At 72.4% G+C, this 57,671-nt stretch carries 36 protein-coding genes and 1 pseudogene (1 of these 37 running past the window's edge); 16 read left to right on the top strand and 21 right to left on the bottom strand.

The annotated features are described in order from the left end of the window. Both ACFYW1_RS02690 and ACFYW1_RS02685 read right to left on the bottom strand, forming a co-directional pair. Positions 1-5,182 carry the 5' portion of an amino acid adenylation domain-containing protein gene (locus tag ACFYW1_RS02690; protein ID WP_388985966.1) on the bottom strand. Its footprint begins 4,520 nt before the window's first position, so only the first 5,182 of its 9,702 coding nucleotides appear in the window; it begins with the start codon at positions 5,180-5,182; the stop codon falls past the left edge of the window. After that, positions 5,182-13,746, bottom strand: coding sequence for an amino acid adenylation domain-containing protein (locus tag ACFYW1_RS02685; protein ID WP_388985964.1), 8,565 nt, complete (start codon positions 13,744-13,746; stop codon positions 5,182-5,184). The genes ACFYW1_RS02690 and ACFYW1_RS02685 overlap by 1 nt, the downstream gene beginning before the upstream one ends. Before the next feature lie 577 nt (positions 13,747-14,323). Between ACFYW1_RS02685 and ACFYW1_RS02680 the strand changes: the two genes are divergently transcribed. Further along, positions 14,324-14,662: a PadR family transcriptional regulator gene (locus tag ACFYW1_RS02680; protein ID WP_388985962.1), complete on the top strand. Its 339-nt coding sequence runs from the start codon at positions 14,324-14,326 to the stop codon at positions 14,660-14,662. After that, positions 14,659-15,612 carry an HAAS signaling domain-containing protein gene (locus ACFYW1_RS02675; RefSeq protein ID WP_388985960.1) on the top strand — a complete coding sequence of 318 codons (954 nt, stop codon included), beginning with the start codon at positions 14,659-14,661 and terminating at the stop codon, positions 15,610-15,612. The genes ACFYW1_RS02680 and ACFYW1_RS02675 overlap by 4 nt, the downstream gene beginning before the upstream one ends. Positions 15,613-15,693: 81 nt before the next feature. On the opposite strand, the gene ACFYW1_RS02670 is transcribed toward ACFYW1_RS02675, so the two are convergent. After that, positions 15,694-16,455, bottom strand: a complete 762-nt coding sequence (locus ACFYW1_RS02670) for a hypothetical protein (RefSeq protein WP_388986986.1) — start codon at positions 16,453-16,455, stop codon at positions 15,694-15,696. A 217-nt stretch (positions 16,456-16,672) separates the two neighbouring features. On the opposite strand from ACFYW1_RS02670, the gene ACFYW1_RS02665 reads away from it, so the two are divergent. From ACFYW1_RS02665 to ACFYW1_RS02655, 3 genes are all read left to right on the top strand, one after another. Further along, a complete protein-coding gene (locus tag ACFYW1_RS02665) occupies positions 16,673-17,098 on the top strand; it encodes a low temperature requirement protein A (RefSeq protein WP_388985958.1) in 426 nt (141 codons plus the stop codon). Continuing rightward, entirely contained in the window at positions 17,017-17,844 is an 828-nt protein-coding gene (locus ACFYW1_RS02660; protein WP_388985957.1) for a low temperature requirement protein A, read from the top strand. The genes ACFYW1_RS02665 and ACFYW1_RS02660 overlap by 82 nt, the downstream gene beginning before the upstream one ends. Positions 17,845-17,915: 71 nt before the next feature. Then, a complete protein-coding gene (locus tag ACFYW1_RS02655) occupies positions 17,916-18,230 on the top strand; it encodes a putative quinol monooxygenase (protein ID WP_388985955.1) in 315 nt (104 codons plus the stop codon). Positions 18,231-18,394: 164 nt separating this feature from the next. Here the strand turns inward: ACFYW1_RS02655 and ACFYW1_RS02650 are convergent, their stop codons facing one another. After that, on the bottom strand, positions 18,395-19,378 hold the full coding sequence (locus ACFYW1_RS02650) for a LuxR family transcriptional regulator (RefSeq protein WP_388985953.1): 984 nt from the start codon (positions 19,376-19,378) through the stop codon (positions 18,395-18,397). Positions 19,379-19,592: 214 nt separating this feature from the next. On the opposite strand from ACFYW1_RS02650, the gene ACFYW1_RS02645 reads away from it, so the two are divergent. Then, positions 19,593-21,005: an aminopeptidase P family protein gene (locus tag ACFYW1_RS02645; RefSeq protein WP_388985952.1), complete on the top strand. Its 1,413-nt coding sequence runs from the start codon at positions 19,593-19,595 to the stop codon at positions 21,003-21,005. Between the two features lie 234 nt (positions 21,006-21,239). Here the strand turns inward: ACFYW1_RS02645 and ACFYW1_RS02640 are convergent, their stop codons facing one another. Together ACFYW1_RS02640 and ACFYW1_RS02635 are read right to left on the bottom strand one after the other, a co-directional pair. Continuing rightward, complete coding sequence (locus ACFYW1_RS02640) at positions 21,240-21,716, bottom strand: SRPBCC family protein (protein WP_388986983.1); 477 nt, start codon at positions 21,714-21,716, stop codon at positions 21,240-21,242. A gap of 178 nt (positions 21,717-21,894) precedes the next feature. Then, positions 21,895-22,866, bottom strand: coding sequence for an NADP-dependent oxidoreductase (locus ACFYW1_RS02635; protein ID WP_388986980.1), 972 nt, complete (start codon positions 22,864-22,866; stop codon positions 21,895-21,897). 152 nt (positions 22,867-23,018) lie between these two features. Here ACFYW1_RS02635 and ACFYW1_RS02630 point away from each other — a divergent pair, with 152 nt between their 5' ends. Next, the gene (locus ACFYW1_RS02630; RefSeq protein ID WP_388985950.1) at positions 23,019-24,023 is read left to right on the top strand and encodes a GlxA family transcriptional regulator; all 1,005 of its coding nucleotides are present in this window, start codon (positions 23,019-23,021) and stop codon (positions 24,021-24,023) included. Positions 24,024-24,131: 108 nt separating this feature from the next. Here the strand turns inward: ACFYW1_RS02630 and ACFYW1_RS02625 are convergent, their stop codons facing one another. From ACFYW1_RS02625 to ACFYW1_RS02610, 4 genes and pseudogenes are all read right to left on the bottom strand, one after another. Continuing rightward, positions 24,132-25,160: a LacI family DNA-binding transcriptional regulator gene (locus tag ACFYW1_RS02625; RefSeq protein ID WP_388985948.1), complete on the bottom strand. Its 1,029-nt coding sequence runs from the start codon at positions 25,158-25,160 to the stop codon at positions 24,132-24,134. Next, complete coding sequence (locus ACFYW1_RS02620) at positions 25,157-27,556, bottom strand: glycoside hydrolase family 2 protein (protein ID WP_388985947.1); 2,400 nt, start codon at positions 27,554-27,556, stop codon at positions 25,157-25,159. The genes ACFYW1_RS02625 and ACFYW1_RS02620 overlap by 4 nt, the downstream gene beginning before the upstream one ends. 70 nt (positions 27,557-27,626) lie before the next feature. Then, positions 27,627-28,381, bottom strand: a pseudogene (locus ACFYW1_RS02615) (transposase family protein). A 163-nt stretch (positions 28,382-28,544) separates the two neighbouring features. Further along, positions 28,545-29,144, bottom strand: coding sequence for a hypothetical protein (locus ACFYW1_RS02610; protein ID WP_388985946.1), 600 nt, complete (start codon positions 29,142-29,144; stop codon positions 28,545-28,547). Between the two features lie 691 nt (positions 29,145-29,835). Here ACFYW1_RS02610 and ACFYW1_RS02605 point away from each other — a divergent pair. After that, positions 29,836-30,984: a cellulase family glycosylhydrolase gene (locus ACFYW1_RS02605; RefSeq protein ID WP_388985945.1), complete on the top strand. Its 1,149-nt coding sequence runs from the start codon at positions 29,836-29,838 to the stop codon at positions 30,982-30,984. A gap of 247 nt (positions 30,985-31,231) precedes the next feature. Here the strand turns inward: ACFYW1_RS02605 and ACFYW1_RS02600 are convergent, their stop codons facing one another. Further along, the gene (locus tag ACFYW1_RS02600) at positions 31,232-32,005 is read right to left on the bottom strand and encodes a helix-turn-helix domain-containing protein (RefSeq protein ID WP_388986977.1); all 774 of its coding nucleotides are present in this window, start codon (positions 32,003-32,005) and stop codon (positions 31,232-31,234) included. 224 nt (positions 32,006-32,229) lie between these two features. Between ACFYW1_RS02600 and ACFYW1_RS02595 the strand changes: the two genes are divergently transcribed. Continuing rightward, the gene (locus ACFYW1_RS02595; protein ID WP_388985943.1) at positions 32,230-32,892 is read left to right on the top strand and encodes a DUF4097 family beta strand repeat-containing protein; all 663 of its coding nucleotides are present in this window, start codon (positions 32,230-32,232) and stop codon (positions 32,890-32,892) included. 132 nt (positions 32,893-33,024) lie between these two features. Then, a complete protein-coding gene (locus tag ACFYW1_RS02590; protein WP_388985942.1) occupies positions 33,025-33,513 on the top strand; it encodes a hypothetical protein in 489 nt (162 codons plus the stop codon). On the opposite strand, the gene ACFYW1_RS02585 is transcribed toward ACFYW1_RS02590, so the two are convergent. Continuing rightward, positions 33,440-34,501, bottom strand: a complete 1,062-nt coding sequence (locus tag ACFYW1_RS02585) for an EamA family transporter (protein WP_388985940.1) — start codon at positions 34,499-34,501, stop codon at positions 33,440-33,442. The two genes, ACFYW1_RS02590 and ACFYW1_RS02585, sit on opposite strands and share 74 nt — an antisense overlap. Positions 34,502-34,539: 38 nt before the next feature. Here ACFYW1_RS02585 and ACFYW1_RS02580 point away from each other — a divergent pair, with 38 nt between their 5' ends. Then, positions 34,540-35,055 (top strand): MarR family winged helix-turn-helix transcriptional regulator, encoded by a 516-nt coding sequence (locus ACFYW1_RS02580; RefSeq protein ID WP_388985939.1) that lies wholly within the window; start codon positions 34,540-34,542, stop codon positions 35,053-35,055. 307 nt (positions 35,056-35,362) lie between these two features. Here the strand turns inward: ACFYW1_RS02580 and ACFYW1_RS02575 are convergent, their stop codons facing one another. The 6 genes from ACFYW1_RS02575 to ACFYW1_RS02550 all read right to left on the bottom strand — a co-directional run bounded on the left by ACFYW1_RS02575 (position 35,363) and on the right by ACFYW1_RS02550 (position 49,586). Continuing rightward, positions 35,363-37,423 carry a WD40 repeat domain-containing serine/threonine protein kinase gene (locus ACFYW1_RS02575; RefSeq protein ID WP_388985938.1) on the bottom strand — a complete coding sequence of 687 codons (2,061 nt, stop codon included), beginning with the start codon at positions 37,421-37,423 and terminating at the stop codon, positions 35,363-35,365. Positions 37,424-37,693: 270 nt separating this feature from the next. Beyond that, positions 37,694-40,525: a hypothetical protein gene (locus tag ACFYW1_RS02570; protein WP_388985936.1), complete on the bottom strand. Its 2,832-nt coding sequence runs from the start codon at positions 40,523-40,525 to the stop codon at positions 37,694-37,696. Between the two features lie 310 nt (positions 40,526-40,835). Then, complete coding sequence (locus ACFYW1_RS02565) at positions 40,836-41,609, bottom strand: SDR family NAD(P)-dependent oxidoreductase (protein ID WP_388985935.1); 774 nt, start codon at positions 41,607-41,609, stop codon at positions 40,836-40,838. Further along, positions 41,582-42,268, bottom strand: a complete 687-nt coding sequence (locus ACFYW1_RS02560; RefSeq protein WP_388985933.1) for a 4'-phosphopantetheinyl transferase family protein — start codon at positions 42,266-42,268, stop codon at positions 41,582-41,584. Before ACFYW1_RS02560 ends, ACFYW1_RS02565 begins: the two co-directional genes overlap by 28 nt. After that, entirely contained in the window at positions 42,265-48,210 is a 5,946-nt protein-coding gene (locus ACFYW1_RS02555) for an SDR family oxidoreductase (protein WP_388985931.1), read from the bottom strand. Before ACFYW1_RS02555 ends, ACFYW1_RS02560 begins: the two co-directional genes overlap by 4 nt. After that, a complete protein-coding gene (locus tag ACFYW1_RS02550) occupies positions 48,207-49,586 on the bottom strand; it encodes an acyltransferase domain-containing protein (RefSeq protein ID WP_388986974.1) in 1,380 nt (459 codons plus the stop codon). Before ACFYW1_RS02550 ends, ACFYW1_RS02555 begins: the two co-directional genes overlap by 4 nt. Before the next feature lie 541 nt (positions 49,587-50,127). Between ACFYW1_RS02550 and ACFYW1_RS02545 the strand changes: the two genes are divergently transcribed. From ACFYW1_RS02545 to ACFYW1_RS02535, 3 genes are all read left to right on the top strand, one after another. Next, positions 50,128-50,571, top strand: coding sequence for a nuclear transport factor 2 family protein (locus ACFYW1_RS02545; RefSeq protein WP_388985929.1), 444 nt, complete (start codon positions 50,128-50,130; stop codon positions 50,569-50,571). Positions 50,572-50,654: 83 nt separating this feature from the next. Next, on the top strand, positions 50,655-51,317 hold the full coding sequence (locus ACFYW1_RS02540; protein ID WP_388985927.1) for a TetR/AcrR family transcriptional regulator: 663 nt from the start codon (positions 50,655-50,657) through the stop codon (positions 51,315-51,317). 50 nt (positions 51,318-51,367) lie between these two features. Continuing rightward, positions 51,368-52,741 carry an MFS transporter gene (locus tag ACFYW1_RS02535; protein ID WP_388986971.1) on the top strand — a complete coding sequence of 458 codons (1,374 nt, stop codon included), beginning with the start codon at positions 51,368-51,370 and terminating at the stop codon, positions 52,739-52,741. 77 nt (positions 52,742-52,818) lie between these two features. Here the strand turns inward: ACFYW1_RS02535 and ACFYW1_RS02530 are convergent, their stop codons facing one another. The 3 genes from ACFYW1_RS02530 to ACFYW1_RS02520 form a co-directional block, all read right to left on the bottom strand. Further along, the gene (locus ACFYW1_RS02530) at positions 52,819-53,745 is read right to left on the bottom strand and encodes an SDR family oxidoreductase (RefSeq protein ID WP_388985926.1); all 927 of its coding nucleotides are present in this window, start codon (positions 53,743-53,745) and stop codon (positions 52,819-52,821) included. A gap of 198 nt (positions 53,746-53,943) precedes the next feature. After that, positions 53,944-54,150 (bottom strand): hypothetical protein, encoded by a 207-nt coding sequence (locus ACFYW1_RS02525; RefSeq protein WP_388985924.1) that lies wholly within the window; start codon positions 54,148-54,150, stop codon positions 53,944-53,946. A 138-nt stretch (positions 54,151-54,288) separates the two neighbouring features. Beyond that, the gene (locus ACFYW1_RS02520) at positions 54,289-54,891 is read right to left on the bottom strand and encodes a TetR/AcrR family transcriptional regulator (RefSeq protein WP_388985923.1); all 603 of its coding nucleotides are present in this window, start codon (positions 54,889-54,891) and stop codon (positions 54,289-54,291) included. Positions 54,892-55,024: 133 nt separating this feature from the next. On the opposite strand from ACFYW1_RS02520, the gene ACFYW1_RS02515 reads away from it, so the two are divergent. Together ACFYW1_RS02515 and ACFYW1_RS02510 are read left to right on the top strand one after the other, a co-directional pair. Further along, a complete protein-coding gene (locus ACFYW1_RS02515) occupies positions 55,025-55,918 on the top strand; it encodes an NADP-dependent oxidoreductase (RefSeq protein WP_388986968.1) in 894 nt (297 codons plus the stop codon). Between the two features lie 154 nt (positions 55,919-56,072). After that, positions 56,073-57,545: an FAD-dependent monooxygenase gene (locus ACFYW1_RS02510; protein WP_388985921.1), complete on the top strand. Its 1,473-nt coding sequence runs from the start codon at positions 56,073-56,075 to the stop codon at positions 57,543-57,545. Positions 57,546-57,671: the final 126 nt, after the last annotated feature.

Below are 57,671 nucleotides of genomic sequence, written 5' to 3'. Positions count from 1 at the left end.
CGACGCCGTCGATCACCGGTTCCCGGCCGTGGCCCTCCAGGTCCACGAGGAGTGCGCCGTCGTCGCCGCCGCGGCGCCGCCGCCAGTCGGTGACGGCCAGGGCGAGGGCGGTGAGCAGTACGTCGTTGGCCCCGGCCCGGAAGGCGGCGGGGAGCGTGGTCAGCAGCGGTCCGGTCACCTCGGGCGGCAGGGTGAGGGAGAGGGTGTTCGCGGTGCGTGCCACGTCCCGGGCCCGGTCCAGCGGGAGGTCGGTGAGCGGGGCGTCGGGCTCCGCCAGGGTCCGTTGCCAGAAGGGGAGTTCGTCCGTCCGGGTGCGGGCGGCCTCGGTCAGGCCCTGGGACCAGCGGCGCAGCGAGGTGGGCACGGGTCCGGGCGCGGGGGTGCGGCCCGCGGCCACCGCCTGCCATGCCTCGGCCAGGTCGGGCAGCAGCACCCGCCAGGACACCCCGTCGACGACCAGGTGGTGGAGTACGAGGAGGAGTCGGCCGGGTTCCCCGTCGGGGGTGTCGAACAGGACCGCCTGCACCATCACCCCGTCGTCGGGGGCGAGTCGGTCGCGGGCCGCCGCGGCCTCCCGGTCGAGGTCGGCGAGCGGGGCGCGGCGCAGCAGTGCGGCGGCCTGGACCGCGCCGCGCGGTGCCACTTCGAGCGACCAGTGCCCGTCCCGGCGGGTCAGTTTCAGCCGCAGGGCGTCGTGGTGGTCGAGGAGCGTCTGGAGGACCGTCGTCAGGGGGCCGCTCTCCAGTCCGGCCGGGGTGGTCACCAGCATGGACTGGCTGAATCCGTCGACCGGGCCGTCCAGTTCGCGCAGCCAGTGCATGATCGGGGTCGGCGGCAGCTCGCCGATGCCCGCGTCCGAGTGCTCGGCGACGACGGGTGCGCGGTCGGTGTCCGCGGCGGCCAGTGCCGCGAGGCCGGCGACGGTCTTCCGGGTGAAGACGTCGCGCGGGGTGAAGACCAGTCCCTCCTTGCGGGCCCGGCTGACCAGCTGGATGGAGGAGATGCTGTCGCCGCCCACGTCGAAGAAGCTGTCGTCCACGCCGACCGCGGGCAGTCGCAGCACCTCGGCGAAGAGCCGGCAGAGGGTTTCCTCGACGGCGGTGTCGGGGCCGCGCCCGCCGGTGGCGGCGGCGAAGTCGGGAGCGGGCAGCGCCTTGCGGTCCACCTTGCCGTTGGGGGTCAGCGGCAGTGCGTCGAGGGTGACGAACGCGGTCGGCACCATGTATTCCGGCAGCCGGTCGCGCACCAGCTCGCGGACGTTTCCGGCGAGGTCGCGGACGGTCACCGGGGTGTTGGCGTGGGCCGCCGGGCCGTCGGGCGGGGCCGGGCAGGTGCCGTGCAGGGGCCGGTCGGCCGATGCGTCGGCGACCAGCACCACGTCGAAGGAGTCCAGTGCCTCGGGTCCGGAGCAGGTGAGGTGGGCCCGGTAGCCGTGCCGGGCGGCGAGGGCGCGGAAGGCGTCCGGTTCGATCGCGGCCGGTCCTTCGGTGAGGGCGCGGCGCACCTCCTCGGCGTCGGCGCCCGAGTCCAGCGCGCGCATCGCGCGGACCTCGGGGGCGGTCCGGGCGTTGGGGACGGCGGTCACCCGGAGCAGTTCGGGGCCGTCGGCGAGCCGGGCGGCGACCTCCTCGACGTCGCGCACCTGCGCGCCCCAGGCGACGGTGGGGGCGTCGGCGGCCGACAGGGGGTCCACCGGATCCTTGCGCAGTACGGCCGCGTACCGGTAGCGGCTCAGTTCGTTGTGGTACGAGGCGCCCTTGAGCTGGATGTCGACGGCGCCGATGCCGTCGATCACGGACGGCAGCGCGGCGAAGTACTCGGGGGCGAGGAGCAGTTCGTTCTCGGCCCGGACGCCCCGGTCGACCGCGGTGCGCAGGGCTCCGGCGTCCGTGCCGGGTTCGGCCCCGGCCAGCCGGACCCCGGTCTGGAAGGCGCGCTGGAGGCGCAGGTCCCGGATGTCGCCCGCGTAGACGGCGCCGCCGGGGGCGAGCAGTTCCACGGCCCGGCGCAGTACGTCGGTGAAGTACTCCGCGTGCGGGAAGTACTGCACCACGGAGTTGATGACGACGGTGTCGAAGTGGCCCCTGGGCAATCCGTCGAAGTCGTGTGCGGGCTGGGTGCGCAGGGTGACCCGGTCGGTGTGCCGGCCGTGCCGTTCCAGGGCGCGTTCCAGGTTGTGGACGGCGACCGGGGACAGGTCGGTGCCCCAGTACTCCTCGACGTGCGGCAGCAGCGGGGCGAGGAGCAGGCCGCTGCCGACGCCGAGTTCCAGGACCCGGCGGGGGCGCAGGGCGCGGATCTGCTCGACGGTGTCGTCGCGCCATGCGCGCATGTCGTCGAGCGGGATGGGCCGTTCGGTGTAACTGCTGTTCCAGCCGCCGAAGTTCTCGCCGAAGCCTCCTGTCGCGGCGTGCTCGGTGTACATCTTGTCGTAGAGGTCGGACCATTCGGAGACCGCTTCGAGTTCGGTGGCCTCGTCGCGCTCGGCGGCCGGCACCAGATAGGCCACCAGCCGTTTGTCGCCCGGCCGGTCCTCGCGCACCACCACGGCGACCTGGCCGACCTGCGGGCTCCTGGCGATGGCGGCCTCGATCTCGCCCGGTTCGATGCGGAAGCCGCGGATCTTCACCTGGTCGTCGGCCCGGCCCAGGTACTCGATCTCGCCCGCGGGGTTCCAGCGGGCGAGGTCACCGGTGCGGTACAGCCGGCCGCCGGGCGGCCCGAAGGGGTCGGCGACGAAGCGTTCGGCGGTGGCGCCGGGCCGGCCGAGGTAGCCGCGCGCCACCCCCGCGCCCGCGATGTACAGTTCGCCCGCCGCGCCGACCGGTACGGGGTGCAGTCCGGCGTCCAGTACGTAGACCCGCATGTTGTCCAGCGGGGTGCCGATCGGCACCGATGCGGGTACCTCGGCGTCCGGCTCCAGGCGGTGCCGGGTGGCGAAGGTGGTGGTCTCGGTGGGCCCGTAGCCGTCCACCAGCACCAGGCCGGGGCAGTGTGCGAAGACCCGTCGGACGGACTCGGCGGGGACGACGTCGCCGCCGGTCCACACCTCGGACACTCCGGCCAGGGCGCCCGGCTTCTCCTCCGCGAGGAGCCGGAACAGGCCCGCGGTCAGCCACAGTCCGGTGACCCGGTGCCGGGCGATGACCTCTTCCAGGGTCGGGATGTCCAGCTCGGCGGGCGGGGCGACCACGACCCGGCCGCCGGACAGCAGCGGCACCCACAGTTCGTAGGTGGCGGCGTCGAACGCCTGCGGGGAGTGCAGCAGCACCCGCCGGTGCGCCCCGGTCCCGAACGAGCGGTCCCGGGCCAGCGCGGCGACGTCGCGGTGGGTCACCCCGACGCCCTTGGGCGTCCCGGTGGAGCCGGAGGTGTACATCACGTACGCCAACTGGCCGCTGTGCGGCACCGGTTCGGGGTCGGTGGTGATGGCGTCGTCGTGCGGCTCGCCGCCCACCACCAGGGTCACCACGCCGGTGAGTTCACCGCTCACATGGGCGGCGTCGGCCAGCACGACGCCGGTGCCGGTCTCGTTGAGGATGTGCGTGAGCCGTTCGGTCGGGTAGCGGTCGTCCAGCGGTACGTACGCACCGCCCGCCTTGAGCACGCCCAGGACGGAGACGACCAGGTCGACGGAGCGGTCCTGGAGGATCGCCACCGGTTCCTCGGGGCGGATGCGCATCCCGGTCAGCCGGTGCGCCAGGGCGTTGGCTCGGGCGTTCAGTTCGGCGTAGGTGATCTCCTCGTCCCCGAAGCCGACCGCGATCGCGTCGGGGGTGCGGGCCACCTGCTCCGCGAAGAGTTCCGGCAGCGAGCGGTCGGGCAGCGGGTTCGCGGTGTCGTTCCACGCGTGCAGCACCCGGTGCCGCTCGGCGGGGGCCGGCCCCCGGGCGGCGCCCAGCGGGCGGTCGGGTTCGGCGGCGAAGGTCTCCAGGAGCCGCCGGGCGCGGTCCGCGACGCCCCGTGCGCTCTCGCCGTCGATCAGGTCGTGGCGGTAGTCGAGGCGCAGGTGCATCCGGCCCTCGACGACCGCGGCGAAGAAGGTCAGTACGTAGTGCGCGGCGTCGCGCCCCTCCAGGCCGAGGATGCGCAGGTCGTCGCCGATGGTGCCCTGGAGGGCGTCGGGGTCGACGGGGTAGTTCTCCAGCACCATGTTGGTGTCGAACAGCTCGCCGGTGCCCACCAGGTTCTGGATGCTGCTGAGCCCCAGGTGCTGGTGCGGGAGCAGGCGCACCTGCTCGTCCTGGACCCGCCGGAGCAGGTGGGCCAGCGGTTCGTCGGCGCGGGTGCGCACCCGTACCGGCACGGTGTTCACGAAGAGTCCGACCATGGACTCCATGCCGGGCAGCTCCGGGGGCCGGCCGGAGACGGTGGTGCCGAACACCACGTCCTGACTGCCCGTCAACTCGCCGACGAGCACGCCCCACACGCCCTGGACGACGGTGTTCAGGGTGAGTCCGAGGCTCCGTGCGGAGGCGACCAGGGCGGTGGTCTCCTCCTCGGTCATGGTGACCACGAGCTTGCTCGGCACCACCGCGGTCCGTTCCGGGTCCGCCGGGGCGACCAGGGTGGGTCCGGTGACCCCGTCCAGCGTCTCCCGCCAGGCCGCCACCGCGGCGTCCCGGTCCTGCCCGGCCAGCCAGTCCAGGTAGTCGCGGTACGGCGTGGCCGGGGCCGGTTTCGTCGCGGGGTCCGCGTAGGTCGCGAAGAGTTCGCCGACCAGGATCGCGGTCGACCAGCCGTCCAGCACGATGTGGTGGTTGGTGAGCAGCAGCCGGCAGCGCTCCCCGCCCGTCCGCACGACGGTCAGGCGCAGCAGCGGCGGGCGGTCCAGGGCGAACCGCCGGGTGCGGTCCTCGTCGGCCAGCCGGTCGAGCTCCTCCTCCAGGGCGGCCCCCTCCAGTCCGGACAGGTCGTGCTCGACGACCTTGACCGGTACCTCGCTGAGCACGGCCTGCACCGATTCGCCGCTCCTGCGCTGGCGGAACGCGGTGCGGAGGCTGTCGTGCCGGTTGATCACCCGGGTGGCGGCCCCGGTGAGGCGGTCGACGTCCAGCGGTCCTTCCAGGTCGAAGGCGAGCTGCACGGTGTAGACGTCGGTGCCGTCGTCGTACATCGAGTGGAAGAGCAGTCCCTCCTGCACCGGAGACAGGGGCAGTACGTCCACCAGGCGGGGCTTCATCAGGACTCCCAATCGCTGAGCAGGTCGATCTCGAATTCGTCGATCTCGTCCTGGCTCATGGCCACCGACAGATCGGAGGGGGTGACGCCGCCGGCGTCGGGCCGTTCGGCGTGCCGGGCCAGCGTCGTGAGCGCCCGGAGCCAGGTGTCCACCAGGTCGCGGACGTCGGACTCGGGCAGCAGGGCGGACGGCCAGGCGGTCACCACGGACAGCCGGGCCCCCTCGGCGCCGTCCTCGACCAGGGCGCTGAACTCCAGCAGGTGGGCCAGCGGGATGTCGGGGTCGACGCCGCGGGCGGCGCCGGACAGGGCGTCGTCGCCGATCACCATGGCCCAGTCGGCGTCCTGCGCCGCGGGGAAGCGGCCCAGGTAGTTGAAGCCGATCTGGGGGGCGGGCAGCGCCGACAGCTCCCGTCCGGCCTCGGGGTCCAGGTAGCGCAGCAGCCCGTAGCCCAGGCCCTTGCCGGGCAGCGCGCGCAGTTGTTCCTTGACCTGTTTCAGGCTGCGGGCGAGCGCGTCGCCGTCCTCGGGCGCCGTCGCTCCCGCGTCCACCCGCACCGGGTGGAGGGTGGTGAACCAGCCGACGGTGCCGGAGACGTCCAGGGACTCGGCGGTGTCCCGGCCGTGGCCCTCCAGGTCGAGCAGCACCTCGGTGCCGGCACCGAGGCCCAGCCGGCGCCGCCAGTCCGCGAGCGCCGCGGCGAACGCGGTGAGCAACACGTCGTCGACGCCGCAGGAGAACGCCGTCGGCAGGGTGCCGAGCAGGGGCGCCGTCGCCTCCGCCGGGAGGGTGGCCACCAGGTGGCGCGAGGTGCCCAGCACGTCCCGGGTCCGGTCGAGGGGGCGTTCGCCGAGCAGCGGGTCGGGGCCGGCGAGCACGGCCCGCCAGGTCGGCAGCTCGGCCTGGAGCGCGGGTTCGTGGGCCAGGGCGGCGATGTGCTGCGCCCAGCGCCGGTAGGAGGTGCGCACCGGGGTGAGGGCCGAGCCGTCGCCGGTGTTCCAGGCGGCGGCGAGGTCGGCCACCAGGATGCGCCAGGACACGCCGTCGACGACCAGGTGGTGCGCGACCGCCAGCAGCAGTCCGGGCCGTCCGGGTCCGGCGTCGAACCACACCAGCCGGATCATCCGGCCCTCGTCGGGCACGAGCCGGATCTCCGCGGCGTGGCCGTCGATCACGGAGTCCAGCTGGTCGGCCGGGACCGCGGAGACGTCCACCCGCAGCAGGCAGTCGGCCGCGTCCAGGGTGCCGGGTTCCTGGGCGGTGAGCGTCCAGCCGCTGCCGTTGGCCGCGTACGTCCGGCGCAGCCGCAGGACGTCGTGGTGGTCGAGCACCGCCTGGAGGGCCGCGGTCAGCCGGTCGGGGCCGGGGTCGGCCGGGACGCGCAGCAGCATCGACTGGGTGAACCCGGCGGACGGGCCGCCGCGTTCGCGCATCCAGTGCACGATCGGCGGTACCGGTATCTCGCCGGTGCCGATGTCGGCCGCGTCGGCGAGCGCGTCCACCGTGTCGACGGGGCGGGCGACGGCGGCCAGCGCGGCCATGCTGTCCTGCTGGAACATGTCGCGCGGGGTGATCAGCAGCCCCGCCTTCCGGGCCCGGCTGACCAGCTGGATGGAGACGATGCTGTCGCCGCCGATCGTGAAGAAGTGGTCGTCGGGGCCGACGTGCGGCAGTCCGAGCAGTTCCTCGACCAGGCCGCAGAGCAGCCGCTCCGCGTCGGTGCCGGCGGTCTGCTCCGAGGGGGCGGCGAGCTGCGGCTCCGGCAGCGCGGCCCGATCCAGTTTGCCGCTGGGGCCGAGCGGCATCCGCTCCAGTTCCACGAAGGCGGCCGGGACCATGTAGTCGGGCAGTTTCGCAGCGGCGTGGGCGCGCAACTCCTGGGTGTCGAGGGGGTTTTCGGGGTCCCCCACCACGTAGGAGACGATCCGTCTGATGCCCGCCCGGTCCTCGCGGGCGAGGGTGGCGGCCTCGCGCACCCCGGGGAACCCGGCCAGCACGGCGTCGATCTCGCCCGGTTCGATGCGGAAGCCGCGGACCTTCACCTGGCTGTCGGTGCGGCCGAGGTATTCGATCTCGCCGTCCGCGGTCCAGCGGGCCAGGTCCCCGGTGCGGTACATCCGCTCGCCGGGGGCGCCGAAGGGGTTGGCGACGAACCGTTCCGCGGTGAGTCCCGGACGGCCCAGGTAGCCGCGGGCCAGGCCGGCCCCGGCCAGGTACAGCTCGCCGGTGCTTCCGACGACCACCGGTTCCAGCGCCGCGTCCAGGACGTAGGCGCGGGTGTTGGTGACGGGCCGGCCGATCGGCGGTGCCGTGTCGACGTCGAGGCCGGGGTCGGCGTACCAGGCCGTGGCGTACACGGTGGCCTCGGTGGGGCCGTAGATGTTGGCGATCCGGACGCCGGGGAGCGCCGCGCGGATGTCGTGGACCAGGTGGGCGGGCAGTGCCTCGCCGGCCAGGACGACGGTGCCCGCTTCGGCGGGCGGGGGCGACTGGGCCAGGATCGGTGCCACCGCCGAGGGGACGCCGCTGATCAGTGTGCCCGTCCAGGGCCCGTCCGGCCGGTCGAGGAGTGCGGTGAGGTCGCGGACGATGTCGACCCGGCCGCCCGCGAGCAGGGTGCCGAACAGTTCGAAGACGGAGACGTCGAAGTTGAGCGAGGTGGAGAAGAGGGTGCGGGCCAGCGCGTCGGGGCCTAGCGCCTGCCCCGCCCACAGGGCCAGGTCCACCGCCGAGGCGTGGGAGACCACCACGCCCTTGGGCCGGCCGGTGGAGCCGGAGGTGTGGATGGCGTACATGGCGTGCTGCGGCAGCAGTGGCCGGACGCGTTCGGTGTCGGTCGGGTTGTGGTCGGGCAGGTGGGCCGTCGGCAGGTCCGCGAGGTCGGTCAGGACCAGGGCGGGTGCCGCGTCCGCGAGCATGAACGCGACCCGGTCGGCCGGGTGGTCGGGCGAGACCGGTAGGTAGGCCGCGCCCGCCTTGAGCACGCCGAGCACGGCGACCACCAGGTCCGGGGTGCGCGGCATGGACACCGCGACGAAGTCCTCGGGGCCGATGCCCCGGCGGATCAGGTGGTGCGCCAACCGGTTGGCGCGGGCGTTGAGTTCGGCGTAGCCGAGGACTTCGCCGGTCCGGCCGGCCGCGGTGACGGCCTCGGCGTCGGGCGTGCGGTAGGTCTGGAGCTCGAACAGGGCGGGGACGGTGGTCGCCGGGAGGGGGCGGTCGGTGCGGTTCCACTCGACGAGCACCTGGTGCCGGTCGCCGGGACGGTCGAGGGGCAGTCTGCCCAGTGGCGTCCCGGGATCCGCGGTGGCCGCGTCGAGCAGCCGGACCAGCCGGGCGGCCAGCAGGTCGGCGGTGTCCCGGTCGAACAGGTCGGTCGCGTACTCCAGTACGCCGTCCAGACCGGCCGGGGCGCCGTCGGCGGCGCGCCGTTCGGTGAGGTCCAGGGTGAGGTCGAACTTGGCACTGCGGCGCGGGACGGGGTGGGGCCGGACGTCGAGGCCGGGCATCCGCACCTCGGTGCCGGGGTCCTCCTGGAAGGCCAGCATCACCTGGAACAGCGGGTGGCGGGCGAGCGAGCGGGGCGTCCGGAGCACCTCCACCAGTCGGTCGAACGGCACGTCCTGGTGTCCGAAGGCGGTCAGGTCGGCCTCGCGGACCCGGTCCACCAGCTCGCCGAAGCCCGGGTTGCCGGAGGTGTCGGTCCGCAGCACCAGTGTGTTGACGAAGAAGCCGACGAGGTCTTCCAGCGCCTCGTCGGGGCGGCCCATGACGGGGCTGCCCACGGGGATGTCCGTGCCGGCTCCCAGCCGGGTCAGCAGTGCGGCCAGGCCCGCCTGGAGCACCATGAAGACGCTGGCTCCTCGTCTTCGCGCCAACTCCGCAATGCGGGTGTGCAGTTCGCTGTCCAGGGAGATGTCGACGGTGTCCCCGCGGTGCGAGGCGACCGGCGGCCTGGGCCGGTCGGCGGGCAACTCGATCCGGTCCGGTATCCCGCTCAACACCTCGGACCAGTGGGCGAGTTGTCCGGCGAGCCGGCTGTCCGGGTCGTCCTCCGCGCCCAGCAGCCCGTGCTGCTGGAGGGTGTGGTCGGCGTACTGGACGGGCAGTGGCGTCCAGCGCGGTGCGGTGCCCGCCCGGCGGGCGGCGTAGGCGGTGGCGAGGTCGCGGGTGAGCGGCCCCAACGACCATCCGTCGCAGGCGATGTGATGGATCACCAGTGACAGCACGTGCTGCTCGGTGGGTTCGCCGTCGGCCGTCCCGGACGGTGCCGTCTCGATCAGTTCGGCACGCCACGGCGGCTCGGCCGACAGGTCGAAGCGGGTCGCGGCGGCCGTCGCCAGGATCTCCACGAGCTCGTCGTCGGCGGCGCGGCGGACCACGAGCGTGGGCGCCGTGGCCACCGGCGAGTCCAGCACCAGCTGGTGGGGCACCCCGTCCACGTCGGGGAAGACGGTGCGCAGGCTCTCGTGCCGCAGGGCCACGTCGCCCAGCGCGAGCCGCAGCGCCTCCCGGTCCAGTCGGCCGGAGAGCCGCAGCGCGAAGGGGACGTTGTAGGTGCCCGGCGAGGACGGCCCGGATTCCAGGCGGCTGAGGAACCACAGCCGGCGCTGCCCGGCGGAGAGCGGCACCCGTTCGGGGCGCGGCTCCCGCCCGGCGGCCGGCTCGCCGGTGGCGGCGAGGCGGTCGGCCACCACCCGGGCGATCTCCGCGAGCGGGGCCGGCTTCAGGAGGTCGGTGTGGGCCCGTTCGACGAAGTGCACCTCGATCTCGCCGTCCACGTACGGCTGCCAGGTCTGCGGTGTCGGGGAGAACGCGACCTTGTCCAGGGTCGCCACGAAGAACAGCATGTCCCCGGTGAAGCGCCGCGGCCGGTACCGTCGCATCAGCTCGCCGGCCTCGCCGTAGACGCGGGCCATGGCGGTGATGTCCTGCTCGCCGAGGCCGGCCAGGGCGCTGTCGAGTTTCCACAGCAGTTCCACGACCCGCTGGAACTCCAGCGGTTCGGGGCCCAGCCGGCGCCGGTCGAAACCGGCGAAGTCGAGCAGGGTCGCCATGATCTCCTGCTCGTCCAGCGGTGGCAGTTCGAGTCCGGGGTAGGCGTCCAGGACGGCCAGCAGCCCGACCTCCTCGCCCTCCTCCTGGAGCCGGGTGGCGATCGCCTGGGCGACCACGCCGCCGGAGGACCAGCCGAGCAGGTGGTACGGGCCGGACGGCTGCGCCTTGCGCATCTCGGCGATGTACGCGGCGGCCATCTCCTCGATGGAGTCCGGCGCGGCAGAGGCGTCCCGCAGACCGTGGGCCTGGAGCCCGTAGATCGGGCGTTCGGCCTCCACGTGGCGCAGGAAGCCGGAGTAGATCCAGCTCAGCCCGGCGGCCGGGTGCACGCAGAACAGCGCGGGCAGTTCGCCGTGCGGGCGCAGCGGCAGCAGGACGTCGAGCGAGCTGTCCCGGTCGCCGTCGCGGGCGACGTGCTCGGCGAGACCGGCCACCGTGGGGGCGGCGAACAGCGCGGCGATGCCGACGTCCACGCCGAAGGCGGCGCGGATCCGGCCGGCGAGCCGGGTGGCGAGCAGCGAATGGCCGCCGAGGTCGAAGAAGCTGTCGTCGATGCCGACCCCGGCCACGTCGAGCACCTCGGCGAACAGCCGGCAGAGGATCTCCTCCTGCGGGGTGCGCGGGCCCCGGCCGCCGGAGGCGGTGAACTCCGGGGCGGGCAGTGCGCGGGCGTCCAGCTTGCCGTTGGCGGTGAGCGGGAGGGAGTCCATCGGCACCACCGCCGAGGGGACCATGTGGTCCGGCAGCGACCGGCCGGCGAACTCCCGCAGCCCGTCCAGGGTCCGGCCGTCGGCCGGTACCGCGTAGGCGACCAGCCGCCTGTCTCCCCGCTGGTCCTCGCGGGCGATCACGGCGACCTGGGCGACGGCCGGGTGTGCGGACAGCACCGACTCGATCTCGCCCGGTTCGATCCGGAAGCCGCGGATCTTGACCTGGGCGTCGGCCCGGCCGACGAACTCCAGCCTGCCGTCGCCGGTCCACCGGGCCACGTCGCCGGTCCGGTACATCCGGGTGCCGGGCGGTCCGAACGGGTCGGCCACGAAGCGTTCGGCGGTGGTGCCGTGGCGGCCCAGGTAGCCGCGGGCCAGGCCCGTGCCGGAGACGTACATCTCCCCCGCCACGCCCGGCGGCACCGGTCGCAGGGCGTCGTCCAGGACGTGGACGGCGAGGTCGGGGATGGGGCCGCCGATGACGCTGCCCCGGCCCCCGGCGGCGACGGCCGCGTCGAGGGCGATGTGGGAGACGTGCACCGTGGTCTCGGTGATGCCGTACATGTTGGCCAGGACCGGAGCGGTGTCGTCGTGCCGCGCGTACCAGTCGCCCAGCCGCCACAGGTCCAGTGCCTCGCCGCCGAACACCACGGAGCGCAGGGCCAGTCGGGCGGAGAGTTCGGGGTTCTCGGCGTCCGCGCGCATGAGCTGGTAGAAGGCCGACGGGGTCTGGTTGAGCACGGTCACCCGTTCGTCGACGAGCAGCCGCAGGAACCGTTCCGGGGAGCGGCTGGTCGCGTGGGGCACCACCACGAGCCTGCCGCCGTGCAGCAGCGGGCCCCAGATCTCCCAGACCGAGAAGTCGAAGGCGTAGGAGTGGAACATCGTCCAGACGTCGTCGTCGTCGAAGCCGAACCAGTGCCGGGTGCTGTCGAAGAGCCGCACCACATTGGCGTGCGGGACCACGACGCCCTTGGGCCGGCCGGTCGATCCCGAGGTGTAGATGACGTACGCGGGCGTGGCCGGGGTCAGGGGTGCGCCGCGGTCGGCGTCGGTGGGCGCGCTCGCCGGGAAGCCGGCGAGCGCCGCCCCGGTGCGGGGGTCGGCGAGGTCCACGGTGGGTGTCCCGGGCCGGTCGCCGCCGTCGGCGGTCACGACCAGGGCCGGTGCCGCGTCCGCGAGCATGAACGCGATCCGGTCGGCCGGGTAGTCCGGGTCCAACGGCACATACGCGGCACCGGACTTGATGACCGCGAGCAGGGCGACGACCATCTCCGCCGAGCGCGGCACCGCGAGCGCCACGAAGCCCTCGGGCCCGGCCCCTCGGGAGATCAGCAGGTGCGCCAGCCGGTTGGCCCGCTCCTCCAGCTCCGCGTAGGTGAGTTCGGTTCCCTCGAAGGAGACGGCGACCTTCTCCGGCACCCGGGCGGCCTGCGCGGAGAACAGTTCCGCCAGGTTGCCGTGCGCACCGCCGTGCCGGACCGGGGCGGCGGTGCCCGGCAGGCCGGCCGTGCCGGCCGGGTCGATGCGGCCGACGAGCGCCTGCGGTCCGGCCGCCGCGAGCCGGTCCAGGAAGGCCAGGAAGCGTTCCTGGTGCGCCTCGATCAGCTCGTCCGGGTACAGGTCCGGGTTGGCGTCGAAGTCGATCTGGAGGCCGTCGGCGTCACCGCGGTCGTAGACGATCACGGACAGGTCGTCGGCGGGGCCGATGCAGAGGTTGTGGACGGTGCTGCGGTGCGGGCCGAAGCGCAGGTCGTAGTCGAACATCATGATGTTGATCTGCGGGCCGATCAGCCGCTGGTCGTCCTCCAGCAGCCGCAGGTCGCGGCGCAGGTCCTCGTACCGGTAGCGCTGGTGGCGCATCGCCGCGCGCATCCGGCCGTGGGTGTGCGTCAGCAGTTCGGCCACCGTCATTGCCGGGCGGGCCGACAGCCGCAGCGGCAGCACGTTGGAGACCATGCCGGGCACGGACCTGGCCGCCCTGCCCAGCCGGGTGGTGACGGGCAGCCCGAGCACCACCTCGGACTGGCCGGTCATCCGCTGGAAGTACGCGGCGCTCGCGGCCGGTACCAGCGCCGGCCACGGCACCTCCGCCGCCCGTGCCAGCTCCCGCAGCCGGCGGGTGCTCGCCGCGTCCAGCCGCGCCGTGCGCCGGGCGAGCCGCCGGGCCGTGCCCGGCCGCTTCCCCGACATGCTCACCGGCTCGGTCCGGCCGGCCAGTTCGGCCACCCAGTGATCGCGGTCGTCGGTGAACCGCTCGGAGCGGCGGTACTCCTGGTCGAGGGCGACGAGTTCGGCCAGCGGTGCGAACGGGGTCGGGGGCACCTCCTCGCCCGCGACCAGTGCCGTGTACACCGCCGCCACCCGCCGGGCGATCATCGCGACGGTGAAGCCGTCGACGGCGATGTGGTGGTAGTGGTGCAGCCAGAACCATCGGTCCGGTCCGGCCCCGAACAGCGCGAAGCGGAACAGTGGTTCGGCCGTCAGGTCGACGGTCCGCGCCAGCGAGGCGCGCATCCGGGCCTCGGCCGCGGCCCGCGGGTCCGCCTCCCCGCCGAGGTCCACGACCTCCAGCCGCCACTCCCGGGCGGGCTCGACGAACTGGCGCGGCCCGTCCTCGGTCTCCACCACCCGGACGCGCAGCGCGTCGGCCTCCCCGACCACCCGTCGCAGCGCGGCCTCGAACAGCCCCGTGTCCACCGCGCCGTGGATCTCCAGGTACTCGCCCGCGTTGTAGACGGTGTTGGCCGGGTCGAGCCGTTGTGCGTAGAACATGCCCGCCTGAGCAGCGGTCAATGGCAGGAGGGAGTCCCCGTGGACAGACATGCGCCCTCTAACTCTCGACTGTTTGGCCGGGCGACAGGTGGTCAGGTCCTGTGGCCGGGCGGGGTCGGCTGAGCGCACACGGACACCGCCGCCAGGAGTGGTGAGGTCGGTGGCGACGACGATGTGTGCGGGGCAGGCGTGATGCGTGGGGGCCCACCGCTTTCATGTAAGTCAGTGCGCCCATACCGGGGCAAGCGCGTTGCAGGAAGATGTCAGCACGAAACCGTCACCGGCATACGAAAACCGGGCACTCGGCGCGAGAGCACCGTCAGAGAAGGTGACTGGCCGTCATGTTCCGCTGCACAAAGGCGAGAAGCTGCCGAACGGACGAGGTGCGCGGGAGCGTGCGGAGGGGATTCCGCCCCGACATCGACACCGCGGCGCGACACCGGAACCACAACACGGCGCCGGAGCAACGACGCGACGCCGGAACCACAACGCGACGCCGGAACCGTGAGGCGCCATCGGCACCATGACGTACCACCAGGAACACGGCACGACACCGGCGACGCGACATTAGTGTGCGGCACACAGTATCGTGTGACGCGTGGGCACCGATGAACTGATCCTCAGCCAGGCCCAGGAGCTGCGCCGCGGCACGGTCGTCCTGGCCTGCCTGGCACTCCTGGAGGAGCCGCAGTACGGCTACGCGCTCCTGGAGACTCTCGGCGACGCCGGCGTCTCCGTCGACGGCAACACCCTCTACCCGCTGCTGCGCCGCCTGGAGAAACAGGGGCTGCTCATCAGCGAGTGGAACACCGAGGAGACCAGGCCGCGCAAGTTCTACCGGGTCAGCCCCGAGGGGGCCCGGGTCCGCACCGGACTGCTGCGCGAGTGGCAGGACCTCTGCACCTCGATATCACGACTGACCAGGGGGGACCGTTGAGCAAGTCACAGGTGGCCGGCACCGGCACACTGACCGACCGTTACGTGGTGGAGGTCGTCCGGCGCATACCGGCCGACCAACGCGCCGACGTGGCGGACGAGTTGCGCGCCACGATCGCCGACACCGTCGAGGCCCGCGACCCGGCCGCCCCGGAGGCCGCCGAGCGCGAGGTGCTCACCGAGATGGGCGACCCGGTCCGGCTCGCCGCCCGGTACGCCGACCGGCCGCTCGCACTGATCGGGCCCGGCCTCTACCCGACGTACACCCGGCTCCTCACGGTCCTGCTGTCCACCGTGCTGCCCGCGGTCACCGTCCTGGGCGCGGTGCTCGACGTACTGGACGGCCGGGACATCGGCGAGGTGATCGGCGGGGCGGTCGGGACGCTGCTCGTCGTCGGCGCCCAGATGCTCGCCTGGCTCACCGTGGTGTTCGCCCTGATCGAGCGGTCCGGCAGGCTGCCCGGCGCGATCGGCCGGACCTGGACGCCCGACGACCTCCCCGACCCCGTCGCGCCGAAGAAGCGCGACCCGGCGGTCTACGCCCGGGTGGCGTGGCACGCGCTACTGATCGCCCTGATCGTCTGGCAGCACACCGCACAGCCGTACCGGACCGACGGCGGCACCCACCTCGACGTACTCGCCCCGGATCTGTGGTCGGGATGGATCTGGCCGATCCTGGCCGGGCTCGCCGGCCTCGTGGCGCTCGACGTGATCCGGTCCGTGCGGGCGTGGACGCCTTCGCGGGCGCTCTGGAACGTCGGCGCCGAGGCGGCCTTCGCACTGCCGCTGGTGTGGCTCCTGTACCGGCAGGAGCTGTTCAACCCGGCCTTCCTGGCCGATGTCAACGGTGGCCGGCAGACCCCGCAGTCCTTCTACACCGTGACGGCGGTGGTGGTACTGGCGGTGAGCGCGGGCGACGTGGTGAAGCGGTTCCGCGAGGCACGGGGCTGATCCAGCGTCAACTCCAGGATCCCCAGAGGAAGTACGTCGCTCCCGGGGCGATCCCGCCCGGCCCCGTCCGGACCCGGCGAGTCACCACTGCTGGGGGACCGGGCTCGCGCCGGTGAGTTCGGTCCACCGCTCCAGCTCCTCGGCGTGGCCACCGGCCGCGGTCGCCCGGGCGACCGCGGCCGCCGCATCGGGCGTGGGCCCGCCGTCGCGGGAGAGCAGCGTCAGCGGCCAGGCCGGGGCGTCCGATCCCGCTCCGTCGAGGGGGTGCCACTCCCAGGCCGCGTCGAACCGCCAGACCTGCCCGTTCCGGTCGGTGACCTCGTCGCCCGGTTCGAGGAAGGCGTAGGGGCGGAAGAGCAGTTCGAAGCGGATCGGTTCGTCGCCGGCCGGGTCGAACGCGTAGCCCTGGTCCTCGAATTCGGGGTCATGGGTCTCGCCCTGCCGCAGGACCTCCAAGTAGGTCGCGGGCCGCGGCAGCCGCCCGGTCACCCGGGGCGGATCGAAGTGATGCACCGTCAGGACGTGTACCACGGTCGGGGGGATACCCACCCGGCAGGTGTCCTCCGGCTTCAACTCGGTCTCGGCCGGCCGCGTCCGGAAGAGCTCCCACTCGTGGGCCTCGGGCAGCGGAAGCGCCCGCCGGCCGTTCCATCCGAAGTTCTCCGCCTGCGGGTCCACCTCCGACCAGGGCCACCGCACGGAGACGTGGAAGCGGGAGACATCGGCGACCGTGGTCCCGGTGAACGGGCATTCCAGCTTCAGCACGTCGCCCGGCCGGAACCGGACATCACGACCGCCCATGCCCGGCCTGTCCGCCCCGGCCCCGTCCGCCTCACTGTTCATCACGTCGCATCCTCCTCGTGGTTCGGAGCGATCATCACAGAAACGGCTCGGCAGAAGCGGCACGGTGAGGGAAGTGCGATGGAGTGCGACAGGCCATTCGTCGCATAGCCGCCCGAACCGATTCCTCCCATTCGGGAAACCGGGAAGTCCTCTCCTGTGACGGGTGACGTGCGTGCTCGTACGGGGGGGGAGAAGCAACGACGCGGGCCGGATGCGCATGACTGCACGGCGTGAGGGTCACGGGATGGTGACCAGCGGCGAAGGCCACCGGGTGACGTCTGCCGAGCTCTTCTTCGACCTCGCCTTCGTCCATGCCATCACCCGGGTCACCTCCCTGGTGGCGGCGGACCCGACACCCACGCGACTGCTCGGCGCCGGTGTGGTGCTCGCCCTGTTGTGGTGCTGCTTCGCCTGGCCGGGCAATGTGGTACGGGCCGACACCGGCGCGCTCTTCGGTGTACTCGTGGTGGTGAGGGCGGGTGTGTTCACCGTTTCGCTCACCGTTCCGGAGGTGTACGCGGACGCCCCCGGCGGCGTGAGCGCCCCGCGGGCGTTCGTGCTGTGCTACGGCGCCTTCCGGGCACTGCACCTGGTCGCCCACCGGATCGCCCGCCCCGGGGACGCCCGGCTGCGGGCCACCTGACCTCGCTGCTGCCGCCGTTCCTCATTCTGCTGCTGGGCAGTTCCTTCAACGGCCTCACACAGATCCTGATCTGGCTGGGCGCGGCCGCCGTCGACTACGCCGCCATCTACGTCCTGCGCGGCTCGGGCCGGCAGGCGGCCGCGCCCGGGCGCTTCGCCGAACGCCACGGCCTGATCGTGGTCATCGCCCTGGGCGAATCCATCGTGGCGGTCGGGGTCGGCGCCCGCGGCCACCCGCTGACGTACCCGGTCCTGGCCGCTGCGGTCGGGGTGCTGCTGATCGCCGCCACGTTGTGGCTGCTGTACTTCCGGCAGCTCAGCGCCGACGCGGAGGCCGGCAGCCTCGCGGCGGGGGGCGACACCCGCACCCGGCTCGCCGGCGAGGTGTACACCTTCCTCCACCTGCCCCTCGTCGGCGGCATCGTGCTCACCGCCCTCGGCGTGGAGAGCCTGTTGCACCAGGTCGCCGATACCGAACACTACGACCTGTCGGAGCCGCTGCACGGGCTGTCCGCGTGGGCGCTGGGCGGTGGCGTCGGGCTGTTCCTGCCGGGAATGGCCGCGATCCGGATCCGGATCGACGCCCGCCCCTGCGCGGTGCTGTTCCTGGGCGGGGCGCTCTGCCCGGTCGCCGGTGCCGGCGTCGTGCACGTCCCCGGGCTGCTCGCCCTCGCACTGCTCGCCGCGCTGGTGGCGGCGGTCGCCGTTCTGCACGGCCGTGCGGTGCGCACCGGCACGGCCGCGTAGTACACCCGGCCGGGGGGCGCCCACCGGTCGGCCCCTTCCGGCAACGAGATGAGAAGAAGAAGACTTCGATCGTGGAGTACATCCGCTACCGGATCCCCGATGCGGCACGCCGGGCCGAGTTCATGGACGCCTACGCGCAGGCCGCGAAGCAACTGGAACTTGCTCCCCAGAGTCTGGGATACGAACTCGCCCACGGCGTCGAAGAGCCCGAGCGTTACATCCTGCGCATCGAGTGGACTTCCGTGGAGGAGCACGAACAGGGCTTCCGCCGCGGTCCGCACTTCCCGCCGTTCCTCGCGGCGATACGCCCCTACATCGGGGACATCGAGGAGATGAAGCACTACAGGCGGACGACCGTGACGTCCGCCGCGGGAGGAGAGGCATGACCGACCAGGTGTCACCCCGGCGCCCCGGACGACGATCTGGGCGCCCCGGGCCCGACTCCCCGCTGGGGTTGGGACGGACTCGCCGGACACTCCTGAGCCTCCCCCTGCGGGCAGATACCGTGCCGCCCCCCCCCTTCCCGTCCGGTGCTTCGGCGGCGGGCCGGTCACAACCATCCGGAGCGCTGCGCCTGCAAAGCCATCTGGAAGCGGTTCGCGGCCCCCAGCCGGGCCATCAGGACCTGCAGACGGCGAAACAGCGTGCGGCGGCTGATTCCCAGCTCACGGGCGATGACCTCGTCGCTCGCACCGCCCGCCAGGAGCCACAGGAGCCGGCGATCGGCGGGCGGCAGGCCGCCGGGCCGGGCGGTGCGGCCGTGGAACGGCAGGGCGTTTCGCCAGGACTGCTCGAACAGGGCGATGAGCGCGGAGAGCAGGCCGCACGGCTGCACGACCAGCATGGTGTTGTGCACGTCGGCCTCCTCGATCGACAACGACACGAGCGCGTACGCCTCGTCGATGATCAGGAGCTTGACCGGCACCGACGGCAGCACCCTGGCCTGTTCACCGGCCTTGATGCACGGCTCGATGGCGTCCTTCAGACGGCCCGGGTACTCCAGCGACTCCCGCGAGTACACGACGCGCTGCGTCACCCCGCGGGCGAGCGTGGCCAGCGCGTCGTCCGTGGCCTCGGACAGGAGGAAGTACGGCGGTGACTCGAACTGCCGGATCTGCTCCCGGGCGCTCGCCCAGGCGTGCCGCATCCTGGGGCCGATGGCCTCGCCGGTGACGACCTCGACGAGATCGTCGTTGTACGCGGCGAGCCGCTGCCGCCGGAACGACTCGAACGCGCCCCCGACGGTGATGCGGGACTCCTCGATCTCGGCCGCCCGGTGCCGGGCGAGGATCTCCAGGCCCGCGGCGGGCGGGACCGGGGCCACCACGTCCCCGCCCGCATCGGCGGCACTGGCCAGACCGGCGGCGACCAGCGCACCGTACGCCTCGGCCAGTTCCGCACCGCCCAGACCGGACGCGGCCTCGATCTCGCGCAACGGGGCGGGCGCCAGTTCGAGCAGTGCCAGGTAGACCCGGATCGCCGCGGGATCGAGGCCCAGCAGCCGGAGGGCCTCGCCAATTCTCACGTTCACCATGAGCCTCATTGTCGGCGGCTCCGGACGGCGCCGTGGCCGATCGGTGCCAGTGGCACTTCCGGGCACCGGGTGCGGGCGGGGCGGGATACCGTCCGGGAGCCGCCGCCGAACGGTGGCAGCGAGGGGGCCGGGCCGTGCCGGGGGGCCAGCCCGTCGGTACGGCCCGCTCCGCCCCTCGCCGCTGAGGAAACCCACCCGGAAGAAGGTGCACGCCGTGGCGAAAGGCCGTAAGAACGGTCTCTACTCAGGGATCTCCGATGAACTGTCCGCCCTGATGCGGACGGGGTGGGCGGACACCGAGCGGCACGACCTGCGGCCCGACGAGCAGGCCCCGTACGCGGCCGCCCGCCGTGCCGCGCTCTCCGCGCGCTTCCCCGGCGAGCGCCTCGTCGTCCCCTCGGGGAACCTCAAGGTCCGCTCCAACGACGACACCTACCCGTTCCGGCCGTACTCGGGCTACGTGCACATGACCGGGGACCAGGCCCGGGACGGCGCCCTCGTCCTCGAACCCCGCGCGGACGGCGGCCACGACGCCTACTGCTACCAGCTGCCGCGGGACGGCCGGGACGACGACGAGTTCTGGACCGGTGCCACGGCGGAGCTGTGGATGGGGCGGCGCCACTCCCTCGCCGAGGCGGAACTCGTGCTCGGACTGCCCTGCCGGGACGTCCGCGGGGCGGCCGAGGACCTGGCCGCCGCCTCCGGCGTGCCGACCCGGATCGTCCGGGGCGTCGACCCGTCCCTGGAGGCCGCCGTCACCACCGACGAGGAGCGCGACGAGGAGCTCGAGGAGGTGCTCAGCGGCCTCCGGCTCGTCAAGGACGAATGGGAGATCGCCGAGCTCCGCAAGGCCGTGGACTCGACGGTGCGCGGATTCGTCGACGCGGTCGGTGACCTCTCCGGGGCGATCGCGTCGTCCGAGCGGTGGATCGAGGGCACGTTCTTCCGCCGGGCCCGGCTGGAGGGCAACGCCGTCGGCTACGGCTCGATCTGCGCCGCGGGCGAGCACGCCACGATCATGCACTGGACGAGGAACGACGGCCCGGTGCGCCCGGGGGACCTGCTCCTGTTCGACGCGGGCGTGGAGACGCACACCCTCTACACCGCCGACGTCACGCGCACGCTCCCCATCAGCGGCACCTTCTCCCCCGTGCAGCGCAAGGTCTACGACGCGGTGTACGAGGCCCAGGAGGCCGGCATCGCGGCGGTCAAGCCGGGGGCCGCGTACCGGGACTTCCACGAGGCGGCGCAGCGTCATCTGGCGGCCCGGCTGGTCGAGTGGGGCTTCATCGAGGGCCCGGCCGACCGGGCGTACGAGCTCGGCCTCCAGCGCCGCTTCACCATGGCGGGCACCGGCCACATGCTCGGCCTGGACGTCCACGACTGCGCGCAGGCCAGGAACGAGGAGTACGTCGACGGCGTGCTGGAACCGGGCATGGTGCTCACCGTGGAGCCCGGTCTGTACTTCCAGCCGGACGACCTGACCGTGCCCGAGGAGTGGCGCGGCATCGGCGTCCGGATCGAGGACGACCTGGTCGTCACCGAGGACGGTCACGAGAACCTGTCGGCGGGTCTGCCGAGGTCGGCGGACGAGGTCGAGACCTGGATGGACCAGCACGCGGGCTGAGCACCCGGCGTCGCGGCGGGAACCGCCCGTACCGGCCCGCCTCCGTGGCCGGTACGGGCGTCCGACCGGCGAGGTCCGGTCGCACCGGTGAGGCCGGTGTGTTCGGTGTTCCGTCGAGCGGGCCCCATGCCCGTCTTGCCCGCGCGCACCGGGCACCGGACACGAGCCCTGGATCGAACGGCCCGACGCGGTACGCGTCCGCCTCCGGCGGTTCGTGCGGGACGGGGCGGGCGATCAGGGGTTGCGGGCGGTCCGGAGGACGTCACCGGAGCCGTCGTGACGCTCGCGCACCGCGATCCGGGCCAGCTTCGTCAGCATCATGCCGTTGCGGATCGAGACGAGGTAGTCCACGGGGAGTCCGTGCATCCGGATGCCCGGCCCCCGCAGGGCGTGCCATTCGAGGAGGAAGAGGGTGTTCTCGCCCCAGGGGATCAGGTTCATGGCGATGCGGGCCGCCCCGAAGGGATCCGCCTTCGCCTCCAGTTCCAGGCGGTGCCGCGGCTCGCAGATGCGGACGACACAGGTGTCGTCGAGGGTCAGCGGGCCGGCGCCGACCCGGACCCGCAGCCGGGCGCCCACTTCGGGCCAGTGCGGGTCCACGTCGGTGATCCGTTGTGTTCCCGAGACCCATTCCCCGTAGCGACGGCCGTCGGACAGCAGGTCCCAGACCCTGGACGGCGGACTCAGGATCAACCGGCGGTTCCGGGCCACACCGACCACACTCCTCGTCATGTCGAAAGCGGCGCCCCCATGACCGTTGTCGGTCGAGAAGCGTGCTCCCCGGCCGCCGAGCACGCTTCTCGACACTAACCGCGCCCCGCGCATCCGGCACGCGAGCCTCGGCCGGAGCGGGCACCGCACGGCGGCGGGGCCGGAACCACGCGCGCCGTCACCTCGGCTCCGCCCCGGGGGCCGGGCGGTGGGCGTCGGTGGTCAGGACGATCTTGCCGCTGGTGCGGCCGGAGCCGGAGAGCTCGTGCGCCCTGCCGACCCGCGCGAGCGGCAGCACCTCGGCGATGTGCGGGCGCAGCTCACCGCTCCCGGCGAGCCCGGCGAGGGCCAGCATGCCCGCGCGGTCGGCCTCCACCGCCAGGAACACTGCCCGGACGCCGTTCCGGCCGGCCTCCTCGGCCAGCGCGGCCTCGGCCGGGGAGGCGAGCGAGACCACCAGGCCGCCGGGACGCAGGGTCCGCAACGAGCGCGGTCCGTACGCGCCGCCGATCGTGTCGAGAACGACGTCCACCCCGGTCACGGTCTCGGCGAAGTCGGTGGTGCGGTAGTCGACGACCTCGTCCGCGCCGAGCGAGCGCACGAAGTCGTGCTTGGCCGCGCCGGCGGTGCCGATCACGTACGCGCCCCGGGACTTGGCGATCTGGACGGCCAGGTGGCCCACCCCGCCGGCCGCCGCGTGCACCAGCACCCGCTGTCCCGGCCGCACGTCCGCGGTGTCGACCAGTGCCTGCCACGCCGTCAGGCCGGCCAGCGGCAGTGCGGCGGCCGCGACGTGGTCGAGACCGGCCGGCTTGTGGGCCAGGTGGCGGGCGGGCGAGGTGGCGTACTCGGCGTACGTGCCCGCCGGGGCGGGGTGCCGCGGCATGCCGAAGACCTCGTCGCCGGGGCGGAACAGGGTGACGCCGATACCGACGGCCTCGACGGTGCCCGAGAGGTCCCAGCCGAGCGGGACGGGCGGCGCGTCGGCACCGGCCAGGCCCCCGGTCCCGCGGTGCCAGACGTCGGTGGGGTTGACCGCCGTCGCGTGGATCCGTACGAGGACCTCGGCCGGACCGGGCTCGGGCCGGTCGACGGTGGCGAGGCGGAGAACCTCGGGTCCTCCGAGACGGTCCTGGGTGACGGCCCGCATGGTGGGGCGCGGGCCCGGCTCCGGTGCGGCCGGTGATGTGTGCGGGGTTCGAGTGGCTTCCGTGGCCTGTGTCGTCGTCATGTGATCAAGCGTGCCCGGCCCGATCCGGCCAAACGAGTGGCCGGACTGCCACGATCTGAAAAGATCTGGCCATGACTGCCGAACACACGCACCGGGTCGTCGTCCTCGCTCTCGACGGGGTCTACCCCTTCGAGATGACCATCCCCGTACGGATCTTCGGCACGGCCGAGGGCCCCGGCGGCGACCCGCTCTACGAAGTCCTGACCTGCAGCCTCGACGGCGGCCCGGTCCGCGCCAGCGCCGACTTCGGCATTACGGTCGAGCACGGCGCCGAGGTCCTCACCACCGCGGACACCCTCGTCATCCCGCCCTTCTTCTGCGAGCCGGCCCCGGACGGCGACGGGCCCACCGCCGCGGACTGGCTGCCCGCCGCACTCGCCGCGGCCCTCGACCGGTTGCCGGCCCACGCCCGTATCGTCTCGATGTGCACCGCCTCCTACGTCCTGGCCACCGCCGGTCTCCTCGACGGCCGCCGCGCCACCACCCACTGGAACGAGGCGGAGCGCTTCCAGCGCGCCTTCCCCCGGGTCCAGGTCGACGCCGACGTGCTGTTCGTCGACGACGGCCGCGTCCTCACCGCCGCCGGGGTCGCCGCCGGGGTGGACCTGTGCCTGCACCTGCTGCGCCGCGACCACGGCAGCGCAGTCGCCAACCGGGTGGCCCGGCTGTGCGTCGTACCGCCCTGGCGGGAGGGCGGGCAGGCGCAGTTCATCGAGCGGCCGGTCCCCGAGGAGGCGCGGAGCAGCACCTCGGCCACCCGCGAGTGGGCCCTGGCCCGCCTCGGCCGCCCCCTCGCGCTCGCCGAACTGGCCCGGCACGCGGGGATGAGCGTACGGACCTTCTCGCGCCACTTCCGGGACGAGGTCGGGATGACACCCGGCCAGTGGCTGACCCGGCAACGCGTCGAACACGCCCGCCACCTGCTGGAGGTCACCGACCTCCCGGTGGACCGCATCGCCGAGGAGGCCGGCCTCGGCACCGGCGCCTCCCTGCGCCGGCACATGGCGCTCACGATCGGGGTGGCGCCCCTGACCTATCGGCAGACCTTCCGCACCAGGACGGCCGCGCCCCGCTGACGGGATGCCGCCGCCCCGGTGGCCGCCACCCGACGGGCGGCGGCATCCGGGCGGCGGTGGAGGTGACCAGGGCACCGGTGTCCACCCGGCCGGCCGTGCCGTGACGGCTCACTGCTGGGGTGCCGGCGCGGTGGATCCTCTCGGGGTGAGGGAGGGAGTGGGGACCTGGAGCGATCCGGTGTGCGTGCCCTCGATCAGGGAGAAGAGGGTCCGGGTCACCTCCGCACCGAAGTGGTGCACGTCGTGGCTCATGGCCGACAGGGTCGGGTGGGTGATCCTGCACAGCTGGGAGTCGTCCCAGGCGAGCAGGGAGACGTCATCCGGAACGACGAAGCCCATCTCCGCCGCGACGCCGGCGCCCGCGACCGCCATGATGTCGTTGTCGTAGATGATGGCGGTGGGACGGTTAGCGGCCAGGAGGAGGGACCGGGTCGCGCGTGCGCCTTCCCTTTCGTCGAATCCGGTCGCTGTCTGTCGCCCCTCCTCCAGTCCCAACTCGCGTACGGTCGAGGCGAAAGCCGCGGTCCTGATGGCGCTGTGCCCGAACCTGGCGGGCCCGCCCACCCGTGCCAGCCGCCGGTGCCCCAGGGCGGCCGGGTAGCGGACGGCCTCGGCCATCGCCGTGGCGTCGTCCGTCCATACGGCGGGAAAGGAACCGGTCAACGACGGGTGTCCGACGGCTACCGCGGGCAGGCCGACGGCCTGGAGCGCCGGAACCCGCGGATCGTTCTCCTCGAAGTCGACCAGAATGGCGCCGGCGATCGTCTGACCGCGCCACCATGTTCTGTACAGGTCGATCTCCTCGTCGACGTCCCGCACCAGCCTCAGGAGCAGCGAGCACGAACGCTCCGCCAGGACGCTCTCGATTCCGGAGATGAAGTCCATGTAGAACGGTTCGAGGCCGAGCAGCCGGGCGGGGCGGCACAGGGCCAGGCCGATGATGTCGACCCGCTGGCTGGAGAGGCTGCGGGCGGTCTGGTTCGGCGCCCAGCCGAGGTCCCGGGCGGCTTCGAAGATGCGCTCGCGCGTCGCCTCCGAAACTCCCGGTTTGCGGTTGAACGCCAGCGAGACCGCGCCCTTGGAGACGCCGGCCCGGGCCGCGACGTCCTTGATGGTGATCCGGGCAGGACCGCTCACTTCGTGTCCACGCAGAACAGGGCGGCCCGTACGTCGTCCTCCGTCACACCGCCACAGCCGTCGAGGCGGATCCGGGTCTGTTCGCCGGCCAGCAGGGTGGTGAGGCCCCGGTCGGCGCGGGCGCCGGGGCCGAGCCGGTCGGCCTGGAGAAGGAGGTCCCTGACAAGGGTATGCGCGTTCACCACGACGTCGACCTTACCGCCGTCGCCCTCGACCGGTTCCAGTGCGATGTCGAAGGCGGGCCGCACGTAGGAGAAGTCCTTGTCGGGTACCGGAAAGTGCAGGGCGCGCAGACCGTCCGCGTCAGCGACGAGGAACTCCTCGGCGGTGTCCGCCCGGGGCACGAGCCCGGGCGACACCGGCAGGCGCAGGACCGAGCGCGCGGGAACGGCCACCTCCTGGGCCTCTCGGCCGAGCGTGGCACCGTCCGCCCCCAGGCGGCGCAGCGTCACCGCGGTCCGCCACTCGGTCGCGGACTGGTTGACGAGGGCGAGGACGGGAGACCCGTCGCCGGGCTGCAGAGTCAGCAGGCGGTCGGCGTAGACACGACGCAGTTCGTGGTGGAGGGGCTTGGAACGGCCGTCCCCGTCGATCGCGGCCCAGGAGCTCACCGGCCAGCAGTCGTTGAGCTGCCAGACCACGGTGCCGGAGCAGGTGGGCCAGTGGGAACGCCAGTGCTCGATGCCTGCGGCGACCGCCCGGGCCTGGACGACCTGGGTCACGTAGTGCCAGCGGTCGAAGTCGCCTTCGGGCAGGGGGAAATGGCGCGCGACCCCGCGATTGAGTTTCTCGTTGCCCTCCTCGGCCTTCTGGTGATGCACCATTCCCGGGGAGTCGGGGGCCAACTCCTCGTCGGGAAGCGCGCGTCGGAGCGTGGCCATGGTGGGAGGTGCCTGCCAGCCGAACTCGGCGACGAAGCGGGGGACGTTCGCGCGGTACTCGGCGTAGTCCTGCCGGTTCCACACCTCCCAGGAGTGGTGGGTGCCGTGGTGGGGATCGTTGGGGTGGTGGTCCCACGATCCGGACCAGGGGCTGCCCGCGGTGTAGGGGCGGGTGGGGTCGAGTTCGGCGACCAGGCGGGGCAGCAGGCCGAGGTAGTAGCCCTCGCCCCAGGAGTCGCCCGCGAGTTCGGGCTCCCAGCCCCAGTCACGGAACCCCCAGAGGTTCTCGTTGTTGCCGTTCCAGATGACCAGGCTGGGGTGCGACATGAGACGGACAACGTTGTCACGAGCCTCTGCCTCGATCTCTCCCCGCAGGGGCTGCTCCTCCGGGTAGGCGGCGCAGGCGAAGAGGAAGTCCTGCCAGACCATCAGTCCGAGCTCGTCGCAGGCGTCGTAGAAGGCTTCGTCCTCGTAGATGCCACCGCCCCAGATCCGCACGAGGTCCACGTTGGCGTCGGCCGCCTGGCTCAGCCGGGTGCGATAGCGCTCGGGGGTCACACGCGAGGGGAACACGTCGTCGGGGATCCAGTTGACGCCCCGCGCGAACACCCGCTCGCCGTTCACGACGAACGTGAAGCCCGAACCCCGCTCGTCGACGGTGCGGTCCAGCTCGACGGTGCGGAAGCCGATGCGGCGGTGCCAGGTGTCCAGTTCCCCGTCCGCGTCGAGAAGGGTGACGTCGAGGTCGTACAGGGGCTGCTCCCCGTACCCGCGCGGCCACCAGAGGCGAGGCCGTTCGACCGTGAGGCGCAGCACCGCCTCGTCGCCCTCGAAGCGGACCTGCGCCTCCTGCCCGGCGACCGCGGCCCGCGCCAGCAGTTCCCTGCCCGCCCCCCGGTCCGTCCGTTCCACCTGGATCCGGATCTCGACGCCGCCCGTCCGTTCGTCGGTGGTGACCAGCGGGCGGACGGACGCGAGACGCGCGGTCGACCAATGCTCCAGGCGTACGGGCCGCCAGATGCCCGCGGTGACGAGCGTCGGCCCCCAGTCCCAGCCGAAGCTGGAAGCCATCTTGCGGATGTACTGGAACGGCTCGGGATAGACGTTGGGCCGGTCCCCGGTCACCTCCCGGACCGCTTCGGCCTCGTCGTAGGCGGAGGCGAAGCGCACTTCCAGTTCGCCGGTCGTCCCGGTGACATCGAACCGGTAGGTGCGGTGCATGTTCCGGGTGGTGCCGATCTCGCGGCCGCCGAAGGTGATCCGCGCGGCGGTGTCCAGGCCCTCGAAGACGAGGTCGGTGCGCTCGTGCCCGCTGTCGTGCGAAACGTCGGTGACGTAGGTCCACGCGCGTCGGCCGACCCAGGCGACCTCCGTCTCGTTGAGACCGAGGAAGGGGTCCGGAATGACTTCGGCGGTCAGCAGATCCGTGTGGACACAGCCGGGGACCCGGGCCGGCAGCAGCTCCTGGCCGTAGCGCAGGTTCCACCCGTCGGTGAGCTGGGTGACGTCCTTCATGTGCGGCTCCAATCGCCCGAATTCGCGCGCTCTCAGATGGATGACGGCACACAACGAGCCTTTTCCAACCTCACGCTGACGCGTGGTGAAGGACGAGGACGGCCTGGACGATCGCTGTGATGCGGTTGGTGCTGCACCGGAGCTTCCGTAGGAGGCGCCAGCCCTTCAGGGTGGCCATGGCCTGCTCGCCGAGGCAGCGGATCTTGGCGTGTGTGTTGTTGTGGCGGCGCTGCCACCGTTTGAGGCGACGGCCGCGGAAGGGCACCCGGATGGAGCCGCCCGCGCCCTGGTATGCCTTGTCGGCCCAGCACTTGAGTCCGGCGTCGGTGAGTGCTTCGACGATGCCGTGGGTGCGGGCGGCGGTCAGGTCATGGGTGGAGCCGGGCAGCGCGGGCGAGGCCCACAACAGGCGGCCGAACGGGTCGGTGAGGACTTGAACGTTCACGCCGTGCCGCTTGGGTTTGCCCGAGTAGTACGGGGGGCGGCGGCGATCCGGTCGATCGGCAGCAGGGTGCCGTCCAGGATCACGAACGCCTTGGTCCGCGCGATGCACATCGCCTCGGCCAGGGTGGGTGCGAGGGCGGCCAGCACGTCGACGGCCTCGCGTATGTAGCGGTATGCGGTCGCGATGCCGATACCGAACCCGGCGGTGAGCTGGGCGTAGGTGTCACCACAGCGCAGATGGGCCAGGGCGAGCAGAGCCTGACGGCCGGCGGTCAGACGCCGCCACCGGGTCCCGATCTCCCCTCGCCGCACAGCGAGTCGCCCGGTCAGGTACCGCAGGGTGCGACTGGACAGGTCGATCGACGACGGGTAGGCAAGCACACGAAGCTCCTGGTGGCTGCGGGCGATCTTGGTCGAGAACCCGTCTACCAGGAGCTTCGTCGTTCCGCAGTTCCGTCCAATACGTGTGACTGAGCGCTTCAGTTGGCCGGTTGAGCGTTGACCGGGCAGGTGCGCCGTATCTCGTGCGGGCGTCGTCCCCGTTCTACTCCACCGGCTCGCACCAGGCGGCGACGAGATCGTGGAAGTGCGAGAAACGGGTGCCGGGAACAGTCTCACCACTGAACGTCTCGCCGTTGAGCCAGCAGATGTCGAAGATGTTGGTTTCGGTGTCGAGGAGGCAGCACACACCACCGGTGGTGGCGGTGAGGTCGGTGAACACCTTCCTGACGCTCGCGGACTGCACGAACATCCGGCTCATGCTCGAGGTAGCAGCTGTGAACTGCAGCGACGCAAAGTTCGGGTGCCATGAGGGGGAGAACCTGACCGTCAGGTAGATGTACCCGACCGACACCCGTCCCTGCTCGTCGATCCTGTCGGAATCGCGGAGGAAGAACTCGCGCACCCCGTCGTCGACGCCGACGACGATCGAGGTGTCCAGTTCGAGCGAACCGCCTGCTGAACAGTCGACCGGTTCGCTCTTGAACTTCGAGGTGAACGGCACGATCAACTGCTCTCCGCCCGGCAGGGTCACCGGAAGCGGCGGCGTCTCGCGGTCTTGGGGGGCGAGCTCGGCCAGCCGGGTCAGTGCTCTCGCAACGTTCCGAAGGGGCATGAAGATCTCATAGCTGTAGTCCAGCCCCATACCGCCCCGCCTCCCCTGTCCTGAACCGTCATCCTGTCATGATCGGGATCGATCGCCCAGCCGATTCCACCGTGGCTGGCTTCGTCCGGACGCAGTCGGCAACGTAGGTGAACATCGGCTCGTCTCCGAGGAGGTTAGCTCTGAGCGGAAGGGCTTCTGCCCACTGCTCACCCGGGAACCGGCAGCGGATGAAGACGCCGATCTGACGCGGCTCCACCTGCCGTTCCGAAGTGCGACCTGACTGACGAAGGCACTACCGTGAGCCGAACGCTCAGGGGGCCGGATCAACCGCTCACCAGCCACCTGAAGCGCTCAGTCACAACACGCGGCTACCGCCGTCAGGTTGGAAATGGCTCATTGGATGCCTCATATGGGTGCGACATCCGACCTGCTGTCGGCGCCCGGGGCTCGCCGCAACTCGGCGTGCCCCGGGGGGATTTCCGTCCGCAGACGTAAACAGGCCCCAATGCGTCGCTCCTGGGCGCATGCCACTCGCGTGATCCGAGTCCCACTCTCCGTCCAGGTCGACGACAACGTTGTCCGCCCGGTCTGCACGCCGACCGATCGTCGGTACCCCCGAGCCGTACGGCATGCGCAGCCGTCGGCCGAGCCGCTCATGAAGCCGTACCCGGGATGCGGCTGACGTTCCCGGCCCCGCCAGAGCTTCCCCATCCCCCACTTGAGGAGAGACATGAAACCGCCGCCGAGAAACACTCTGCACACGGTCGTCGCCATGGCCATGGCCGGCCTGATCGGCGCCGTGCTGGCCGTCTTCGGAACGGCTGCCGACGCGGAAGCCGCGACCGGCCTGCGGGTCACCGACGGCCGCTTGTACGAGGCCAACGGGAACGAGTTCGTGATGCGAGGCGTCAACCACGCTCACGTCTGGTACCCCGGTGAGACCGGCTCGCTCGCCGACATCGCGGCCACCGGAGCCAACACGGTCCGCATCGTCCTCGGCAGTGGTGACCGCTGGACCAGGACCAGCGCCTCCGAAGTCTCCTCACTGATCACCCAGTGCAAGGCGAACAAGCTGATCTGCGTCCTGGAGGTGCACGACACCACCGGCTACGGCGAGGACGGTGCCGCCACGTCCCTGGACCGGGCCGCCGACTACTGGATTGCCGTCAGGAGCGCCCTCGAAGGACAGGAGAACTACGTCGTCGTCAACATCGGCAACGAGCCCTTCGGCAACACGGGTTACAGCGCCTGGACCGATGCCACCAAGAACGCGATCGCCAAACTCCGCGGCGCCGGTCTCCACCACGCGCTGATGGTCGACGCGCCCAACTGGGGCCAGGACTGGTCCAACACCATGAAGGCCAACGCCGCCTCCGTCTTCAGCTCCGACCCCGACCGCAACACGATCTTCTCGATCCACATGTACGGCGTGTACGACACCGCGGCCGAGGTGCAGGATTACCTCAACCACTTCGTGAACAACCGACTGCCCATCGTCGTGGGCGAGTTCGGCAACGCGCACAGCGATGGCAACCCGGACGAGGACGCCATCATGGCGACCGCCCAGTCCCTGAAGGTGGGATACATCGGCTGGTCCTGGAGCGGGAACGGCGGCGGGGTCGAGTACCTCGACATGGTCGACGGCTTCGACCCGGACGCACCCACCAGCTGGGGCAACCGATTCCTCACCGGGGCCAACGGCATCTCGACCACGTCCGAACCCGCGACGGTGTACGGAGGCGGGGAGAGCGGTGGCACCGCCCCCAACGGTCACCCCTACTGTGCCTCCGGCTCCTCGGACCCCGACGGCGACGGCTGGGGCTGGGGCTGGGAGAACAACCGCTCCTGCGTGGTCCGGGGCGGCTCGGCGGACGGCTGATCACTCGTGCTCCCGACGCGGTGCCTTCCCCGACCGGCGACCGCGTGACCGGCAGCCATCACGACGACTCCCCGGCTGCCGGGCCACACCCAGGATCGCTCCCTTCGGACCCATCGATCCGCCGTCATCGGCCGTCGGCGCCCCAGAAGTACTTCCGGCCGGGCCGGGAGCTACGGGCGTCGCCCGGGCCCGCAGCGTGACCCCGGCCGGCGGCCGGGCCCTGACCACCGGGCCCGGCCGCCCGGGCTCAGCGTTCCGGGTTCGGCCCGGTGTGTTCCGGGTCCTGTCCGGTGGAGTCGGCCGGGGTGGTCTCGGCTTTCGTACCGAGGATCTCGCGGGCCTGTTCCGCGGCACGGGCGAGGTTCTCGCCGACGTAGTCGAGGAAGCGGGCGACGTTCTCCAGCCGGACGGCGGCCGGGGTGCCGGAGCCCAGAACACCAACTCCCTGCCGCGCGACCTCGACCTGCTGGGCGAGGGACCGGGCACTGGCCATCATCGTCCGGTACCAGAGGTCGTCATCGACGACGTAGCGCTCGCGGCGGCGCTCGTCTCGCTCCCTGCGGACGAGAACCTGGCTCTCCAGGAAGGCGATCGACTTGGAGATGGTCGCCGGGCTGACCTGGAGGCGTCGGGCGAGCTCGGACGCCGTCATGCTGCCGGAGTCGCTGGTGAGCAGACAGACCATCACCCGCGACATCATCTTGGGCAGGCCCGATTCCATCATGGTGGTGGTGAACAGTTCCTCGTACTCACGGACGGCTTCGGCGTCCCGCCCATGCGGCTGGGGGGCGGTCTCCGGCTCCCGGGACGGGGCCGGCTTGCGCCGGTGGGCACGCCGTTCCGTGGCGCGGTGCGCCAGATCCGCGCGGTATCCGGTGGGGCCGCCGTTGCGCATCACTTCGCGCGTGACCGTCGAGGTCGGGCGGCCGAGGCCCCTGGCGATCTCCGCGTAGGAGAGGCTGTCGGCCAGCCCCAGTGCGATCTGCTGACGGTCCTGCTGGGTGAGCCTGCCTCCCGGCATCACGGCCTCCTTCATGTTCTCCGAGGCCGTCAGCATAGCGTTCACATTCAATTCATTGCAACATTCGCTGAACCGATATTGCATTACCCTCAAGCCTGCTGCAACGATTCCATCGCAACTACCTGCATTGATTCAAATTCTCCGCAACAAGCATGTTGCTCAACCCATGAACGCAACGTAGCTTTTCTCCTGTCGGAAACAACGAGTGAGCACAGGAGAGCATCATGCAGAGCTTCGCCATCACCGCCCCGGTCTCCGCCGTTCTGGACGTCCCCGCGGGGCGTATCCAGGTGATCGCCGCGGACCGGGCCGACGCCACGGTCGAGGTGCGGCCGGTGAACCCCTCCAAGGGCCGGGACGTGAGGGCGGCCGAGGGGACCAGGGCCGAGTACGCCGACGGGATCCTGCGGATCGAGGCCCCGGCGGACGGCCGCTACACCGGTCCCGGAGGGTCGGTCGAGGTGACCGTCCAACTGCCCGCCGGCTCGCACGTGGAGGCGAGGGCCGCCGCCGCGGAGTTCCGGGCCGTCGGCCGGCTCGGGGACCTCGCCCTGGACGGCGCCCACCACCGGACCAAGATCGACCAGGCCGCGAGCGTCCGCCTCACCGCGGTCGACGGCGACATCGAGATCGGACGGCTGGAGGGCCCCGCCGACATCAGCACCCACAGGGGCGACATCCGCATCACCCGGGCCACCCACGGCACGGTCGCCCTGCGCACCGGCTCCGGCAACATCACCATCAACGCCGCCCCCGGCACCTCCGCCACCCTCAACGCCGGCACCACCCACGGCCGCATCAGCAACACCCTCAAGAACGACGGCACCCCCACCCTCGACATCCACGCCACCACCCCCATGGGCGACATCACCGCCCACACCCTCTGACAACCCACAGCCACCCACCCGCACGATGCCGCCCAGGAGGAAAAGGACGAGCAGCGCCTTCGCGGTCGTCCGCCCGTCCGGTCGTCCGGGTCCGAGATCCCTCTGCCGAACCGGAGTTGAGATAATCCGGCCATGGGATCTTGGGGAACTTTGGGGCCGGCGCTGTTGTCGCTGGCAGGTGTTGTGCTCGGGGCGGGCGGGTCTCTGTTCGGCCAGTTCCTCGTCTCGCGGGTGAGTGCCCGGCAGCTCGAAGTCCAGCAGTCGGCCGCGCACCGGGCCGAGCTGAAGGACGCGATCCTGAAGTTCCTGAGCATTGCGTCGCAGGTGGAGAAGGCAGCGCTCAGGCGCCCGGCCGGTGAGGGCGCCACGGTCGATCCGGAACCGGACCCGCTCGTCGACGAGCTGTGGCTCGCCCAGGCGGAGATCGACCTGGCCGCCGGGAGCGAGCCCCTGTGGGGCGCCACCTACCGTTACGCGGCGGGCCTCGCCGAGGCGGCCCGGGGCGGGACCGACGACACGTCCGCGCTGCGCGGGCCGCAGGCACGGTTCATGGACGCGGCGTACGACGACATGTGGCCCGGCCGACGACGCGCGACCGGGGATTCTCCCGCACCTCGGTGAGCCCTCCGCACCGGGCCCGGTCGGCGGCCCCGGCGTGCGGCTCTGCCGGTTCCCGTCGGCCGGGGCGACCGGTCCGGCCGACAGGTGTGCCGGGACGGGAGTCCGCTCCGGTCACCCGGGACCGGAGGCGGGCGGCTGCCGTGGCGGCGGCGGGTTGCCCGAGCACGATCCCGAGCAGGACGAGGATCAGTCCGCATGTCTGCCGCGGGGTGAGGGTCTCTCCGGCGACGACGGTGCCGAGCAGCACGCCGGTGACCGGGTTGAGCAGTCCGACCAGGCCGACAGCGGCCGCCGGCAGATGGCGCAGACCGGTGAACCAGGCGACGAAGGCGACCGCGGTCGCGACGACGGTGACGTAGGCGAAGCCGAGGACCGCACCCACGTCGAGGGAGGGAGGCGCTCCTTCGCGGACGACGGCCAACGGCAACACGACCAGGCCTCCGGCGACGAGCTGCCACGACGTCGCGGCGAGGACGTCGACCTCGGCGCTCCACCGCTTCGCGAGCACATGACCGAGGGAGGACGTCACCATCGCCGTGACCGAGGCGAGGACGCCGAGCGCGTTCAGACCCACGGTGCCGGTGAACAGCATCAGGCACACACCGACGATGCCGATGCCGCCGCCCAGCAGCGGGAGGCCGCCGGGCCGTTCCGCGACCACGGCCCAGGCGAGCAGCATCAGGACCAGCGGTGCGGCCGCCATGACGGTGGAGGCGATGCTCGTCGGCAGCAACTGGGCGGCGAGGTAGACCAGGGCGAAGAAGGACCCCATGTTGAGGGTGCCGAGAACCAGCGACTTCCACCACCACGCCCCGCAGGGCATCCGACGGCACAGGGCCAGCAGCAGCACCCCTGCGGGCAGGGCCCTGATCGCCGCGCCGTAGAGCGGGTGGCCGGGGGGCAGGTATGCGTGGGTGACGAGGTAGTTCGTCCCCCAGGCGACCGGGGCGATCGCCGTCACGAGTGTCCATCGCACAGTAGCTTCCACGGAAGGAATATAGCTTCCCTGGAAGCTATGATGAAGGCGTGAACGAATACGAGGATCACGTCGCCCGCATCCAGGCCGAGTGGGCCCGGGAGCGCCCGGACGTGGATGTGAGCCCCCAGGGCGTGATCGGCCGGCTCCATCGCCTCGCCGGCCTCCTGACCGAGCAGCTGTGCCTGGTCTACCGGCGACACGGGCTGAACGAGGGGGAGTTCGACGTGCTGGCGGCGCTGCGGAGGGCCGGGGAGCCCTTCGAGCGCGCCCCGGGCGAGCTGGCCGCGTTCACCATGGTCACCACGGGCGCGATGACCAAACGCATCGACCGGCTCGAACGCGACGGGCTGGTCACGCGTCGCCGGTCCGCCGAGGACGGCCGGGGACGCGTGGTCGCGCTCACCACGGCAGGGCGGGAGCTGTTCGACCGGGCCTTCACCGACCACATGAACAACGAGCGCCGCATGCTCGACGAGCTCGACCCCGACGAGGCCGCACGCCTCGAAACACTGCTCACCACCTGGCTGGCACGGGTCGAACCACCCCCCGCCGCGCCTCGGTGACCCCTCCGGGCGCCACGGCCGAAGCCCTTCCCCGCCCTCCGTTGCCCGATGGGGAGCGGAGCCGGCGGACCGCTACCCGTTACCCGGTCCGACGAGCCCTCGGAAAAGAGCGCGGCCGCCGGCTTCTCCTCGGCAGTGATCAGCTGACGCCCGGTAGGCCATGGCCTGACCCCGGAGCCGCCCTGAGCACGCAGGTACGAGCTGATTCCGGGCGCCGGCCGACCGCCGCCCCTGCCCTCCGGCCCCCATGGGCTAGTGATCTGAGTCAGAGATTCGGCGGCAGTAGGCGGCGACTCTCTGACTCAGATCACTGGGGGACCTTCCAGAGCTGGACGTCGGTGGAATTCCTCTTGCTCTTCGGCGCGCGTGCCTCCGAGGTGGCGAGGGTTCTGCCGTCGGGGCTGAGCGCCAGCCAGTAGCGCGTGCCGTCGGCGAGTTCGGTGGCGCGGCCTGCTGCCACGTCCCACACCTTGAGCCCGTCCTCGCCGGTACTGGCAAGGGACTTGCCGTCGGGGCTGAACCGCACGGTATTCACGCCCTTGTCCGTGAGGGTGGTGGCGCGGCCATTGGCGGCATCACGCAGCCAGATGCCGCCGCTGTTCTCGCCGTAGGCGCTGTCGCAACTGGCCAGCGTCCTGCCGTCGGGGCTGAACGCCACCGAAGCGGCAGCGGTGGACTGGCGGGCGGCCGTGACATGTCGCCGCCGGCGGTCCCACAGTCGGACTCCGGACTCGCCGGCGGCGGCGATGGACCGTCCGTCAGGACTGAACGCCACTGTGTAGAACGACCCTTCGTGGTCGCCCTCCAGGATCGTCGCGACGGGACGGCTCCGGGACAGGTCCCACAGCCGCAGCTGCCCCTGGCCCGCGGTGTTCCAGGTCGAGCCGGCCACCGCCAGCGTCCTGCCGTCGGGGCTGTACGCCAACGAGTTCGTCCAGGACCAGACGTCGTCGCCGATGTCTGCTTTGTGGTTGAGGGTGGCCGTGACGCGCCCCGTGGCCATGTTCCACAAGGTGACGCTGTCCGAGCCGGCGCTGCCGACGGCGAGGGTCTTGCCGTCGGGGCTGAACACCGCCACGCAGGGCAGAAAGTCCGCGGCCCCGTGGGTCAGGGTGGAGAGTCGGCGGGTGGCCACGTCCCACAGCTGGATGCAGCCGCTGTCCCCTTCGTCGTCCGGTTCGTCTTCCATGTCGGGCCGGTAGCTGGGAGCGACGAGTGTCCTGCCGTCGGGGCTGAACACCGCGCTCGCCACCGGTACCTTGCCCTTGAGCAGGCGCGGCGCAGGGCCCTTCGGGCGCGGCCTCCCCGGCTTTTCCTTCTCTCCACCCGGGTTCTCCTTCTCGCCCTCGGGCCAGAACACCACGGCCGGGACGGCTGCGACGGCGGCAGCGGCAGCACCGCCGAGCAGGACGGTGCGTCGTGTCGGTCGGCGGCGCTCCCCCGAGTCCGGTTCCGGGGCCGGGTCCGGTCCGGTGCCGGGTTCCGTGGAGGTGGGCATGCGCGTGCGTGTCGGTGGCTGCGCCTCCACGCGAGTGCCCGTGCCGGACGATGACGACGACGGCGCGGTTCGGCGCAGGATCTCGGCGAGCTCCGGCCGCTGTGCCCGGTCCTTGGTCAGGCAGTCCGTGATCAACTCACGCAGTTCGCGGGGGAAGCCGTCGGGGAGTCCGTCCAGACGTGGGGGCTCGTCAAGGATCCGCCGTACGATCGCGGGAATGTTCGGGGCGTCGAAGGGGCCCTGTCCGCTCGCGGCGAAGGCGAGCACACAGCCGAGGGAGAAGACATCGTCGGCCGGTCCCACCTCTTCCCCGCGCACCTGCTCCGGCGACATGAACGCGTACGTTCCGACCGGTGCGCCGGTGGTGGTCAGGGCGCTGGCGTTGCCGACCTGGGCGATCCCGAAGTCGATGATGCGCGGGCCGTCATCCGCCATGATCACGTTGCCCGGCTTGAGGTCACGGTGGACGAGCCCGCAGGCGTGGATCGCACCGAGTCCCTCGGCGAGCCCCGCTCCCAACTCCCTCACCGCGTCGGGGTCGAGCGGGTCGCCGCCGAGCACCACGTCCTGGAGCGAGGGCCCGCTGATGAACGCGGTGACCATCCAGGGTGCCTCGGCGGCCGGGTCCGCGTCGATGACCTGCGCCGTGTGAAAGCCGCCCACGCGTCGGGCGGCCTGCACCTCCAGGGCGAAGCGCTCGCGGAAGCGGGGGTTCATGGCGTAGTCGGGGCGGATCAGCTTGACCGCGACCTTGCGGCCACCCCCCGGCGTGAGTCCCAGAAAGACCTGGCCCATGCCTCCCGCGCCGAGTCTGCCCTCCAGGCGGTACGGGCCGATGCGTCGAGGGTCGCCGGGCTGGAGGGGGTCCATCCGTACCGTCCGTTGTCGAGAGGAATCGGGCTGGTGCATTGTGTCAATTGGCTGCCGATGCGGTGGGGCGGGCCGAGAATTTGCCGAAACAGGCGGGGCCCCGCCGGGCCCGCGGCGGCAGGGGCGAGCGGCTCGGGCGTTCCGGGTCCCGTGCGGCCCGGGCCCGGCGGGGGCGAGGGCGGTCACGGACCCGGATCCCCCGCTCACCGCCCGGACAACGGCCCTGGCCCCCGCCCGGCCCCGAGGACCGGCCATTGCCGCCGGCAGCCCTCAGTTGAGGACGCTTTCCTGCAGGGTGCCGCCCGCGTAGGAGCTGCCGCCGTCCTTCGCCTTCACGAGGACGTAGCGGAGCTTGCCGTTGCCCAGCGCCTCCTCCAGGTCGTGCGCCAGCTTGCCGTCCCGCGGGGACTTTGTCGCACGCTCCTTCATCGCCTCGATGATCGTCTCCACGTACTCCCTGGTCATCTGCTGGACCAGCTTGTCCTTGTGACGGCCCTTCCCCTGACGCCAGCCGAGGCTGCCCGAGGGCGCCTTGGCCTCGACGATGAGCAGCGTGCCGTCCTTGAGCCGGTACAGCTGGTCGAACATGTCGGCACCATTGGGGGTTTTGGGCAGGGGAATCCACTGGGCTCCGGGGAACTCCTCCGGAATGATGTGGTAGCGCGCCGTGCTCTCGCCGAGCCGCTCGGATATGGAGCTGTTGTTGGGCTTGACGCCCAGTTCTTTCCGGTAGTGCCGCAGTGCCTTGTCGCGGATCCGTCCATGGGCCACGGTCTTGCTCTCCTGGAACTTCCGCTCCGCGTTGATGAGATCCACGGACGTCTTGCGATGGTCGGCGACCTTGTCGAGCAGCCCCTTCCGCTTTCTGTCACCGACCGATTCCGGGCCGACCGGCTTCGCGGCGGACAACTCCGCGCCGGGTGCCGAGGGCAGCTTGTTCTTGGAGATCCAGTGGTTCTCGTTGTCCTTGGCGAGCTTCGGCAGCGTGACGCCGTTCTCCGTGGTCTTCTCACTCCTCCGGCGGCCGTCGCTGATGTACTTGCCGGAGTACCAGGCCGGGTCGTTGTTGGCCTTCCAGACCATCTCGTCCTGGATGTACTTGCGGTGGTCGGCGGCGCTGCTCAGCAGTTCGTCGCAGGTGAACACACTGTTCGTACGCTGCGGGGTGCCGTCGGGGCCGGTCGGATAGGTGGTGAACACGGCCGTGTCGAAGGCGGGCCCGTTCGTGCCCCGGCAGTGCTTGTCGAGCTTGAGCTTCCTGAGTTCCTTCACCAGCGCCTGCCGGTCGCTGCCGGCCAGTGGCGTGGACGCGTCGGGGGCGATGTCGATCCAGGCGACCTTTTCGAAGCCGGGCGGAACCACCCCGTCGCCGGACAGTTCGCCGACCGCCTTCGCAAAGTCGTTCACGACCGCGTCCGTGCCCCCGGACACGGCCTTGAGCTGGATGGTCTGCTTGCCGGTCAGGTTCTGGAGGTCGGCCCGGTAGCCCTCCGTGGAGTCCTTGGGTTTGTAGGTGGCGCCCCAGACGATCTTGTTCCCCGCGTGCGCCAGCTCGCCCGCGTGCTCCAGTGCGCGTCGGTCGGAGGCGGTGAGCCGAGCTGTCTTCGTCTCCAGTTCGGCGAAGCCGGATGCAGTGGTGAGCTGCAGGCCGTCGGTGTTCACGGCCAAGTCGTGGAACGGCTCGAACGCGCCCTGGCGCACCAGATTGACCACCGTCTGGCCGACCTTGGCGATCCGGTCCTCGCGAATCCGGGGACTGGTCCGCGGGCCGATGTCGGGTGTCATCGCTTCGAGCAGTTGCAGGACGGGCTTGCCCTTGCTGTCGTTGGCCCGATGGTCGCCCAGTGGCTCGTTGAGCTTGAAGCCGCGGCCCATCAGCCGTTTGACGAGCGCCGGGTCGTCGCCCATGACGCTCGCTTCGTAGAAGACCGCGGACCAGGTCACCCGGATCGTCTGGCCGGGCGGTGCCATGTTCCTCGCCGCCAGCGCCAGTGTGCGGTTTCCGCCCGGAGGCACGGAGACAGGACTGTTCAGCGGTGTCTGTCCGGCCACGGTCACCATCACCGTGCCGTTGGCCGGAGCGGTGCCCTGGTTGGTCACCTTCACGGTGGCCGGACAGCTCGGAGTGGCGCAGAACGATGTCGAGAGCTGCACGGCCACGTCCGTCTGGGCCGCCACGCGTCGGCTCAGCGGTTCGGCCTCCTCGTGCGAGGTCTCGACCCGGCGTACGTTCTCCGTCGTGCTCCGCACCTGGGCCCGGTCGGGCTCGCTGACCGCGGACGACAGGGCCGGGGCGGGTGCGGGCTCACCGGCCGCCGCCTGCGGGTGACCCACGGACCGCACATGGTCCACGGACCGTGCGGCACCGTTCTGCGGGCCGGAGCGGAAGACCGCGGTGCGCGCGTCCGAGGCGTCCGGCGCAGGTTCGGGCGCGGCGGCTCCCCGGGATCCGGCGGAGCCCGGCAGGCCGACCGAGAGCGGCCGGTACGGAGGGGACGCGCTCACCACGATGCGCAGGGTGCCGTCGGTCAGTACCTTCGCCGGACGGCCGTTCACCGACGTGGCCCCGCTCTGGCGCCATGTGGCCGGCCGCCCGGACGGACCGTCGGTGTCCTTGCCCGAGAGGGCGTCGGCGAGCGCCGTCGGAGTCATCCGGGACAGGTCGGCCAGGCCGGTCACCCCCTGCGGCGGGTCGGGGATCCAGGTGTTGGCCAGCGCTTCGGCACTGCCCGGTTCGCGCTCGAACCACCACTGGCCGTTGCCGCGCAGAAGGGTTCGCCCGGGGCTCACGGCGAGCTCCGCGTATGCCCCCGAGTCACGGCTCAGGGTTCCGTACGCGGTGCCGTCGCGGGCGACCGTCAGCCGGAAGCCGATGATCGCGCCGTTGTCGTTCACCGTGGTCCCCGCATAGGTGACCCCGCGCCAGGCACGCAAGCTCTTCGTGGCCGCCGAGGCCAGCTGCGGGGGCGTCTTCTCGCGTGGCCGGAACACATAGGTCATCAGACCGGCGACGAGCACCATGACCAACGCCAGGGCTCCCCAACGCCAGTACCAGCGGCTGGACCTGACCGACCCGACCAGCGCTCCGACCGTCCGGGACACCCGACTTCCGGCCGGTGGTGGCGGTGGTGGTGGGAGAGGTGGTGGGAACGATGGGTACGGGGGAAGCGGTGGTTGCGGAGGTGGCTGCCCGAACGGTCCTGATGCGCTGTCCCGTGCGTCCATGTCTACCCCCCAGTCCCGGAGCCCGGGTGACCCCACCGGGTCGTCACGCGTTGGTCCCGATTCCCCAGTTTCTGATTCCCATCCCAATTCCCCATTCAATCAAGCCTCTTCGCGCCACGTCGGCAGGTTCCCACTGTTCCCTGAACGCCGGCCCGTGGAAAACCTGTCCGGCCGGGCCGGGGAGCTTTCAGACGGTGGCGCCTCCGTCGACGGCGATGCACGCGCCCGTGATGCCGGAGCCGGCGCGGGAGGCGAGGAGCAGGACGGCGGCGGCGACCTCCTCGGGCCGGGTCAGTCGGCCGGTGGCGGTGCGGTCGGTGAAGTGGCGTACCAGACCGGGGTAGTCGGTGCCGAGAACGCGCGCGGCCCGGGGCCCCTGTTCGGTGAACCAGTCGGTCTCCACGGCGCCGGGGCATACGCAGTTGGCGGTGACGCCGTACGGCCCCACTTCTTTGGCCAGGACCCGGGTGAGCCCGATCAGGGCGTGCTTGGCGGCGGCGTAGGCGCACAGGCCGGGGTCCGGGTCGCGGCCTTCCATGGAGGCGATGTTGATGACGCGGCCGGAGTGCTGCGGTATCAGGTGGGACAGGGCGTGGCGGGTGGTGTAGAGGGCGGAGTCGAGGTTGAGGGCGAGGGTGTGGTGCCAGGTGTCGTCGGTGATGTCGGCGACGGCGGCGAAGTCGGTGGCGCCGCCCACGTTGTTGACGACGATGTCGAGGTGCCCGTAGCGGTCCACCGTCTCGTCGACCGCGCGTTCGGCGTCGGCCCGGTCGGTGGCGTCGGCCACGCACAGGGTGATGTCGTCCCCGGCGTCCAGCCGGGCGAGGGCCGCCCGGCCGACCTCCTCGGAGCGGCCGGTGATGACGAGCCGGGCGCCGTGGGCGTGGAGGGTGTGGGCGATGGCCAGGCCGATGCCGCGGGTGGCTCCGGTGATCAGCGCGGTCCTGCCGGTGAGGTCCATGTGTTCTCCCGTCGTGGGCCGGGGGGCGGGTGGTGGGTGACGAGGGTGATCGTGTGCGGTGTGCCGGGCAGGTTCAGGGGCAGCAACTGCCAGCCCCGGGGCGCTGGTTCGTACCCCAGTCGGGCCAGGGAGAGCCGGGGGCGCAGGGTGATCTCGACGTCGACGAGGGCCCGCAGCAGGGACCAGCCCAGTGCCTTGGCCATGGCCTCCTTGGCCGTCCACAGAGTGAGGAAATCCTCCCGTCGGATGGTCTCGGGCCGGTCGGCCGAGGCGATGGCCTCGCCCGGACGGAGCGCGTACCGCAGCAGGTCCGGCGGCGGAGGGGTGACCAGGTACTCGATGTCGATGCCGATCCGGATGCCGTCCCGGGGCGCCGCGACCAGCGCGGCCACGGTCACGGGCCCGCAGTGGGCGGCGGTGAGGCGCAGGGGCGGCAGGTTCTGTTCCGGTGCGAGCGCGGGGCGGCCGAGCGGGTCGCGGACCAGGGTGACGGTCTCGGCCGGGCGGGCCTGCCGCGCCGCGACGGCATGGCGCAGCAGGACCCGGCCGGGTACGGGGCAGCCCCGCGGGGCGATGTACCACCAGAGGTCGACCGGGCCCGCCGCGGAGGCCAGCCGGCGGTGGCGGGCTCCGGTGAGTGCGGGGACCGCCGGCGTCACGGGGTGCCGTCCTCGGTCCGGTGGCCGTCTGCGGCCGGTCCGGTCGCGGGCCGCGCGGCGGCGATGACGGCCTCGGCGGTCGCGGTGCGGGGGCGGGCCGGGATGCGGGCGAGGACGGTGGCGCGCATGCCGGAGATCTGGGCGACGACGCGGCCGTCCCGGGTGGTGGCGGTACTGGTGCCGGTGGCGGGTGAGTGGTGGAGTCGCAGCCCGGTGGGGTGGGCCCGGACGAGGTCGTGGTCGTCGCCGGGCTCGTACAGGGTGATGCGTTCGATGTGGTGGGGGACGGCGACGGGGTGGTGGCCGTCCGGGGCGGGGGCGAGGGCGGGGGTGCGGGCGAGGCCGTCCAGGAGGACGACCGGGGTGGAGAGCCGGGGCAGCGCGGACAGCCGTTCCGGGCCGGGGCGCCAGCGGGCCCCGGTGCCCGATTCGCTCGCGCGGCACCGGTCGGTGGCACGGAAGGCGCCGGTGAGCAGGACCGGGGAGGCGGTGTCGTAGTACGGGTCGTCGACCGTGCGGTGGGGTCCGCCGGGCGGGCAGTACGGTTCGGGCAGCGGGGCCGGGCCGCCCAGCCGGACCGTGGCGCGGACGTGTTCCCGGTCGTGTGCCAGGACGCGTCCGTCGGGGGCGACGACGTCGGAGCGGATGGTCACACCGACCGCGCAGGCCGTCCTGGTGGCACGGCAGCGGGCCTCGACGCGGTACCGGGCGGGCCTGCCGTCGGTGCGGGCGCGGACCCAGGCGCTGAAGGTGAGGTCGTCGATGCCGCGCGGCGGCAGTCCGGGGGCCAGTGCCCGGGCCGCCTGGACCGCGATGTCGGCCAGCAGCACGCCCGGCATGGTGGGTCTGCCGTCCACCAGGTGGTCGCGCAGGAAGCCATGGGCGTCCAGGTCGAGGACCAGGTGCCAGGTGGCGTGGTCGGTGTGGCGGGTGACGGGTGCGCCGAGCAGACCGGGCGGGCCGGGCGAGGTCGACGGGGCCGGCGGACTGGACGGGGCCGGCGAGCCGGACGTGGCGTCGCCGTGGCCGGTGGGGCGTGGGGTGCTCGTGGAAGGGGCGGCCGGATGGTCTCCGCCGGTGGGCCCGAGGATGCGCAGGCCCGGAAAGCGGGCGTCGAAGGAGTGGTGTTCGGCTTCGCCGATGAAGGTGACGAGCCGGTCGTTCCCGCTCTCGCCGTAGGTGCGGCGGCGCAGTTCGGTCAGGAAGTGGGCGACCCCTTCGGCGGTGGTCATGCGGGACAGGCGTGCGGTGCGTGCGGTGTGGGCCCGGACGATGGCCCCGGACCCGAGGCCGGTCTCGTCCCAGATGGTCCAGGCGATGGTGAACTCGCCGTCGTCGCCCGCGTGGGCGGCGGCGGACAGGAAGTCGTTGGCCGGGGAGTAGTCGCTCTCGCCGGGCAGACCTGCCACTCCGGTGACCGAGCCGAAGTTGCACCACAGGCGCGGGGCGAGAGCGCCGGTGAAGGCGGCGCGCAGATGGTGGTGGCCGAACAGCTTGACGTCGCGGACACGGCGCATGCCGGGCAGGGTCTTGCGGGTGATGTCGCCCGGATGGTGCAGTCCCGCGCCGTTGACGAGCAGGTCGACGCGGCCCTCCCGGGCTCGTACGGCGTCGGCCAGGGTGCGTACGGCGTTCGCGTCCGTGACGTCGCAGGTGTGGAAGTGGACCCGGTCGGCGCCGCACGACTCGCGCAGGGCCCGTAGGGTCAGGGCGGACTCGCGGGCGTGCAGGAGACGGTCGAAGGCGGCGTTGATCTCGCCCACCGGCCGCCGTGGCTCGCGGGAGAGCCGGTCGGTGATGTAGCGGGCGCGTGCCGCGGGCAGTTCCCCCTCGGGGGTGTGCAGCAGGTCGTCGGGTACGTCGCCGGGGCGGCCGGCCCCCACCAGGTGGATCCGCAGGGGCACCTGGCGTGCGAGGCCGAGCAGGCAGGCGGCGGTGATGCCGCGGGCGCCGCCCGTGGCCACGACCACCGCCCCGGGGGCGAGCGGCGGGGCCCCGTCCGGCACGGGAGGATCGTTCTCGGCGAGGCGCTGGACGAAGCGGGTGGCGTCGCGGTGACGGATCACGGGCAACCCGTCGGCCGGGCGGGCGAGTTCGTCCTCCAGGGCGGTCAGGACGGCCAGGGGTTCGGTGCTGTCGCCGACCACCGCGCGCACGGTGCAGTCGGCCAGCTCCCAGGCCAGGGACTTGACGAAGCCGGTGAAGAGATGGGCGTGCGGGGCGGGCTCCTCCCCCGGGAACGGTGCCGCCACTCCCACCGCGACCGTACCGCCCTCGGCGAGCCGGTCGCGCAGTCGGCGCACCGCCCAGAACGCCGCCTCCTGCACGGCCAGTACGTCGGCGGCGGGCGGTGCGGGCCAGGCGGGTGCCGGGTGCAGGTCGGCGAGGACCCGCAGGTGCCGAAACCCCTCCGGGTTCTCGTCCAGGACGCGGTCGACGGCCTGCTGCGGGTCCCGGTCCCCGTCGACGGCGACCGGGCGGCAGCGGTCACCGGCCTCGACCATGGCGCGCAGGGCGCTCGTGTGCCGGGAGTTGGTGATCACCAGGGTGCGGGCCGGCAGCGGTCGCGCCCCGGTGCTGCACGGTCCGGCCGCCTCCCAGGTCAGGGTGTGCCGTCGGGTGATCGGGGGCGGGGTTCCTCCGGCCGGTCGGACCGGAGCCGTTGGCATGGGGGGCGGCGGTGTGGGGTCGGACGGTGTGGGAGCCGTTGGTACGGGGTTCGGCGATACGGGGTCCGGCGGAGTGGGGTCCGGCGTGTGGGTGACGATGTGACGTAGGGCGGTCACCAGGTCGTCGGCTCCCGGGTAGCTCCATCCGTCCGGTGCGCAACGCTCGGCGGACAGCCGGTCCGAGAGGGCGTCGAAGGTGGTGAGGAGGGGCCAGCCACGGGCGCGGGCCACGGAGGACCGGGTGAGCACCAGGGCGAAGGCCCCCTCCGCCGTCTCCCGGGAGCCGGCCGGGCCGTGCAGTCGGGTGAACAGGGGCCCGGTGGCACCGTTCACGCCCAGCACCAGCGCCATCTCCAGCTCCCCGCGCCGCAGATGCGCGGCAGCCGCCCCGAGGGCGCTGCGGCCCGAGGTGGGCCCGGTGTCGAGAGTCATCGTGGGACCGTGCAGGTCGTGCAGGGCGGCGATCCGGGCGGGTATCACGTTCGGCATCAGCCCGGCCAGGGTGTCCTCCCCCGGGCGGGTGCGCCCGCGCACCGCGTCGAGGAACGCCGAGATGGCCCTGCGCAGCGCGGTGCGGTCGAGCCCGTCGGGCAGCGGCCGCCCGACCGCACCGGTCAGCGAGGCGGCGTGGCACCGGACGGTCATGTCGGGCGAGGAGGCGGGGACGCCGGTGTGCGCGGCGAAGACCCCGCAGGTCTCGCGCAGCCCCTCCCACCGGGGCGGGGCGTCCCGGGGGACGAGTGCGGCGACGGCCTGCAACGCCATGAGCTGGGCCCGGTCGATGCCCGCGGCGGTGGGCGCGGGAATACGTACCTCGGCGAAGGACGGAAGCGGGTACCGCGCCCCGAACGAGCGCCGTGCCGCCGGGTTGCGCCCGTCGGCCAGCCGGCGCGCGACGTCCGTCGCGTCCGGGGCTCCGGGCAGGTGGGCCGACCAGGCCACGACGACCACCGGATCGTCCTCGACGGGGTCGGGCAGGGAGGCCGGTGCGGCCTCGCCGGGCCGGGGGGCGTCCTGGAGCAGCAGATGGCCGTTGGTCCCGCCGAAACCGAACGCCGACACCCCCACCGTTCGTGGCCGGTCGGCCGGACGCGGCCAGGGCACCGGGTCGGTCGGTACCCGCAGCGGCGGCGCGCCCTCGGGGCTGCGGTAGGGGATCTGCGGCGGGATCGTGGAGTGGGCCATGCCCAGCAGGGCGTGGACGACCGACACCGCACCGGCCGCCCAACCGGTGTGGCCGAACACCGACTTGTTCGATGTGCACCGGGCGCGGGGCAGTTGCGCCGCCAGCACCCCGCGCTCGACCCGGTCACCGACCGGGGTGCCGGTGGCGTGGGCGACCACCCAGTCGATCTGCTCCGGCGCGATGCCGGAAACGGCCCGGGCTCGGATCAACGCCCGTTCCTGACCATGGGAGTTGGGGGCGTGGACGGCCCGGCCGCGCCCGTCGGACGCCGCGCCGAACCCGGCCAGCACCCCCAGGACGTGATCGCCGTCGGCCCGGGCCGCGTCCAGCCGCTTGAGGGCGACGAACGCCGCCCCGTCGGCGAACAGCACCCCGTCCGCGTCCGCGTCGAGGGCCCGGACCGCGCCCGACCGGCTCAGCCCGCGCAGTTGGGAGAACAGCACGCCGTAACGGGGCCCGAGGGAGAACACCCCGCCGCACAGGGCGAGTTCGCACTCGCCGTCCAGTACGGCGCGGGCGCCCAGATCGATGGCGTACAGCGCGGAGGAACAGGCGGTGTCGACGACCCGTACCGGTACCGGTCCGGGCAGCAGTGAGGCGACGGCGGCGCGCAGGGCCGCCGTCGGCAGGTGTCCGGCCGGTGCGCCCGCGTGCCGGTACGTGGACCGCAGCCATCGGACGAGCAGTGCGCGCAGCTCCCCGGGGTCCTCGGCCGGGTCTCCGTCCCAGTGTTCCGCGATGCCGTCGGCGGCGGCCTCGACGAGCAGGCTCTCCTCCATGTGCTGTGATCCCTCGGCCCAGGCACCGGCGAAGCACGCGGTACGGACACCGGCACCGGACGCCAGCCGCGGGGCGTCGCACTGGAGGAGCGCGGTGCGCGTCCACACGGTGAGGAAGTCCTCTTCCTCCGCGTTCCCGCCGACGCCTTTCCCGGTGTTCTTCTCCCTGCCCTCTCCGGTGTCCGGCGCGGGGCGGACGTAGCCGGCGACCCGGCTGCAGGTGCGGTCCGGGGCGTCCTCCGACGACCAGAAATCCTCCAGGTGAAACCGTTCTCCCGGCTCGCCGAACTGGGGAACGCCCTCCATCAGCCGCCGGCGGAACGCCTCCGCCCCCTCGGCGCCCGGGACCACCAGTCCCATGCCCACCACGGCCACCGTGCGGGTCGTGTCCCGCTCCGTTTCCCGCTCCGTGGCAAAAAGCCGCTGGGCCGACGCGGATCCGGTCCGGGCCGGGGCCGACACCGGGGCCGGATCGGGAGGCACGGGCGGAACCGGAACGGACCGGTGTGGTGTGAGCATGGCACGGCCCACGGACAGTCCGCCGTCGGCCAGCAGGCACTGCCCGGAGAACCAGCGGGCCTGCGGGGAGGCGAGGAAGGCCACCAGCCGGGCGAGGTCGTCCTCATGCCCCACCCCACCGAGCGGGGCCGCCGCCGCGCAGGTCGCCCGCAGGGCGTCCGCCCCGGGGAACAGCGCGGCCGTGGCGTTGTCCAGCAGCCCGGCCGACGCGGTGTTCACCCGGATTCCCGACGGGCCGAGGTCGGCGGCCAGATACCGGGTCATCGCCTCCAGCGCCGCCTTGCACACCCCCACCAGCAGGTAGTTGTCCATGGCCAGTCCGGCGCCGACGGACGAGACGTTCACGATGGCACCGCCGCCGCGCGCGGCCATCAGCGGCGCCGCTTCGAGGGCGCACCAGCGGGCTCCGTGGAGGTTGGTGTCCAGCGCCCGCCGCCACTCGGCGTCGGTGAGGTCGTCGAAACGGGCGAACACGCCCCGCGCCGCGTTGTTGACCAGGATGTCCACGCCACCGTGCCGCTCGGCCAGGGTCGCGAACATCGCGGTCACCTGGTCGTGTTTGGCGACGCTGGCCCGCAGCGGCTCCGCCCGGCCCCCGGCGGTACGGATCGATGCGACGGTCTCCTCGGCGGCCCTCGGCGAGTGGAAGAAGTTGACCACCACGAGGGCCCCGCGCCGGGCCAGTTCACGGCTGATCGCCGCGCCGACCCCCTTGCCGCCCCCGGTGACCAGGGCGACCTTTCCGGCGAGATCCCGTGCCGCGGGCACTTCGGGCCGGCCGCCGCTCATGCCGGTGCCCCCGCGCGCGTGCCGTCCGCGGGCAGGGTGCTCAACAGCCCGGCCAGCGCGTCCAGGGTGGTGTAGCTGGTCAGGCGGGAGCCGTCCGCCGGCAGGGTGCGCCCGAAGCGTGTGGCGGCCCGGGCGAACAGTTCGGTCTGCTTGATCGAGTCCACTCCGAGGTCCGCCTCCAGGTCGGCGTCGTCGGTCAGGACCTCGGGCGGATATCCCAGCGCCGCCGCGTACAGGGTCCGCAGCGTGGCCACGACGGAGTGCCGGTCCGGGAACGCCCCCGCCCCCGACGGGGTCTCCTCGGCCGCCTGCTCCGTACGGCCTTCCGCCGCATCGGCGGGGGTCGACACGGGGCCGGCCCGGTGGATCCGGGCCACCGGGGCCGATGGGGATCTCGGGGGTGCCGCGGGTATCGAGGTGGTACGGAAAGCCGGGGTCAGGCCGCTCAGCGAATCGGTCCACTCGGGGCCGCCCACCCGGCGGCGCAACGGTGCGATCGCCCGTACGCCCGGTACCGTCGCCGTCACGAGATCGCTCAGTGTGCCGCGGGGGCCGCACTCCACGAACACCTCCACGCCCTGCGCGTGGAGCAGCCGGACCGCGTCGGTGAACCGTGTGGGCCGTACCAGGTGGGCGGCGACCAGGTCGGCCACCGCGTCGGTGTCGTCCACCCGCCGCCCCAGGATCGCCGAGTGCAGCAGATGCCGCGCGGGCCCGGCCCGCAGCGCGGTCGCCCGGCGGGTGAAGTCCCCCGCCACGGCGGCCAGCATCCGGTGGTGGAAGGCGTACGGAACGCGCAGCTCGGTCGCCCTGACGCCGATCGCCCCGGCGGCCCGCCGCACCCGGCCCAACGGTTCCACGGGGCCGGACACCACGCACTGGCGTGGGCTGTTGTCCGCGGCCAAGGTCACCTCCCACTCCCCGAGGCCCACCAGCAGTCCTTCGACCCGGAAGGCGGACATCTCCAGCGCCAGCATTCCGCCGTGCTCCGGAGGGCGGGCGGCGAACGCCTCGTCGCGGGCGGCGACCAGGGCCATGCCCTCCGCCGGCTCGTACACCCCGGCCGCGGTCAGGGCCACCAGCTCGCCGAAGCTGTGCCCCAACAGCACGTCCGGACAAAGCTTATGACGTTCCATCAATAACCGGAACAGCACCATCTCGGCGGCGAACAGCGCCGTGTGCAGATCTGCCGGGGCCTCGTCCACCAGTTCGGACAGGGTCGGCGCCCGCTCATCGAGCAGAAAACGGGAGGGGGCACTCCGCCCGAGGCGGACGGCGGCGACATCCAGCGGGCGCAGTGTCTCCTCGACCAGCGGTTCGTCGACGGCGAGCCGGGCGAGAGCGGCGGGCACATAGGCCCCCTGCCCCGGAAACACGAAAGCACAGCGCTCGACCAAAGCAACTCCTCTGCTCAGAGCGATACTTGGAGGATTCCGAGAAGGCCGCACCGTCCGCCCGCGCCGTCCGCCCCGCACGGCGGGACGGACGCGGGAGAGCGCGAAGGGATGCGGGGTGTTGTGCGATGTACGGCGCGCGACGCGCGGCGTGCGGTGTGACAGCCGGAACGAGAACCAGGACGAGCACAGAGACAAGCACCAGAACAGAAAACGGAACCAGGGCGAACGCCCACCCCCATGCACACGCATACTCAACGTACCGTCAGCCGCACCCACGGTCATCACCCACATGAGTGACTGGGTCGCAGGCGAAGGGCGCGGGCGAAGGGCGCGGGCGAAGGGCGCGGGCGAAGAGCGCGAGCGAAAGGTGCGAGCGAAGCACCCGGGCGAAAGACGTAGCCGCTCCCCCGCCCGGCCATTACCTCCGACGTAATCGACCGCGCTCCCCCACTGCGGCAGTGTGGCGCACGTCGACGAAATCCCCGACGAGGATTCCGGCACCCAGGACCGAGGAGCGGCCATGACCGTCAAGTCAGCAGAGACCACCACGAGTTCTGTCGCCGACACCACCCGCCGCGTGGTCCAGGAGTTCCTCGCCGCCCGGATCGCCGGGGACACCGAGCGGGTCGTCGCGCTCTTCGCCGACGAAGTCGACTGGATGCTCGCCGAGAACCCTGTCGTCCCGTGGATCCGACCGCGCTCCACCGGGGCCGAATGTGCCGCCCAGGCCGGTGAGTTGGCCGAGCACACGGTGGCCGAGGACGCACGGGTCTCCCTCGACACGTTCCTCGTCGACGGCGCCGACGCCGTCCTGATGGGGCATCTTTCGGGGACCGTGCGCGCGACGGGGAAGTCCTTCGAGGGCCCCTTCGCGCTGCGCCTCACCGTCGAGGAGGGCCGGATCACCCGGCACCACCTCTACGAGAACAGCATGTCGATCGCCGCGGCGTGCACCCCTTCCTGACCCCGGAGCCCCGCCCCGCGGACGAGAACCACAACCACCCCAGCGAGTAGACAGTGTCTACCGACCACTGGTAGACACTGTCCATGGCTGATGAGAACTCCCTTCGGGAGCGGTTGATCGACGCCGGGGTGGACCTCGTGCTCAACGAGGGCTCCGCGTCCGTGGGTCTGCGGGAAACGGCCCGTCGGGCCGGGGTGTCGCACGGGGCTCCGCGCCGGTACTTCCCCACGCACCACTCACTGCTCTCGGCCATCGCCCATCGCGGCTTCCAGGACCTCGGAGCCCGGTTCGAGGCCGCGGTCGCCGACGTGGCCACCCCGCGCGGCCGGCTGGAGGCCCTCGCGCACGTGTACGTCGGGTACGCGCTGGAACGGCGCGGCATGTTCGAGCTGATGTTCCGGCACGACCTGCTCGACAGCACTCCGCAGGCGTCGGACCGGCCCCGGCTGCGCGAGTCGACCCTCCCGTTGTTCGGACACATCACCGAACTCGTCGCCCGGTGCCGGTCGGAGCAGGATGCCGCGCGACGCACCGACGGGCCGGACGGGACCGTGCCGCCGCCCGCCGTGGTCGCTGCCGCCCTGTGGTCGAACCTGCACGGCATCGCCCAGCTGTGGGCCTGGGGCAGTCTGCAACTCGCCCTCGGGTCGACGGCGTTGGAAGGCGGCCCCGAGGACGGACAACGCGACCGGCTCATCGCGACGGTCCTGGACGCCCATCTCGGCCCGGTGACCCCGTGCCCGTGACCTCACCCGTACAGCGGCGGCTCGCGCTCCTGGTCAGCGCGGCCGGGGCGATGATCGTCGCGCTGGACGGCACCATCCTGCTCGTGGCGCAGCCCAGCCTGCAGCGTGATCTCGGCGCGAGCACGGCTCAGGTCCAGTGGACGAGCACCGGTTATCTGGTCGCGGTGGCCGCCCTGCTCGTCATCGCCGGGCGCCTCGGGGACCGGTACGGGCATCCGCGCCTGTTGCTCGTCGGCGTCCTCGGCTTCGGGGCCGCCTCGGCCGGGATCGCGCTCGCGCCGACCGTCGGCTGGGTGGTGGTCCTGCGCGCGGCGCAGGGCGGATTCGGCGCGCTCCTGCAGCCCGCGACGCTCGCGCTGCTGCGGCTGACACATCCCGCGGACCGGCTCGGCACGCCCATCGCCATCCGCACCGGTGCGATCGCGGTGGCGGCGGGGTCCGGTCCGATGCTCGGCGGGGTGCTCGTGACGCATCTGGGCTGGCGCGCGGTGTTCTGGATCAATGTGCCCGTCGCATTGGTCATCGCGGCCCTCGTCCTCGCCGTACGGACGCCGGCCGCCGGGCGTGCACACTCCTCACGGCTCGGCCTCACCGGTGCGGGCCTGCTCGCGCTCGCACTCGCGCTCCTGGTCCACGCCCTGGCCGAGGTACCCGCGCGGGGGTGGACCGCCGCGCCGACGCTGCTCGAACTCCTCGCCGTCACGGGCGTCGCAGCGGTGTTCGTCCGGCACGAACGCCGCACCACGCACCCGATCGTTCCCCCGGCCGTGGCACGGTCCGTACCGGTGACGGCGTCGATGGCCATCCTGCTGGTCGTCTCCGCCGGCCTGTTCGGTGCGCTGTTCAGGGCCACGTTCTACCTCCAGGACACACTCCGTCTCGACCCGCTCGCCACCGGTCTGCGCGTTCTTCCGCTGACCGCGCTCATGGTCCTCGGCGCACCGGCCGCGGGGGCGGCGCTGCGCCGGTACGGTGCGCGCAGCACCGCGATCGCCGGCACGGGCCTCGTCGTGGCGGGCATCGCGTGGCTGTCCCGGCTCGGCCCGACCAGTCCGTGGACGGCCATGACCCCGGCCTTCGCCGTCCTCGGTGCCGGGTTCGCCACGGTGATGGTCACCGCCACCGGGACCGTCGTCGGCGACGCGCCGCCCGGGTACGCCGGGGTCGTCGGCGGGCTCAAGCAGACCGCCATGAACATCGGCCCGACCCTCGGCATCGCCGTGGCGGCCGGCGCGGCCGGGTCCACCCTTTCGACGATGGGTCCCGCCCTGCTGGTCCTGGCCGCACTCGCCGCTCTCGGCCTGCTGCCCGCGTCGCGGCTGCCCCGGCGCCCGGCCGATCGCGGGGGAAGCGCCCCTGGCTCCGCGAGCCCCGAGCGGGCACCGGCACCGCGGCCGGCCCCCGCTCGACGTACGGACAGCTGACCGGCCGCCGCCCCCACCCGGGCCCCTCCGGTCACCCGCAGCCGATGGATCCGGCTACCGGTGACCCGTGGGTCCGGTCACCGGTAACCGGTGGCGTCGGCCGGTGCGCCCGCGGCCTCGACCTCGACCAGGTAGCGCCAGCAGTCCGGGCGGGAGCCGTCGAGATCGGTGAAGCCGTACTCCTGGGCGAGCCCTCCGCTGGACAGTGACCGGCCGTTCCAGCGCGTGGCGTCGGGGTCACCGGCCAGCGCGGCGACGGCCCGTCCGACGTACGCGGGACTCTCCGAGATGCAGAAGTGCGGCACCGTGGCCAGTGCGTCGCGCCAGTTGTCCTCGGTGACGCCGAACGCGTCGAGCATCATCTCCGAGCGCATCCAGCCCGGGGTGAGGGCCACCGCCGTTCCGCCGTGCGGTCCCAGTTCGTGCGCGAGGACGAACGCCATGCGCAGCACACTGTTCTTGGCGAGGTCGTAGAAGTAGGAGTTGCGGTAGTTCGCCGTGTTGTAGGCGGCGGTCCCGTCGGTCATCTCGACCACGAGGCCGCCCGGTCGGCGCACCAGCAGGGGCAGCAGGAAGTGGCTGGTGATCGCGTGCGTCTCCACGCCCAGCCGGAGCAGCCGCAGTCCGTTGTCGAGGTCGTGCTCCCACACCGGCCGGTCGAACTCGAACAACCGCTCGCCGCCCCAGATGTCGTTGACCAGCACGTCGAGCCGCCTCTGCTCGGCGTCGACGCGTTCGGCCAGTGCGCGGACCCGGTCGGGCTCCAGGTGGTCGGTCGGAACCGCGATACCGGTTCCGCCCGCGGCGGTGACGAGTTCCGCGGTCTCCTCGATCGTCTCGGGCCGGTCGTACTCCGAGCGTCGTTCCCGGGTGGTACGGCCGGTGACGTAGACGGTGGCGCCCGCCGCACCGAGCTGGACGGCGATGCCACGTCCCGCGCCCCGGGTGGCTCCCGCGACCAGTGCGATCTTTCCTTCGAGGTCCGGTGTCGTCCTGTCGGGCATGAGTTTCCTCGGTGTCCTTTCCGTTCGGTTCCGCTCTTCTCCGTCCGCGGGCGTCGGCCCGCGTCGGCACTTGCCGACGCCTTTCGGCTGCCGACGGAACCATGCTCGGTCCAAAACCGGACACCTCGTGTCGCCTTTTCTCCTCCATCGCGCGAACGTCCCCCGACCGGGCGCCGACAGGATCGACGGGCCGGATGCTCACGACCAGGAACGATCCCGGTGCTCACGGTCCGGATCGTGTGCGGGGTCGGGCACGAACAGGCTCAACCGGTAGGTGGTCGGGTGCACCAGGCGTCCGCAGAGGACATCGATCCGGGTCATCGCCCAGTCGATCCGCTCCTCCCCGGCGCGCAGGCGGCGCAGCTGGGCATGCCACTGCGCCACGTCCTGGGTTTCGAGAACCACCCGCCACTCCCCCGCGCCGGAAGCGGCGCGAAGGGCCGCCCGCGACCCCGCCTCCTGTTGGCGTTTCCTCTTCCGTTGTCCTGGCACCGGCCCAGCATCGCCGCCCCGGCGCCACCGCGGCAAGGCCGTGATTCCGGGTCAGGAAGCCGCCGGGCGGGGGTCCTCCGCGGGTCGGGCGGCCTCCCAGGCCGCCTCGATCATCCGGAAGACCTCGTCGAGCGCGGCCTCCGGATCGGCCGCCTCCCGGGCCAGCGCGTAGGCGTCGATCACGAACCTCGCGACCGCCCGGCAGGCCGTTGCGGTCTGCGGCAGGCCGGGGTCGGCGGCGATGGCCGCGGCCAGCGACTCCGCATGGCGCAGCCTCATCGACTCCTCGTACTCCCGCAGGGCGGAGGAGGAGTCGATCATGTGCCAGATCGGGGCGGCACCGTCCGCCGTGCAGTGTCGCACCAGGGCCTCGGTCGCGCGGCGCAGCGCGGGGACGAGCGGCTCGTGCGGCGCCCGGTCGGTGACCGCCCGCGTGAGGCTCTGCTCGAACTCCTCGTCCCGCTCGAACACCAGGGCCTCTTTGGAGGCGAAGTGGGAGAAGAGCGTGGTGACGGCCACGTCGGCCTCGGCCGCCACGTCACGGATGCCCACCGCGTCGTACCCGCGTTCCAGGAAGAGCCGCAGGGCGGCGTCCGCGATCTTCTGGCGGGTTGCGGCCTTCTTGCGCTCACGGCGCCCGGTCGGGACGGTCATGCCGTAACGCTACCAAATGCGAATCCGCAACCGTTTCAAAACCCTAACCGTTAGTGTTACGTTCGTCGACATGGAGACCACAAAGGCCATGAAGACCGCGAAGGCCACACAGACCACGAAGACCACGAGGACCATGCGGAAAGTGAGCTTCGCCGAGTTCGGCGGTCCGGACGTCCTGCGGCTCGTGGATGCCGAGCAGCCCCACGCGGGTCCCGGTCGCATCCGCATCGCCGTGCGGGCGGCGGGGGTGAACCCCGTCGACTGGAGGATCCGCGAGGGCCAGGTCCTGGGCGCCCATCCGGTCCGGCTGCCCTCCGGGGTCGGGCTGGACGCGTCCGGGGTGGTGGACGAGGTCGGCGAGGGCGTCGAAGGGGTCGAGGTCGGCGACCACGTGTTCGGTGAAGGGACGAGTACCTACGCCGAGTTCGCCGTGCTGTCGGCCTGGGCCCGGATGCCCGAGGGGCTCTCGTTCGAGGAGGCGGCGGGGTATCCCTCCGTGGTGGAGACCGCGTTGCGCGTCATCCGCGAGGTCGGTGTGCGGTCCGGGCAGACGCTGCTGGTCAGCGGCGCGTCCGGAGGAGTCGGATCGGCGGTGCTGCAGATCGCCCGCGACCGCGGCATCACGGTGATCGGCACGGCCGGGGCCCCCAACCAGGACTACCTGCGCGGCCTGGGGGCCCTCGCCACGACGTACGACGAGGGCTGGGTCGGGCGGGTGCGGCGGCTCGGCCGGGTCGACGCGGCCCTCGACCTGGCGGGTTCGGGCGTGATCCGCGAACTCGTCGAACTGACCGGTGACCCGCACAAGGTGGTCTCCATCGCCGATCTGAGCGCGCCGCAGCTCGGCGTCCGGTTCTCCGGCGCGGCCGGGAGCGTACCGGAAGCGCTCGCCGAGGCCGTCGAGCTCATCACGCGGGGAAGGCTCCACATCCCGGTCGAGAAGTCGTACCCGCTCGCCGAGGCCGCGGCGGCGCACATCGACAGCCGGGCCGGTCACACCCGCGGGCGCCGGGTCCTGCTCGTCTGAGGACCGGGCCTCCGCCTCGCTGCTCGACCCGAACCGCCTGAGCCCGCCCGGCACCCCCCGGCTCCGCACCGGAACCGGGTCCCGTCCCGGTCCGTCGGGCCCATAGACCCTGGCGCTTTGCGGCCGCTTAAGCCCGGTGGCGGAAGCTGGGGCCATGTCTGATCCCATAGTCATTGTCGGTGGCGGCGCCGCTGGTCTGACGCTTGCGTGCGAGCTGGGGCTGGCCGGGGCCGCCACGGTCGTACTGGAGCGCAGGTCCGAGCTCCCGGAGCGTTCCGGCGGCATGCTCCTCAACGCACACATCGCGGACTTCCTGCGCAAGAGAGGTCTGGAGGAACGCTTCCGGACACCGGACACACCCACCTGGGGGCGCAGTCACTTCGGTCTCGTCTACCGGGACATCGACGGCGAACTGGCCGATACCGATTACGACTTGATCGTCCCCCAGTGGCGCAGCGAGCAGTTGCTGCGGGAGCGGGCGGTCGAGCTGGGCGTCGAGGTGCGGCTCGGTCAGGAGGTCATCGACATCGAGCAGGACGCGGACGGCGTGACGCTCACGGTGGTCTCGCCGGAGGGTTCCGGCACCCTGCGCGCCTCCTACGTCGTCGGCTGCGACGGCCCCCGCAGCATCGTGGCCGGGGCGGCCGGCTTCGAGTTCGATCTCCTCGCCCCCTCGTACTACGGGGTCATCGCCGATGTCGTCGTGGACGACGCGGCGCAGGCACTGTTCAGAGCGGGCTCGTACCCGAGCGGCCAGTTCGGTGTGCTGCCGGTCAATCCGGCCGATCCGACCGAAGTGCGGCTGATGACGGTGGAGTTCTACCGGGAGCCCCCGTCCGACGGGGAGCCGCTCACGGCCGACGAGATCCGCTCCACGATCGAACGGATCACCGGTCAGGCACCGGATCTGCGCGAGGTGCGGTGGATGACGCGGTACGGGAGCCCCACCCGGCTGGCCCGGAACTATCGCGTGGGCCGGGTGTTCCTCGCCGGTGACGCCGCCCATCCGCATCCGCCGTCCTCCGGGCACGGGATGAACACCGCGGTGCACGATGCGGTGAACCTCGGCTGGAAGCTCGCCGCCGCCGTTCGGGGCCGGGCCCCTTCCGGGCTGTTGGACTCCTACCACCACGAGCGGCACCCCGTGGGGCAGCGTGCGTGTCGGCGGGCCCTGGCCCAGATCCCGTTGCAGACGCCGCTCGACCGGGCCGCTCCGCTGCGCGAGATCTTCGCCGAGCTGCTGGAGCTCGACGTGGTCAACGCGTTCCTGTCGCAGTACGTCACGCGGGTGCGTTACCCCCTGGCCGTGGAGGGGGCGGCGGACCCGGAGCACGAACTGCTCGGTGCGGTGCTTCCCGACACGACCCTCATGACGCCTGCCGGCGCCGTGGCCACCCCGGAGCTGTTCCGTTCCGGCCGGGGGGTCGTGCTGGACCTGTCCGGCGGCCGGGGCCTCCCGGACCTGTCGGCCTGGGCGGACCGGCTGGACGTGGTGGTGGCCGAGCCCTGCAAGGGGTTGGGGGCCGATGTGGTGCTGGTACGGCCGGACGGGCATGTCGCCTGGCTCGGCACCGACGGCGCGCACCACGACGGACTGCTGGCCGCCGTCAGGACCTGGTTCGGCTGAACCGGTTCCTGGTACGGCGTTGCCGGACGGGCCGTGGTGTGGCCCGTCCGGCGGGACGGCGGGTGGTGCGGGTGCGGGTGGTGGGGGGGGTGGGGGGTCAGCCCATTAAGGTCCACTTGTCGTTTC

Source organism: Streptomyces sp. NPDC002669, from assembly GCF_042889165.1.
GTDB lineage: Bacteria > Actinomycetota > Actinomycetes > Streptomycetales > Streptomycetaceae > Streptomyces.
This window is presented reverse-complemented; position numbering and strand designations above follow the sequence as displayed.

Coding starts and splice junctions, on each gene's coding strand:
- ACFYW1_RS02670 (WP_388986986.1), bottom strand. CDS start 16,455: ATGAACAGTGAGGCGGACGGGGCCGGGGCGGACAGGCCGGGCATGGGC.
- ACFYW1_RS02665 (WP_388985958.1), top strand. CDS start 16,673: ATGACTGCACGGCGTGAGGGTCACGGGATGGTGACCAGCGGCGAAGGC.
- ACFYW1_RS02650 (WP_388985953.1), bottom strand. CDS start 19,378: ATGGTGAACGTGAGAATTGGCGAGGCCCTCCGGCTGCTGGGCCTCGAT.
- ACFYW1_RS02635 (WP_388986980.1), bottom strand. CDS start 22,866: ATGCGGGCCGTCACCCAGGACCGTCTCGGAGGACCCGAGGTTCTCCGC.
- ACFYW1_RS02630 (WP_388985950.1), top strand. CDS start 23,019: ATGACTGCCGAACACACGCACCGGGTCGTCGTCCTCGCTCTCGACGGG.
- ACFYW1_RS02620 (WP_388985947.1), bottom strand. CDS start 27,556: ATGAAGGACGTCACCCAGCTCACCGACGGGTGGAACCTGCGCTACGGC.
- ACFYW1_RS02610 (WP_388985946.1), bottom strand. CDS start 29,144: ATGGGGCTGGACTACAGCTATGAGATCTTCATGCCCCTTCGGAACGTT.
- ACFYW1_RS02605 (WP_388985945.1), top strand. CDS start 29,836: ATGAAACCGCCGCCGAGAAACACTCTGCACACGGTCGTCGCCATGGCC.
- ACFYW1_RS02600 (WP_388986977.1), bottom strand. CDS start 32,005: ATGCCGGGAGGCAGGCTCACCCAGCAGGACCGTCAGCAGATCGCACTG.
- ACFYW1_RS02595 (WP_388985943.1), top strand. CDS start 32,230: ATGCAGAGCTTCGCCATCACCGCCCCGGTCTCCGCCGTTCTGGACGTC.
- ACFYW1_RS02590 (WP_388985942.1), top strand. CDS start 33,025: ATGGGATCTTGGGGAACTTTGGGGCCGGCGCTGTTGTCGCTGGCAGGT.
- ACFYW1_RS02575 (WP_388985938.1), bottom strand. CDS start 37,423: ATGGACCCCCTCCAGCCCGGCGACCCTCGACGCATCGGCCCGTACCGC.
- ACFYW1_RS02565 (WP_388985935.1), bottom strand. CDS start 41,609: ATGGACCTCACCGGCAGGACCGCGCTGATCACCGGAGCCACCCGCGGC.
- ACFYW1_RS02555 (WP_388985931.1), bottom strand. CDS start 48,210: ATGAGCGGCGGCCGGCCCGAAGTGCCCGCGGCACGGGATCTCGCCGGA.
- ACFYW1_RS02545 (WP_388985929.1), top strand. CDS start 50,128: ATGACCGTCAAGTCAGCAGAGACCACCACGAGTTCTGTCGCCGACACC.
- ACFYW1_RS02540 (WP_388985927.1), top strand. CDS start 50,655: ATGGCTGATGAGAACTCCCTTCGGGAGCGGTTGATCGACGCCGGGGTG.
- ACFYW1_RS02535 (WP_388986971.1), top strand. CDS start 51,368: ATGATCGTCGCGCTGGACGGCACCATCCTGCTCGTGGCGCAGCCCAGC.
- ACFYW1_RS02530 (WP_388985926.1), bottom strand. CDS start 53,745: ATGCCCGACAGGACGACACCGGACCTCGAAGGAAAGATCGCACTGGTC.
- ACFYW1_RS02520 (WP_388985923.1), bottom strand. CDS start 54,891: ATGACCGTCCCGACCGGGCGCCGTGAGCGCAAGAAGGCCGCAACCCGC.
- ACFYW1_RS02515 (WP_388986968.1), top strand. CDS start 55,025: ATGCGGAAAGTGAGCTTCGCCGAGTTCGGCGGTCCGGACGTCCTGCGG.
- ACFYW1_RS02510 (WP_388985921.1), top strand. CDS start 56,073: ATGTCTGATCCCATAGTCATTGTCGGTGGCGGCGCCGCTGGTCTGACG.